Origin of the sequence: Rhodoferax sp. (assembly GCF_034519335.1) — a bacterium.
In the GTDB taxonomy this organism is placed as follows: Bacteria; Pseudomonadota; Gammaproteobacteria; order Burkholderiales; family Burkholderiaceae_C; genus Allorhodoferax.
On record NZ_JAXHOL010000035.1, the window covers coordinates 112,575 to 168,192 of the forward strand.

Annotated in this window: 57 protein-coding genes and 1 pseudogene (2 of these 58 only partly in view); 34 read left to right on the plus strand and 24 right to left on the minus strand. The window is 61.9% G+C overall.

Annotation, left to right across the window (positions count from 1 at the left end):
• Positions 1-488, minus strand: the beginning of a protein-coding gene (locus U5O12_RS15895; RefSeq protein ID WP_322579580.1) for an amino acid permease. Its footprint begins 991 nt before the window's first position; 488 of the gene's 1,479 nt are visible here — the first part of the coding sequence; it begins with the start codon at positions 486-488; the stop codon falls past the left edge of the window.
• A 148-nt stretch (positions 489-636) separates the two neighbouring features.
• On the opposite strand from U5O12_RS15895, the gene U5O12_RS15900 reads away from it, so the two are divergent.
• Positions 637-1,626 carry a helix-turn-helix domain-containing protein gene (locus U5O12_RS15900; RefSeq protein ID WP_322579581.1) on the plus strand — a complete coding sequence of 330 codons (990 nt, stop codon included), beginning with the start codon at positions 637-639 and terminating at the stop codon, positions 1,624-1,626.
• A gap of 10 nt (positions 1,627-1,636) precedes the next feature.
• Here the strand turns inward: U5O12_RS15900 and chvE (U5O12_RS15905) are convergent, their stop codons facing one another.
• From chvE (U5O12_RS15905) to chvE (U5O12_RS15935), 7 genes and pseudogenes are all read right to left on the minus strand, one after another.
• Complete coding sequence (gene chvE, locus U5O12_RS15905; protein ID WP_322579582.1) at positions 1,637-2,704, minus strand: multiple monosaccharide ABC transporter substrate-binding protein; 1,068 nt, start codon at positions 2,702-2,704, stop codon at positions 1,637-1,639.
• Between the two features lie 25 nt (positions 2,705-2,729).
• On the minus strand, positions 2,730-4,166 hold the full coding sequence (locus U5O12_RS15910; RefSeq protein ID WP_322579678.1) for an aldehyde dehydrogenase family protein: 1,437 nt from the start codon (positions 4,164-4,166) through the stop codon (positions 2,730-2,732).
• A gap of 21 nt (positions 4,167-4,187) precedes the next feature.
• On the minus strand, positions 4,188-5,348 hold the full coding sequence (locus tag U5O12_RS15915; RefSeq protein ID WP_322579583.1) for a Gfo/Idh/MocA family oxidoreductase: 1,161 nt from the start codon (positions 5,346-5,348) through the stop codon (positions 4,188-4,190).
• Positions 5,349-5,373: 25 nt separating this feature from the next.
• A complete protein-coding gene (locus tag U5O12_RS15920; RefSeq protein ID WP_322579584.1) occupies positions 5,374-6,303 on the minus strand; it encodes a dihydrodipicolinate synthase family protein in 930 nt (309 codons plus the stop codon).
• A 9-nt stretch (positions 6,304-6,312) separates the two neighbouring features.
• Positions 6,313-7,504, minus strand: a pseudogene (mmsB, locus tag U5O12_RS15925) (multiple monosaccharide ABC transporter permease).
• A 1-nt stretch (position 7,505) separates the two neighbouring features.
• Complete coding sequence (gene mmsA / locus U5O12_RS15930) at positions 7,506-9,038, minus strand: multiple monosaccharide ABC transporter ATP-binding protein (RefSeq protein WP_322579585.1); 1,533 nt, start codon at positions 9,036-9,038, stop codon at positions 7,506-7,508.
• A 91-nt stretch (positions 9,039-9,129) separates the two neighbouring features.
• A complete protein-coding gene (gene chvE / locus U5O12_RS15935; protein WP_322579586.1) occupies positions 9,130-10,206 on the minus strand; it encodes a multiple monosaccharide ABC transporter substrate-binding protein in 1,077 nt (358 codons plus the stop codon).
• Between the two features lie 147 nt (positions 10,207-10,353).
• Between chvE (U5O12_RS15935) and U5O12_RS15940 the strand changes: the two genes are divergently transcribed.
• Positions 10,354-11,325, plus strand: coding sequence for a LysR substrate-binding domain-containing protein (locus U5O12_RS15940; RefSeq protein WP_322579587.1), 972 nt, complete (start codon positions 10,354-10,356; stop codon positions 11,323-11,325).
• An 11-nt stretch (positions 11,326-11,336) separates the two neighbouring features.
• Here the strand turns inward: U5O12_RS15940 and U5O12_RS15945 are convergent, their stop codons facing one another.
• The gene (locus U5O12_RS15945) at positions 11,337-12,110 is read right to left on the minus strand and encodes an SDR family oxidoreductase (RefSeq protein ID WP_322579588.1); all 774 of its coding nucleotides are present in this window, start codon (positions 12,108-12,110) and stop codon (positions 11,337-11,339) included.
• A gap of 139 nt (positions 12,111-12,249) precedes the next feature.
• Here U5O12_RS15945 and U5O12_RS15950 point away from each other — a divergent pair, with 139 nt between their 5' ends.
• From U5O12_RS15950 to U5O12_RS15960, 3 genes are read left to right on the plus strand one after another with little or no spacing between them, the layout of a single operon-like run.
• A complete protein-coding gene (locus U5O12_RS15950; protein ID WP_322579589.1) occupies positions 12,250-13,974 on the plus strand; it encodes an IlvD/Edd family dehydratase in 1,725 nt (574 codons plus the stop codon).
• Between the two features lies 1 nt (position 13,975).
• Complete coding sequence (locus U5O12_RS15955) at positions 13,976-14,905, plus strand: SMP-30/gluconolactonase/LRE family protein (protein ID WP_322579590.1); 930 nt, start codon at positions 13,976-13,978, stop codon at positions 14,903-14,905.
• A 36-nt stretch (positions 14,906-14,941) separates the two neighbouring features.
• The gene (locus U5O12_RS15960; protein ID WP_322579591.1) at positions 14,942-16,579 is read left to right on the plus strand and encodes a methyl-accepting chemotaxis protein; all 1,638 of its coding nucleotides are present in this window, start codon (positions 14,942-14,944) and stop codon (positions 16,577-16,579) included.
• Positions 16,580-16,629: 50 nt separating this feature from the next.
• Here U5O12_RS15960 and U5O12_RS15965 read toward each other — a convergent pair whose 3' ends face one another.
• Complete coding sequence (locus U5O12_RS15965) at positions 16,630-17,073, minus strand: MarR family winged helix-turn-helix transcriptional regulator (RefSeq protein WP_322579592.1); 444 nt, start codon at positions 17,071-17,073, stop codon at positions 16,630-16,632.
• 75 nt (positions 17,074-17,148) lie between these two features.
• Here U5O12_RS15965 and U5O12_RS15970 point away from each other — a divergent pair, with 75 nt between their 5' ends.
• Positions 17,149-17,616 carry a DUF2798 domain-containing protein gene (locus U5O12_RS15970; protein WP_322579593.1) on the plus strand — a complete coding sequence of 156 codons (468 nt, stop codon included), beginning with the start codon at positions 17,149-17,151 and terminating at the stop codon, positions 17,614-17,616.
• Between the two features lie 43 nt (positions 17,617-17,659).
• Here the strand turns inward: U5O12_RS15970 and infA are convergent, their stop codons facing one another.
• Together infA and U5O12_RS15980 are read right to left on the minus strand one after the other, a co-directional pair.
• Positions 17,660-17,908 (minus strand): translation initiation factor IF-1, encoded by a 249-nt coding sequence (gene infA, locus U5O12_RS15975; RefSeq protein ID WP_087495722.1) that lies wholly within the window; start codon positions 17,906-17,908, stop codon positions 17,660-17,662.
• A 23-nt stretch (positions 17,909-17,931) separates the two neighbouring features.
• Positions 17,932-18,153 carry a hypothetical protein gene (locus tag U5O12_RS15980; RefSeq protein WP_322579594.1) on the minus strand — a complete coding sequence of 74 codons (222 nt, stop codon included), beginning with the start codon at positions 18,151-18,153 and terminating at the stop codon, positions 17,932-17,934.
• Positions 18,154-18,459: 306 nt separating this feature from the next.
• Here U5O12_RS15980 and U5O12_RS15985 point away from each other — a divergent pair, with 306 nt between their 5' ends.
• Complete coding sequence (locus tag U5O12_RS15985) at positions 18,460-19,182, plus strand: glutamine amidotransferase-related protein (RefSeq protein WP_322579595.1); 723 nt, start codon at positions 18,460-18,462, stop codon at positions 19,180-19,182.
• Here the strand turns inward: U5O12_RS15985 and U5O12_RS15990 are convergent.
• On the minus strand, positions 19,179-20,354 hold the full coding sequence (locus U5O12_RS15990) for a YbfB/YjiJ family MFS transporter (RefSeq protein WP_322579596.1): 1,176 nt from the start codon (positions 20,352-20,354) through the stop codon (positions 19,179-19,181). The genes U5O12_RS15985 and U5O12_RS15990 overlap by 4 nt on opposite strands.
• Positions 20,355-20,386: 32 nt before the next feature.
• Entirely contained in the window at positions 20,387-21,964 is a 1,578-nt protein-coding gene (locus U5O12_RS15995; protein WP_322579597.1) for a methyl-accepting chemotaxis protein, read from the minus strand.
• A gap of 190 nt (positions 21,965-22,154) precedes the next feature.
• On the opposite strand from U5O12_RS15995, the gene U5O12_RS16000 reads away from it, so the two are divergent.
• From U5O12_RS16000 to U5O12_RS16025, 6 genes are all read left to right on the plus strand, one after another.
• Entirely contained in the window at positions 22,155-23,003 is an 849-nt protein-coding gene (locus U5O12_RS16000) for a helix-turn-helix domain-containing protein (RefSeq protein WP_322579598.1), read from the plus strand.
• Between the two features lie 156 nt (positions 23,004-23,159).
• Positions 23,160-24,023 (plus strand): tetratricopeptide repeat protein, encoded by an 864-nt coding sequence (locus U5O12_RS16005; RefSeq protein WP_322579599.1) that lies wholly within the window; start codon positions 23,160-23,162, stop codon positions 24,021-24,023.
• 2 nt (positions 24,024-24,025) lie between these two features.
• Positions 24,026-25,894: a right-handed parallel beta-helix repeat-containing protein gene (locus U5O12_RS16010; protein ID WP_322579600.1), complete on the plus strand. Its 1,869-nt coding sequence runs from the start codon at positions 24,026-24,028 to the stop codon at positions 25,892-25,894.
• Entirely contained in the window at positions 25,878-26,804 is a 927-nt protein-coding gene (locus U5O12_RS16015; protein WP_322579601.1) for a hypothetical protein, read from the plus strand. Before U5O12_RS16010 ends, U5O12_RS16015 begins: the two co-directional genes overlap by 17 nt.
• A 1,061-nt stretch (positions 26,805-27,865) precedes the next feature.
• Positions 27,866-28,138: a hypothetical protein gene (locus U5O12_RS16020; RefSeq protein ID WP_322579602.1), complete on the plus strand. Its 273-nt coding sequence runs from the start codon at positions 27,866-27,868 to the stop codon at positions 28,136-28,138.
• A gap of 23 nt (positions 28,139-28,161) precedes the next feature.
• Complete coding sequence (locus U5O12_RS16025) at positions 28,162-28,740, plus strand: DUF4124 domain-containing protein (RefSeq protein WP_416221511.1); 579 nt, start codon at positions 28,162-28,164, stop codon at positions 28,738-28,740.
• A gap of 13 nt (positions 28,741-28,753) precedes the next feature.
• Here U5O12_RS16025 and U5O12_RS16030 read toward each other — a convergent pair whose 3' ends face one another.
• The gene (locus tag U5O12_RS16030; protein WP_322579604.1) at positions 28,754-29,086 is read right to left on the minus strand and encodes a YnfA family protein; all 333 of its coding nucleotides are present in this window, start codon (positions 29,084-29,086) and stop codon (positions 28,754-28,756) included.
• 103 nt (positions 29,087-29,189) lie between these two features.
• Here U5O12_RS16030 and U5O12_RS16035 point away from each other — a divergent pair, with 103 nt between their 5' ends.
• Positions 29,190-29,441, plus strand: coding sequence for a hypothetical protein (locus U5O12_RS16035; RefSeq protein WP_322579605.1), 252 nt, complete (start codon positions 29,190-29,192; stop codon positions 29,439-29,441).
• 16 nt (positions 29,442-29,457) lie between these two features.
• Here the strand turns inward: U5O12_RS16035 and U5O12_RS16040 are convergent, their stop codons facing one another.
• From U5O12_RS16040 to U5O12_RS16060, 5 genes are all read right to left on the minus strand, one after another.
• Positions 29,458-29,862 (minus strand): MerR family transcriptional regulator, encoded by a 405-nt coding sequence (locus tag U5O12_RS16040; RefSeq protein WP_322579606.1) that lies wholly within the window; start codon positions 29,860-29,862, stop codon positions 29,458-29,460.
• A gap of 87 nt (positions 29,863-29,949) precedes the next feature.
• Positions 29,950-32,196 (minus strand): heavy metal translocating P-type ATPase, encoded by a 2,247-nt coding sequence (locus U5O12_RS16045; protein WP_322579607.1) that lies wholly within the window; start codon positions 32,194-32,196, stop codon positions 29,950-29,952.
• Between the two features lie 68 nt (positions 32,197-32,264).
• Positions 32,265-33,839: a methyl-accepting chemotaxis protein gene (locus U5O12_RS16050; protein WP_322579608.1), complete on the minus strand. Its 1,575-nt coding sequence runs from the start codon at positions 33,837-33,839 to the stop codon at positions 32,265-32,267.
• 66 nt (positions 33,840-33,905) lie between these two features.
• Positions 33,906-34,352 carry a cache domain-containing protein gene (locus U5O12_RS16055; protein WP_322579609.1) on the minus strand — a complete coding sequence of 149 codons (447 nt, stop codon included), beginning with the start codon at positions 34,350-34,352 and terminating at the stop codon, positions 33,906-33,908.
• A 360-nt stretch (positions 34,353-34,712) separates the two neighbouring features.
• Positions 34,713-35,186 (minus strand): GNAT family N-acetyltransferase, encoded by a 474-nt coding sequence (locus tag U5O12_RS16060; RefSeq protein ID WP_322579610.1) that lies wholly within the window; start codon positions 35,184-35,186, stop codon positions 34,713-34,715.
• Between the two features lie 129 nt (positions 35,187-35,315).
• On the opposite strand from U5O12_RS16060, the gene U5O12_RS16065 reads away from it, so the two are divergent.
• The 9 genes from U5O12_RS16065 (at position 35,316) to U5O12_RS16105 (ending at position 44,053) form a co-directional block, all read left to right on the plus strand.
• Complete coding sequence (locus U5O12_RS16065; RefSeq protein ID WP_322579611.1) at positions 35,316-35,513, plus strand: heavy-metal-associated domain-containing protein; 198 nt, start codon at positions 35,316-35,318, stop codon at positions 35,511-35,513.
• Positions 35,497-35,934, plus strand: coding sequence for a Cu(I)-responsive transcriptional regulator (gene cueR / locus U5O12_RS16070; RefSeq protein ID WP_322579612.1), 438 nt, complete (start codon positions 35,497-35,499; stop codon positions 35,932-35,934). Before U5O12_RS16065 ends, cueR begins: the two co-directional genes overlap by 17 nt.
• A gap of 82 nt (positions 35,935-36,016) precedes the next feature.
• Positions 36,017-36,757, plus strand: a complete 741-nt coding sequence (gene creB / locus U5O12_RS16075) for a two-component system response regulator CreB (protein ID WP_322579613.1) — start codon at positions 36,017-36,019, stop codon at positions 36,755-36,757.
• Positions 36,754-38,220, plus strand: a complete 1,467-nt coding sequence (gene creC / locus U5O12_RS16080; RefSeq protein ID WP_322579614.1) for a two-component system sensor histidine kinase CreC — start codon at positions 36,754-36,756, stop codon at positions 38,218-38,220. The genes creB and creC overlap by 4 nt, the downstream gene beginning before the upstream one ends.
• Positions 38,221-38,260: 40 nt before the next feature.
• Positions 38,261-38,974, plus strand: coding sequence for an ankyrin repeat domain-containing protein (locus tag U5O12_RS16085; RefSeq protein WP_322579615.1), 714 nt, complete (start codon positions 38,261-38,263; stop codon positions 38,972-38,974).
• A gap of 167 nt (positions 38,975-39,141) precedes the next feature.
• Positions 39,142-41,262 (plus strand): VIT and VWA domain-containing protein, encoded by a 2,121-nt coding sequence (locus tag U5O12_RS16090; RefSeq protein WP_322579616.1) that lies wholly within the window; start codon positions 39,142-39,144, stop codon positions 41,260-41,262.
• A gap of 12 nt (positions 41,263-41,274) precedes the next feature.
• Positions 41,275-42,126, plus strand: coding sequence for an exosortase Q (xrtQ, locus tag U5O12_RS16095; protein ID WP_322579617.1), 852 nt, complete (start codon positions 41,275-41,277; stop codon positions 42,124-42,126).
• Positions 42,123-42,674 (plus strand): hypothetical protein, encoded by a 552-nt coding sequence (locus U5O12_RS16100; RefSeq protein ID WP_322579618.1) that lies wholly within the window; start codon positions 42,123-42,125, stop codon positions 42,672-42,674. Before xrtQ ends, U5O12_RS16100 begins: the two co-directional genes overlap by 4 nt.
• A 29-nt stretch (positions 42,675-42,703) precedes the next feature.
• Positions 42,704-44,053 carry a biosynthetic peptidoglycan transglycosylase gene (locus U5O12_RS16105; RefSeq protein ID WP_322579619.1) on the plus strand — a complete coding sequence of 450 codons (1,350 nt, stop codon included), beginning with the start codon at positions 42,704-42,706 and terminating at the stop codon, positions 44,051-44,053.
• Here the strand turns inward: U5O12_RS16105 and U5O12_RS16110 are convergent.
• The gene (locus tag U5O12_RS16110) at positions 43,987-44,313 is read right to left on the minus strand and encodes a phosphotyrosine protein phosphatase (protein ID WP_322579620.1); all 327 of its coding nucleotides are present in this window, start codon (positions 44,311-44,313) and stop codon (positions 43,987-43,989) included. The two genes, U5O12_RS16105 and U5O12_RS16110, sit on opposite strands and share 67 nt — an antisense overlap.
• Before the next feature lie 129 nt (positions 44,314-44,442).
• Here U5O12_RS16110 and U5O12_RS16115 point away from each other — a divergent pair, with 129 nt between their 5' ends.
• From U5O12_RS16115 to U5O12_RS16155, 9 genes are all read left to right on the plus strand, one after another.
• Entirely contained in the window at positions 44,443-45,096 is a 654-nt protein-coding gene (locus U5O12_RS16115) for a Crp/Fnr family transcriptional regulator (RefSeq protein ID WP_322579621.1), read from the plus strand.
• 66 nt (positions 45,097-45,162) lie between these two features.
• Positions 45,163-45,354: a DUF2892 domain-containing protein gene (locus tag U5O12_RS16120; protein WP_322579622.1), complete on the plus strand. Its 192-nt coding sequence runs from the start codon at positions 45,163-45,165 to the stop codon at positions 45,352-45,354.
• A gap of 218 nt (positions 45,355-45,572) precedes the next feature.
• A complete protein-coding gene (locus tag U5O12_RS16125) occupies positions 45,573-46,613 on the plus strand; it encodes an ABC transporter ATP-binding protein (protein ID WP_322579623.1) in 1,041 nt (346 codons plus the stop codon).
• A 72-nt stretch (positions 46,614-46,685) separates the two neighbouring features.
• Complete coding sequence (locus U5O12_RS16130; protein ID WP_322579624.1) at positions 46,686-47,966, plus strand: ABC transporter substrate-binding protein; 1,281 nt, start codon at positions 46,686-46,688, stop codon at positions 47,964-47,966.
• A gap of 30 nt (positions 47,967-47,996) precedes the next feature.
• A complete protein-coding gene (locus tag U5O12_RS16135; RefSeq protein ID WP_322579625.1) occupies positions 47,997-48,917 on the plus strand; it encodes an ABC transporter permease in 921 nt (306 codons plus the stop codon).
• On the plus strand, positions 48,914-49,795 hold the full coding sequence (locus U5O12_RS16140) for an ABC transporter permease (protein WP_322579626.1): 882 nt from the start codon (positions 48,914-48,916) through the stop codon (positions 49,793-49,795). The genes U5O12_RS16135 and U5O12_RS16140 overlap by 4 nt, the downstream gene beginning before the upstream one ends.
• A 2-nt stretch (positions 49,796-49,797) precedes the next feature.
• Positions 49,798-50,511, plus strand: a complete 714-nt coding sequence (locus U5O12_RS16145) for a GntR family transcriptional regulator (protein WP_322579627.1) — start codon at positions 49,798-49,800, stop codon at positions 50,509-50,511.
• Positions 50,512-50,519: 8 nt separating this feature from the next.
• A complete protein-coding gene (locus U5O12_RS16150; protein WP_322579628.1) occupies positions 50,520-51,269 on the plus strand; it encodes an aspartate/glutamate racemase family protein in 750 nt (249 codons plus the stop codon).
• 94 nt (positions 51,270-51,363) lie between these two features.
• Positions 51,364-51,897 (plus strand): glycine zipper domain-containing protein, encoded by a 534-nt coding sequence (locus tag U5O12_RS16155; RefSeq protein WP_322579629.1) that lies wholly within the window; start codon positions 51,364-51,366, stop codon positions 51,895-51,897.
• Positions 51,898-51,908: 11 nt separating this feature from the next.
• Here the strand turns inward: U5O12_RS16155 and U5O12_RS16160 are convergent, their stop codons facing one another.
• Together U5O12_RS16160 and U5O12_RS16165 are read right to left on the minus strand one after the other, a co-directional pair.
• Positions 51,909-52,799 (minus strand): dienelactone hydrolase family protein, encoded by an 891-nt coding sequence (locus tag U5O12_RS16160; RefSeq protein ID WP_322579630.1) that lies wholly within the window; start codon positions 52,797-52,799, stop codon positions 51,909-51,911.
• Between the two features lie 25 nt (positions 52,800-52,824).
• Positions 52,825-53,781: a recombination-associated protein RdgC gene (locus tag U5O12_RS16165; protein WP_322579631.1), complete on the minus strand. Its 957-nt coding sequence runs from the start codon at positions 53,779-53,781 to the stop codon at positions 52,825-52,827.
• 149 nt (positions 53,782-53,930) lie between these two features.
• On the opposite strand from U5O12_RS16165, the gene U5O12_RS16170 reads away from it, so the two are divergent.
• Positions 53,931-54,413 (plus strand): Spy/CpxP family protein refolding chaperone, encoded by a 483-nt coding sequence (locus U5O12_RS16170; protein WP_322579632.1) that lies wholly within the window; start codon positions 53,931-53,933, stop codon positions 54,411-54,413.
• Between the two features lie 2 nt (positions 54,414-54,415).
• On the opposite strand, the gene U5O12_RS16175 is transcribed toward U5O12_RS16170, so the two are convergent.
• Positions 54,416-54,781 carry a glutaredoxin domain-containing protein gene (locus U5O12_RS16175; protein WP_322579633.1) on the minus strand — a complete coding sequence of 122 codons (366 nt, stop codon included), beginning with the start codon at positions 54,779-54,781 and terminating at the stop codon, positions 54,416-54,418.
• 106 nt (positions 54,782-54,887) lie between these two features.
• On the opposite strand from U5O12_RS16175, the gene U5O12_RS16180 reads away from it, so the two are divergent.
• On the plus strand, positions 54,888-55,618 hold the 5' portion of the coding sequence (locus U5O12_RS16180) for a DUF2189 domain-containing protein (RefSeq protein ID WP_322579634.1). Its footprint extends 115 nt past the window's final position; the window shows 731 of its 846 coding nt (coding positions 1-731); its start codon is at positions 54,888-54,890; the stop codon falls past the right edge of the window.

A 55,618-nucleotide genomic window follows, 5' to 3' on the forward strand; every position in this document is an offset into this window, starting at 1 on the left:
TTGAAAGACAGCTCCACCCCGACGATGTTGAGCCCCACAAAGAAGATGTAAAAGCCAATCCACCAGAGGGGCAGGTATTCGGTGGGTGTGCCAAAGATACCGCCCATGTAGCTGCTGATGAAGTACACGATGACCGCGGGTGTGATGACGTACTCCACGTTCTCCGACAGGCCAGTCAGGAATCCGCCCCACGGGCCCATGGCAGTGCGTGCAAACGAGTAGGCGCCACCGGTGTGCGGCAGGGCGGGCGACATCTCGGCCAGTGAGAAGGTCAAGCCCAAATACATGATGGCGATGATGATGGTGGCAAACAACATGCTGCCCCAGCCATTGGCCAGGCCCAGATTCCAGCCTGAAAAGTGCCCCGAAATCACGGCCCCCACTCCCAGCGCCCACAGGGACCAGACCCCGGCATAGCGGCGCAGCCCGCGTTTGTCGAAATAGCTTTGGTCTACCTTGGTGTACTGGACTCCCGAATGCTCTGACATGAACGACTCCTTGACTGGGTTGGACAAAAGTAAGCCGATTCATTGTGGAGAGGCCTCGCGCCAGCGGCTATCCCGTATTGGCAGTATGCGGAGCCGGGTGTAAACACCTAGAAGCCGCTTGGCCGCTTGTTTGCAAAATCTTCGGCCTATGTCCCAACATCCCATTTCGGCAATCCACCCAGCTGCCTCGGCGGCGGGTGGCCGCGCCTTGGGGTTCGAGTCAGCCATCTACGCCGACGTGGACGAGCAGGCGGCTGCCCTCACGGGGTGGAACCAGTCCTACTTACAGCTTTCGGGCGGAGGGTTTCGGGGTGCCATCCAGCGCGTGGATCTGGGACCGGTGCGTTTGTTCATGGAAGGACTGGAGTCCACCGTGTACCAGAGTGGTCAACTGCAAGAGGGCGTGTTGGCCTTGGGCGTGCCGTTGCGTTGCGATGGAAGCAGTGTGTTTTGCGGTGTGCAAAGTGACCGCAATGCGCTGCATGTGTTCTCCGGCCAGTCGGGGTTTGAATTCCGCACTGGTAGCGACCACGTGATGATGGGGCTGGAGCTGGACCCCGTGCTGAGCAATACCTTGTACCCATGGGGCCATGGCGCACTGGCACGCAGCGAGGCAGGTCTGCGGGCTACCGACCCACCATCCTTGGAAGGTTTGCGACAGGTCATGCTGATGCTCTTTGAAACCGCACACACCGCGCCTGCGATGTTTTCCTTGCCAGCCCTGCGTGCAGGCATGGTGGACACCCTGGTGGAAAAAGTGGCGGCGCTGAACCTCGCATCTTGTACCAACGAGGTTGCACACGATGTGCATTGGCTGCTGGTGCAGCAAGCCCGCGCCCTGCTGCAAGGGCAATTGCAGCAGCCCCCCACCGTGGGTGAGCTATGCCAGCATTTGGGGGTCAGTCGGCGGACCTTGCAAAGTGCGTTTCAGCGTATTTTGGGCATCAGCCCCTTGGCCTACCTGCGAGCCATACGGCTGGGCGCTGTGCGCCAGGCCCTCAAGACCGCGAGCTCCGTGACGGAAGCAGCCACCGACATGGGCTTCTGGCATTTTGGCCACTTTGCCAAGGACTACCAGGCCATGTTTGGCGAGCTGCCCTCACAAACCCACAAACGCTGCGCGCCGCCGCTGCAATAGCGGCGGTGACTCAGCGGAATTGGTCGGCCTTGTAGTAGCCGGAGGTCACCAACGTAGCGCGCCAGTTGCTCACATCCACAATCACTGGCTTGAGCAGGAAAGAGGGCACCACTTTTTGCCCGTTGTTATAGGTCTTCTCGTCGTTGATCAGCGGTTTTTTACCGGACAACAAGGCATCGACCATGGTGGTCACCACCTGGGCCAGCTCCCGGTTGTCCTTGAACACGGTGGACGTTTGCTCACCACGGATGATGGAGCGCACGGTGGGCATTTCGGCATCCTGGCCGGTCACCACGGGCAGGGGTTGACCACCTTGGCCGTAGCCGGCTTTTTTCATGGCGGTCAGCAATTCCATACTGATGCCGTCATACGGTGACAGCAGGGCGTCCAAGCGCTGCTTGGCGTAATACTTGTCCAGGATTTGTGTCAGGCGTGCACGCGCCACCGAGCCGCTCCAGCGCTGTGTGGCCACCTTGTCCATGCCCCTCTGGCCTGAACCCACTACGAGTTTGCCCTTGTCAATGTAAGGTTTGAGTACAGACATGGCGCCGTCGTAAAAGAAGAAGGCGTTGTTGTCATCGGATGAGCCACCAAACAATTCGATGGTGAAGGGCCCCTTGCCCTTGTCCAAGCCCAGGTGTTCCACGATGTAGGTGCCCTGCAACACACCAACCTGGAAGTTGTCGAAGGTGGCGTAATAGTCCACATTGGGCGTATCGCGGATCAGGCGGTCATAGGCAATGACTTTGATCTTTTTGTCGGCTGCCTTTTGCAACACGGGTGCTAGCTTGCTGCCGTCAATGGCACCAATCACCAGCACCTTCATGTCACTGCTCTTGATCATCTCTTCCACTTGGGCGATCTGGGTGGTGACATCGTCATTGGCGTACTTGAGATCAGGGCGGTACCCCAGTTTGTCCATGGCGCGCACCATGGCCAAGCCGTCTACCACCCAACGCTGCGAGGTAACGGTTGGCATGAGTAGGCCAACCCCTCCCTTGCTAGTGATTTGTGCGTGGGCCCAGGGCATGGAGCCCAACAACACCGCACTTAAAAAGAACCGTCGTAGGGGTCGCATACCTGTCTCCTCGATATTTATTTTTTCAGGCCAGCGTGTAAGCCGTCTTGACGGTGGTGAAGAACTCGGCCGCGTACTTGCCTTGTTCGCGTGAGCCGTAGCTGGAGCCCTTGCGGCCACCAAACGGCACGTGGTAGTCCACACCTGCGGTGGGCAGGTTCACCATCACCATGCCAGCCTGGCTGTGGCGCTTGAAGTGGGTGGCGTATTTGAGGCTGGTAGTGGCAATGCCAGCCGACAGGCCAAACGGCGTGTCGTTGGCAGTGAACAGCGCTTCCTCGTAGTCCTTCACGCGAATCACGCTGGCCACCGGGCCAAAGATTTCTTCACGGTTGATGCGCATGGCAGCGGTGCTGTCCACCAGCAGGGCGGGGGCCATGTAGTAACCCTCGGTGCCACGGCTCAGGCGTTCACCGCCTGTGAGCAGGGTGGCGCCCTCAAGCTTGCCGATTTCCACATACGACAAGTCTTGCTCCAGCTGGGGCTGCGAGGCCACCGGACCAATGTCGATGCCGGCTTCCAGCGCGTCGCCCACCTTGATGGCGGCCATGCGCTTTTGCATGGCTTCGATGAAGGCGGGGTAGATCTTGTCGGTAACGATGAGGCGGCTGGACGCGGTGCAGCGTTGGCCGGTGGAATAGAACGCGCTTTGCACGCTGAGCTCCACCGCCACATTCAGATCAGCGTCGTCGAGGATGACTTGGGGGTTCTTGCCACCCATTTCCAGCTGCACCTTCTTCATGTGGCCGGCACAAGCAGCAGCAATGCGCTGGCCCACGCCCACCGAGCCGGTGAAGCTGATGGCAGTGATGCCGGGGTGGTTGACCAAGGCGTCACCAATCACGCGGCCGGGGCCCATGACGAGGTTGAACACACCGGCGGGGATGCCGCTGCGGTGGATGATGTCAGCCAGCGCCCAGGCGCAGCCGGGCACCAGATCGGCGGGCTTCAGGACCACGCAGTTGCCGTAGGCCAGCGCTGGGGCGATCTTCCAGGCAGGAATGGCGATGGGGAAGTTCCAGGGCGTGATGAGGCCAATGACGCCCAGCGGTTCGCGGGTGACTTCCACACCAATGCCGGGGCGTACGGACGGCACGGTTTCACCGGCCAGGCGCAGGCATTCGCCGGCAAAGAACTTGAAAATGTTGCCGGCACGGGCGGCTTCGCCAATGCCTTCTGCGCGGGTCTTGCCTTCTTCACGGGCCAGCAGAGTGCCAAGTTCTTCCTTGCGCGCCAAGATTTCGGAGCCGATCTTGTCCAGCGCATCGGCGCGGGCCTGGATACCGCTGGTGGACCAGGCAGGGAAGGCCTTTTGTGCGGCGGCCACAGCAGCGTTGAGCTGGGCGACATCTGCCTGGGCGTATTCACCGATGACGTCTGCCAAGTTGCTGGGGTTGAGGTTGGGAGCGTAGCTGCTGCCAGCGATCCATTCACCGTTGATCAAGTTGTTGTGTTGGGAGATAGTCATGGTGTTTGCTAATAGTTAAAGGGCAGTCCAAGCGCCTTGCTGGCTGCTGGAAGCCACGGCAGCGGCTACAAAGCGGATGCCCTGCAGGCCATCGGTGGCGTTGGGGAAATGGAGAGATAAGGGGTCAGCAGACTGGCCGCTGCGGCGCGCGGCAATAGCGTCGGATGCATCGGTATACAAATTGGCAAATGCCTCATGGAAGCCTTCGGGGTGGCCGGCCACAATGCGCGAGGCACGCGCAGCCAGAGGCAGCGTGCCGGGGCCATTGGGGGTACGCACCTGCGCCGGAGCATCGAGCGGCTTGAACTGCAGCACCTGCGGGTGCTCTTGGTGCCACTCCAGGCTCCCTTTGGAACCGCTCACGCGAATACGCAAGCCGTTTTCTACACCGGCCGCCGCCTGCGTAACCCAGAAACTGCCACGCGCGCCATTGCTCATGCGCAGCATGGCGCCGGCATAGTCATGGGTGGTGCGGTCCGGGACGATGCTGCCGACCTCAGCCGCCACCTGCGCCACTTCGAGCCCGGTGATGAATCGCAGCAGGTTGTGCGCATGGGTACCAATGTCCCCCAGCACCAGCGAAGGGCCACCACGGGCGGGGTCTTCCTTCCAGGCGCGGCGTCCGGGCCCGGCTTTGGCACGGCCACCTTGGACGTACTCCACCTGGACCAGTCGAACGTCGCCAAGCTCCCCGCCCATCACCATGGCTTTGGCTTGGCGGACCATGGGGTAGCCGGTGTAGTTGTGGGTCAGACAGAATACCAAGCCGGTATCCTGGACGCGTGCGTGTAGCGCCTCCGCCTCAGCCAGCGTGTTGGTCATGGGCTTGTCGCATATGACATCCAGTCCGCGCTCCAGCGCCTGCATGGCGAACTGGTAGTGGCTGTCATTGGGGGTCATGATGGCAATCACCTCGGCGCCATCAGCGCGCTGTGCTTCGGCATCAATGAGCGCCTGGCCACTGGGGTAACAACGGTCTTGCGCCACCCCAATACCTTGGCCGGTGATGCGGGAGCGCTCGGGGTCTGACGACAACGCCGCAGCCACCAGCTCATAGCGGTCATCCAAGCGGGCGGCCTGGCGGTGCATGGCACCGATGAAGGAACCAGGCCCTCCGCCAATGACGGCCAAGCGCAGGCGGCGGCCCAACAACTTGAAAACGGTATTTTCCGACATGGGAGCCTCCCTGTGGGTAGTGGCTTTACTTGCCCCAGCGCAGAACCATGGGGTCCAGGCGCTTGGCGGTATCGAGCAAGCCTTCGCGCACTGCGGGGTGCATGGCCGGGAACGGATGGCGGCCTGCTTCAGAGGCGATCACACCGCCGGCTTTCATCAAGGCCTTGGCGGTCAGGATGCCGCCTTGGCGGTTCTCATAGTTGATGAGCGGTAGCCACTTTTCGTAGTGGGCTGCGGCCTCTTCACGCTTGCCTGCTGCATAGGCATCCACAATCTTGCGGATACCGTCTGGATAAGCACCACCAGTCATGGCGCCAGTGGCCCCCGCATCCAGGTCGGGCATGAGGGTAATGGCTTCTTCACCATCCCACGGCCCTTCGATGGCGTCACCACCGACGCGGATCAGCTCACGCAACTTGGAGGCAGCGCCTGCAGTTTCTATCTTGAAGTACGACACCTGCTTGATTTCTTGCGCCATGCGGGCCAGCAGGGGCACGGACAGCGGCGTGCCGCTGACCGGGGCGTCTTGGATCATGATGGGAATGTTGATCGCATCCGACAGGCGGGCGAAGTACTCATAGATCTGCGCTTCGGGCACGCGGATGGTGGCACCGTGGTAGGGCGGCATGACCATGACCATAGCCGCACCCCACTGCTGCGCTTGCACGCTGCGTGCAATGGTGATCTGGGTGCTGAAATGGGTGGTCGTCACGATCACGGGCACGCGGCCCTTGACGTGTTCCAAAATGGTTTTGGTGAGCACTTCGCGTTCTGCATCAGCCAGCACAAACTGCTCGGAGAAATTGGCCAGGATGCACAGGCCGGTGGAGCCAGCCTCGATCATGAAATCGACGCAACGCTTCTGACTTTCCAGGTCCAGCTCACCGGCATCATTGAAGGTCGTAGGGACGACCGGGAACACGCCCTTGTAACGGGCATTGGCAGCAGAGTACATGGTGAATCCTTATTTGTTCTTGTTGTAGACGTCGAAGCACACAGCCGCCAACAGCACCAAGCCCTTGATGACCTGCTGGTAGTCGATGCCGATGCCCATGATGGACATGCCGTTGTTCATGACGCCCATGATGAAGGCACCGATCACGGCTCCCAGCACCTTGCCCACACCACCCGAAGCGGATGCACCGCCAATGAAGCAGGCTGCAATCACGTCCAGCTCAAAACCCAGGCCCGCTTTGGGGGTGGCGGTGTTCAGGCGTGCCGCGAAGATCAGACCGGCCAAGGCAGCCAGCACACCCATGTTGATGAAGGTGTAGAAGGTCAGGCGTTCGGTGCGGATACCGGACAAGACGGGCGGCTTTTTCGTTGCCGCCCAGTGCGTAAATGCGGCGACCAATGGTGGTCTTGGAAGCCACGAAGTCATACACCAGCATCAGCAACAGCATGACCACCAGCACATTGGGCAATCCCTTGTAGGTGGACAGCATGTAGGCAAAGGCGACGATCATGACCACGAACACCAAGTTCTTGACGGCAAAGATAGCCAAAGGCTCGTTTTCCATGCCGTGGCGGTTGCGACCCGCGCGGTCACGCACTTTCGCAATCAACATCGCCAGCGCAATCAGCAGCCCCAGAATGAGAGACGCGATGCGCAGGTTTTCACCCGAGAAGGGATCGGGGATAAAGCCGGTGCTCAGCAACTGAAACTCCGGTGGAAAGGGTCCCACGGACGCGCCTTCCAGCACGGCCAGCGCCAAGCCCTTGAACACCAGCATGCCAGCCAAGGTTACGATGAACGACGGTATTTTGTAAAACGCCACCCAATAGCCTTGGGCGGCGCCGATAACACCACCCAGTACCAAGCAAACGATGGCGGCAGGCACGTAGTGCCAGTTGTAATTCACCATGAGCACCGCAGCCACGGCACCAATGAAACCGCACACCGAGCCCACGGAGAGGTCGATGTGGCCAGCCACAATGACCAGCAACATACCCAGCGCCATCACAATGATGTAGCTGTTTTGCAGGATCAGGTTGGTCAGATTGAGCGGCTGGAACAGCGTGCCATCGGTCATGACCTGGAAGAAGCCCATGATGACCACGAGAGCCATTAACAAGCCGTACTCGCGCAGGTTGTTTTTCAGGAAAGCAGCGGCGCCCGTGGTCGGGGGGGTTGCGCCTGTGTTGGGGGTTGCCATGTCAATTCACTCCTGATGTCACGATAGATCGCATAATTTTTTCCTGGGTCGCTTCGGCGGCCGAGAACTCGGCCACAAAAGCACCCTCATTGAGCACGCAGATACGGTCGCACATGCCCAGCAGCTCCGGCATTTCGCTGGAGATCATGAGCACGCATTTACCTTCCGCTGCCAACTGGGCAATGATGGTGTAAATCTCATACTTTGCGCCCACGTCAATGCCGCGGGTGGGCTCATCGAGGATCAGCACCTCGGGCTCTGAAAAAAGCCACTTGCTCAGCACCACCTTTTGCTGATTGCCGCCCGACAGGTTGACGGTGCGGGCAAATACATTGGGGCTGCGAATATTGAGTTTTTTGCGGAAGTCTTGGGCTACGCTGAATTCCTGGCCCTCGTTCACCACCGCACGCTTGGCCACAGCCGGCAGATTGGCCAATGTGGTGTTCCAGGCAATGGTTTCATCCAGCACCAGACCGTAACCCTTGCGGTCTTCGGTCACATACGCGATGCCATGGTTAATGGCTTTTTGCACCGTACTGGTGTCCACCTCTTTGCCATTGAGAAACACTTGGCCGCTGGTGTTTTGCCCATAGGTGCGGCCGAAAATACTCATGGCCAGCTCGGTACGGCCCGCGCCCATCAGACCGGCAATGCCCACAATTTCACCACGCTTCACATGCAGGTCCACGCCTTTGATGACCTTGCGTTCCGCGTGTTCGGCGTGGTGCACGGTCCAGTTCTTGACCTCAAACACCTTGTCGCCCACATTGGGGGTGCGCTTGGGGTAACGGTCGGCCATCTCGCGGCCGACCATGTTGCGGATGATGGTGTCCTCGTTGGCGGGGCCTTCACTGCAATCCAGCGTGGCCACGCTGGCACCGTCGCGTAGCACGGTGATGGCATCGGCCACCTTGGCAATTTCGTTGAGCTTGTGCGAAATCAGGATGCAGGCAATGCCCTGGCGCTTGAGCTCGAGCAGCAGTTCCAGCAAGGCATCGCTGTCTTTTTCATTCAAGCTGGCCGTGGGTTCGTCCAGGATCAGCAGCTTCACTTCTTTGGAAAGGGCCTTGGCAATTTCAATCAGTTGCTGCTTGCCCACGCCCAAATTGGTAATCAGCGTGTCGGGAGATTCGTGGAGCCCAACTTTGCGTAGCAAAGCCTCGGTTTTGACGTAAGAAGCATTCCAGTCAATGACCCCAGCCTTGGCTTGCTCGTTGCCTAAAAAAATGTTTTCGGTGATTGAGAGCAGCGGCACAAGCGCCAGCTCTTGGTGAATGATGATGATGCCAAGGGCTTCGCTGTCGTGAATGCCCTTGAATTTGCATTCCTGGCCCTGGTAGCGAATTTCACCTTCGTACTCGCCGTAGGGGTAGACCCCGCTGAGCACTTTCATCAGGGTGGACTTGCCCGCGCCATTTTCTCCAACGATGGCATGAATCTGGCCCGGCAGCACGGTGAGGTTCACGTTGCTGAGCGCCGTCACGCCATGGAATGTTTTGCGCATTCCACGCATTTCTAGAATTGGTTCGACCATGTTGCCTCGACTGTCGTTCTCTCTTGAACCCGGAAGAATGTAAAAAGCCCTGTGCTGTGGGGCACAGGGCCTCTTTCGCTCGTTGCCGAGGTTACTTCAATTGTTCTTCCTTGATGTAGCCGCTGCCCACCAAGACTTGCTTGTAGTTGGACAGATCCACGGAGAGAGGCTTCAACAGGTAAGAAGGAACAACCTTGACCTTGTTGTTGTAGGTCTTGGTGTCATTGATTTCTGGCTTTTTTCCACTCATCACAGCGTCCACCATGTTGGCAGCGACCTTCGCCAACTCACGCGTGTCCTTGTAGATAGTGGAATACTGCTCCTTGCGGATGATGGACTTCACGGAAGGTACTTCAGCGTCTTGGCCACTCACGAAAGGCATGGGTTGTGCAGCGGTGCCGTAGCCGACGCCTTTGAGGGCGGACAGGATACCAATACTCAGACCGTCATAAGGCGACAAAACTGCGTGCACTTTGTCCTTGCCGTAGTAGGCGCTCAACAAGTTTTCCATACGGGCCTGGGCCACTTGACCGTCCCAACGCAGGGTTGCCACTTTTTGCATGCCGGTTTGCTTGGAGCGCACCACCAGCTTGCCGGACTTGATGTAGGGGTCCAGCACCGACATTGCACCGTCGTAGAAATAGAAGGCATTGGTGTCGTCAGCGGAACCACCGAACAGTTCGATGTTGAAAGGACCCTTGCCTTCTTTCAGGCCCAAAGCCTTTTCCAGGGATTGGGCTTGCAACACGCCCACTTGGAAGTTGTCGAACGTGGCGTAGTAATCGACGTTTTTGGAACCCACGATCAGGCGATCATAGGAAATAACCTTGATGCCCTTGTCAGCGGCTTTTTGCAGCACATCGGTCAAAGTCGATCCATCTACCGATGCGATCACCAGCACCTTCGCACCCTTGGTGATCATGTTTTCGATCTGGGCCAACTGGTTGGGAATGTCGTCTTCGGCGTACTGCAGGTCGGCCTTGTAGCCCTTGGCAGCCAATGCGGCGACCATGCTGTTGCCGTCGCTGATCCAGCGGGTGGAGCTCTTGGTTGGCATAGCTACGCCAACCAGACCTTTGTCTTGGGCGTTGGCCACGGTGCTGCCAAATGCCAAGCCGATGGCCAAACTGGCAACCAGGGCCTTCAGAGTGCTTCTACGTGCTGTCATGGGATGTCTCCTGTTTAATTAACTTGATTCACAAGGGGTCTTTGCCAGGTCGGCGCAGAGTCCGGATGATAAAGATGTGATAGATTAATTTCTAATATAGTTTGCAGCTCATTCGATACTTAAATACAGATTGGTGATAACCCTCGTATGACAAACTACACACACTGGTTCTTGCGCGCTCGCCTCAAAACACGGCAGTTGCTGCTACTTGTGGCGTTGTCAGAAGAAGGAAATATTCATCGCGCCGCCCAAGTACTCAACATGACCCAGCCTGCGGCCTCCAAGCTACTGAAGGACCTGGAGGACGTATTGGGCGTCTCGCTGTTTGAGCGGCTCCCCCGCGGCATGCGCCCCACTTGGTACGGTGACACCATGATTCGCCATGCGCGCGCAGCACTGGCCAGCCTGAACCAGGCGCATGAAGAGCTGCAAGCCGCCAAGAGCGGGCAATTTGGCCAGGTCAATCTGGGCTCCATCACGGCGCCTGGCCTGGCGTTGCTGCCACCCACGGTGGCAGCGGTCAAGCAGGCCCACCCCAACCTGCACATCACCATCCAGATCGAGCCTAGCAACGTGCTGATCGAACGCCTGAATCGCGGCACACTGGACATTCTGGTTGGGCGGCTTTCACCCGAGCACGACAAGGCTGCACTGCGCTATGAGATGGTGAGCGACGAACCGATTTGTGCCGTGGCACGGCCCGGTCATCCGCTGCTCACTGCCATCAAACCCAGCCTGGAGGACGTATTCCAGTACGGCTGGATCGTCCCCCCAGCGGGCAGCATGCTGCGCCACCGCTTTGACCTGATGATTCAAGAACTGGGGCTGCAGCAACCTACCAACAGCGTGGAGACCAGCGCCATGCTGTTCATCAGCAAAATGATGCAGCAAAGCGATATGGTGAGTGTGATGGCGGTCGATGTGGCGCGGTATTACGCCAACCACGGCCTCATGTCGATCTTGCCCGTGGTGCTGCCCCTGGATATGGAGCCGTTTGGCTTTATCACCCGGCGCGACCGCCTTTTGTCGCCCGCGGGCGAGGTCGTGTTGCGCGCCCTCAAGGCGTCGGCCATGACGGTGTATGGCAAAGAATTCACCTTCACACCGCCACCCGCCTGAGAGCGCCAGACTCAGGACCAGCCCGCATCGACCTTGAACTCCTGGGCGGTGCACATGGCACCATCGTCAGAGGCCAGAAACAACACCATACGCGCCACATCCGAGGGGCGGAGCTTGTCAGGCAGGCACTGGTTGCGCTGGATTTCGGCCTCTCCGGCCGCGTCCAACCACATGGCGATTTGACGCTCTGTCATCACCCACCCCGGTGACACCGTGTTGACACGGATGCGATCTGCCCCCAAAGAGTCCGCCAGACCGCGGGTCAATCCGTTGACCGAGGACTTGGCCACTGCGTAGCAGGGGTAGCCACTGCCCTTGGTCTGCCAGCCCGTGGACCCGAGGTTCACCACGGCACCGCCGCCCAGTCGGCGCATACCGGGCACCACGGCTTGAATGGCAAAGAAAGCCGGTCGCTGGTTGACGGCCATGCGTTCGTCCCAGTACTCGGGGGTCACCGATTCGAGCGTGTGGCGGTCGTCCCGGGCGACGTTGTTCACCAGAACCGAGAAGTCGCCCAGCTCTGCTTGTGCGCTTCCCACGGCACGCTGCAGCGCCGCCACGTCTCGTACGTCGCAGGTTTGCCACCAAACCGTACCACCCTGCGCGCGCAGCGTCGCCGCAAGGGCTTCACTTTCGGCGGCAGCCACATCCACAAACGCCACATGCGCGCCTTGCTCCGCAAACGCAGCAACCATGGCAGCCCCAATTCCGGTTCCGCCTCCGGTAATAAACACGTTTTTACCGCGCAAACTTGGGTACTGCGCCAAGCCAGAAACTGCTGACATAATTTTCCTTTTTTATTGATTGCAATATAGATATATGAATTGCTAGTTAATTCATTTTCTATTATCACTGTGCATTGTTACGATGCCTGCTGTCAAGAACCGGAGGAGAATTTCCTCCCCACAAAACGAGGCATACCCCATGGACTCCGAAAAGCCCCCATTCCGCCGCAGCCACGCCTGGTTCGGCCGTCAAGACCGTGATGGCTTTGTGCACCGCAGCTGGCTCAAGAACCAGGGCTATCCGCACGACCTGCTGGACGGTCGCCCCATCATTGGTATTTGCAACACTTGGAGCGAACTCACACCCTGCAACGGCCACTTCCGTGAGCTGGCTGAGTTTGTCAAACGCGGTGTCTACGAAGCCGGTGGCTTCCCGCTCGAATTCCCTGTGATGTCTCTGGGCGAGACCCAGTTGCGCCCCACCGCCATGCTGTTCCGCAACCTGGCGTCCATGGACGTGGAAGAAAGCATCCGTGGCAACCCCATCGACGGCGTGGTGCTGCTCATGGGCTGTGACAAGACCACCCCCTCTTTGATGATGGGTGCGGCCAGCTGCGACTTGCCCACCATTGGCCTTTCCGGCGGCCCCATGCTCAACGGCAAGTTCCGTGGCAAGGACGTGGGTTCCGGCACTGGCGTATGGCAAATGTCCGAGATGGTGCGCGGCGGTCAAATGACCATGCAGGAATTCACTTCCTGCGAGAGCGATATGCACCGCTCCAGCGGCACCTGCATGACCATGGGCACCGCTTCCACCATGGCCAGCATGGTCGAAGCCTTGGGCATGGCCTTCCCCGAGAACGCTGCAATCCCCGCTGCCGACACCCGCCGCAAACGCCTGGCCCAGCTCACCGGCCGCCGCATTGTGGAAATGGTCAAGCAAGACATCAAGATGTCGCACATCATGACCCGCCAGGCCTTCGAGAACGCCATCCGCACCAATGCGGCCATCGGAGGCTCTACCAACGCCGTGATCCACTTGCTGGCCATCGCCGGTCGTCTGGGCGTGGATCTGAAGCTCGAAGACTTTGACAAGCTGGGTTCGGAAGTGAACAACATCCTGAACCTGCAGCCGTCGGGCCAGTACCTGATGGAAGACTTCTGCTATGCCGGCGGCCTGCCCGCCGTGATGCGCGAAATCTTGCCCATGCTGCACGCCGATGTCATGACCGTGAACGGCAAGACCATCCGCGAAAACGTGGAAAACGCGCCTTGCTACAACCGCGAAGTCATCAAGACCGTAGCCGAACCCTTCATGCCCGCCGCCGGCATTGCCGTGGTGCGTGGCAATCTGGCTCCCAATGGCGCGGTGATCAAGCCGTCTGCGGCCTCCAAGCACCTGCTGCACCACCGAGGCCCGGCCGTGGTGTTCGAGTCAATTGAAGAGTTCCACGCCAAGATTGACGATCCAGACCTGGACATCGACGAAAACAGCATCATGGTGCTGAAGAACTGTGGTCCGCGCGGATACCCCGGCATGGCAGAAGTCGGCAACATGCCGCTGCCGCCCAAGGTGCTGAAGAAGGGCATTACCGACATGGTGCGCATTTCTGATGCGCGTATGAGCGGTACTGCGTACGGCACCACCGTGCTGCACACCAGCCCCGAAGCGGCGGCCGGTGGCCCCCTGGCCGTGGTGCAGAACGGCGACATGATTGAACTCAACGTGGCTGAGCGCAAGCTGCACCTGGAAGTATCGGACGAGGAACTGGCGCACCGCCTGGCTGCCTGGCAGGCGCCCGAGAAACCCAAGCGTGGCTGGTACAAGCTGTACGTTGAGACTGTGCAACAAGCCCATCTGGGCGCCGACCTGGACTTCTTGGTCGGAGGCAGTGGCGCCGGAGTTCCGCGCGACTCACACTGATATGGCCGCGGTGTTGCAAGCAACACCACAGCGCTATCCACCGCCTGCTGTGCGGTCAGAGGTGCGCAGCGTCTGGTCCGCCCAGGCGCTGCGCGGCGCTGGACCGGTCTGGTCCAGCCGTGAAGATGCACTTTATTGGGTTGACACTGCGGGCAGGCAACTGCACCGCTTTCATCCGCAGCGCAAGCTGCGTGACAGCTGGTCTTTCGACGAAAGCATTGGTGCTGTAGCTGTATGTGCCAGCCGGCCTGGCTTGCTGCTGGCCCTGCGCCACGAACTGGCAGTGTTCGACCCCGACTCCGGCCGCCTGCAACGCCTGCACCAAGCCGAACCTGCCCAGCCAGCCAACCGTTTGGGGGACGGGCGCTGCGACGCACGCGGCCGCTTCTGGGTCAGCACCCGACATGCCACCAGCCAAGTCCCATCAGGTGCGTTGTACCGCTATACCGGCGGCTCACACTGCCAGCGGTTGCAAAGCGGCATCGGCCCCAGCCACGGGCCGACCTGGTCGTTGGACCATACGACCTTGTTCATGACAGATACCGCTCAGCGGCGTGTGTTGGCCTGCAGCTTTGACGCCGACACAGGAACCCTCGGCACGCCTCGCACATGGCTGCAACTCGCGCCTGGCGAAGGACACGCACAAGGCTTGTGCACCGATGCAGTAGGCCGCATCTGGATGGCCCGCTCTGGGGCCGGCTTTGTGAGCAGCCACGACCCTGATACCAGCGAAGAGCTGTTACGTATTAGTATTCCTGCCACACAGGTCACCGCGTGCACCTTTGGCGGGTCCGATTTGCGCACGCTGTTCATCACCAGCGCCAGTCAGCAGACCAGCGAGATTGGCCTGCTCAGCGAGCCCCTGGCCGGCGCTTTGTTTGCGGTGGAGGTCGATAGCCCGGGATTGCCTGCGCACTTGTTTGTTGGATAGTTAATAGGCCCATTTATAAATACGAGGAGACAGGCCATGGAATTTCGCAATCTCAAAATTTCCACCCGCCTGATCGCGGTGATGGCGCTGCTGTCGGCCCTGTTGGTCGGCGTGGTGTTGGTGGCACTGCTACAGATGCAGGCCATGCGCAGCAGCACACAGGAAATCATCGACGACTGGCTGCCCAGCGTCACCGTGATTGGCAACCTGAAAGCGGCCATTGCGGACCTGCGTACGCTGGACAGCCAACACGTACTCAACACCGATGAGGGCGCCATGGAGCGCTTTGCCGCCACCATGGTGACCAAGGTGGCCAGCATCGAAGCTTTCCGCCAGACCTACGCCAAGCTCGTCGACACCCCGGAAGAGCAAGCCCTGGCGAATGTGCTGGAAGCTGACTGGAAGAAATACCTGGCGCAACACCAGGAAATTGTGGACATGTCCACACGACGCGAAAAATTCCCAGCGCGCAAGCTGCTCGAAGGGGAGGCCAAGGACACCTTTGACCGCTTGGGCGACACAGTTACCAAGATTACCGCGCTGAACCAACAAGGCGCAGCCAATGCAGCCGTAAACAGCGAGAACCACGCCACCAAGGCCCGGACCATTATGCTCACGGCCATGGTGGCGGCATTGGCGGTAGCTGTAGCGGCTGCGCTATGGCTGATCGGCTCCATCACCAAGCCGATTCGCACCGTTGTCGCTCTGGCAGACCAGATTGCCGAGGGCAATTTGTCGGAGCAAATCTCGGTGGATTCGACCAATGAGACAGGGCAACTCATGGCCGCCCTGCAGCGCATGCAAGCCAAGCTCTCTGAAGTGGTCTCCCAAGTTCGCAGTGGCAGCGAATCGGTGGCTACTGCCAGTGCCGAAATCGCCCAAGGTAACCACGACTTGAGTGCGCGCACCGAACACCAGGCGAGCGCGCTGGAAGAAACAGCAGCCTCCATGGAAGAACTGGGCTCCACCGTCAAACAGAATGCCGAGTCCGCCCGCGAAGCCAACCAGCTCGCCCTAAGTGCCTCCAAAGTTGCCATCCAGGGCGGCGACGTCGTGGGCCAAGTGGTCGAAACCATGAAAGGCATCAATGAGTCCAGCCGCAAGATCGCCGACATCATCAGCGTCATCGACGGCATCGCTTTCCAGACCAACATCTTGGCCCTGAACGCCGCGGTAGAGGCTGCCCGTGCTGGCGAGCAAGGCCGCGGCTTTGCGGTAGTGGCTAGTGAAGTACGGTCCCTGGCTGGCCGCTCCGCGGATGCTGCCAAAGAAATCAAGACCCTGATTGGCACCAGCGTGGAGCGGGTAGAGCAAGGGACCGCCTTGGTCGATCAGGCTGGCAGCACCATGACTGAAGTGGTGAGCGCCATCAAGCGCGTCACCGACATCATGGGCGAGATCAGCGCAGCCAGCTCCGAGCAAAGCAGCGGTGTGTCCCAAGTAGGCGAGGCAGTAGGCCAGATGGACCAGGCCACGCAGCAGAACGCGGCGCTGGTGGAACAGATGGCGGCTGCGGCCAGCAGCCTCAAGAGCCAAGCCAATGAGCTGGTACAGGTGGTGGCGGTGTTCAAGCTGGGGGCGACTCACCATAGTACAGCCGAGCCCGCCTGGACCAACGCACAGGCAGCCCTGCCAGGCCATCCAAGCGCGCTGCGGCTGGGCATGCGCCGCTAGTTTTTGGTCAAGTCGACCTTTAGCCCCCGTGGATAGTGCGCGAAATGCTCCTATTTTGATAGCGATTGTGCGGTAGCCAAACGGGCTACATCGGTAAAAACCGCCAGCTGCTCCGGCGTCACCGTGGCAAACATGCGCTGCACCAATGCCGTGTGCTGAGCTTCAAACAGCGCACAGGCCTCCAGCCCTGCGGGCGTTAGTTCCAGAATCTGGCTGCGCCCGTCTTGCGGGTCGGGGCTTCTGTGCAACAGGGCCTGCGCCTCCAACTCCTTGGTGATGCGGGCAATCTGGCCTTTGTCGCGTGTGCTGGCCTGCACCAGCGCTTGCTGATTCCCACCTGGATGGGCCTTGCAGTGGCTCAATATATGCAAATGCAGGGGCGATAGCGTGATGCCCGCCTCCGCCAAGGACAGCCCCATTTGCGCCTTGAGGGCCTCGAACATGCGCAGCATAGCTTGGATAGCGTCTTCTTGGGGGCTGGAAGGGTAGGGCATGGCATTTGGTTGACTAAGTCAACCTTATCAGTTACATTGGTTGACATTATCAACCAAATAGCAATGAACACCACCATGCCAACCCAGACTGCCTCGTCACCCCGTCCATCGCGCCTGCGTGCCATTGTCCCGCCACTGCTCATCCTGCCCACCATTGGGCTGCTGCTCAGCGGCGTGATCACCTGGATCAATATCGGCTTTGCCGACGATTTCACGGTGCGGTGGATGCAGGGGTTTTTGTCGGCGCTGCCAGTGATGCTGGTGGCCTTTGCCTTCATGGCCGTGCTGGACCGCAAGGTGCAGCAGGTGTTTGCCGGGCACAGTGCCCTGGTACGTAAACTGATTCTGGCGGCCTGCACCGCATGCATGATGGAGTTGCTGCTGGCCAGCGCGGTCACGCTAAGCAACCGGGGCTTGGCAGCGGGCTTTGTCAGCGCCTGGGGCGCCGCCTTCCTCAAGTCCCTGCCAGTGGGCTTGTGTGTCAGCCTGTTCATGGGCTTTGTCATCAAGCCCCGGCTGGACCGACTCGCAGCCAGCCAATAATTGCGCCTCAACAACTGGGGCGCAAGACCCCGGCAACGCCGTCTTAACGGCGTGGCGTCATGGGGCCGCGGCCCTCAATGTGACGGAAGTTGATGCGGCCCTTGCTCAGGTCGTACGGCGAGAGCTCCAGCGACACGCGGTCCCCCGCCAAGATGCGGATGTGGTTCTTGCGCATCTTGCCGGCGGAGTAGGCGATCAACTGGTGACCGTTGTCCAGGGTCACGCGAAAACGGGTGTCGGGCAACACTTCGTTGACAACGCCCATCATCTCAATCAGGTCTTCTTTGGCCATGGTGGTTTCCTTTATGCAGTAGCTTACTGGGTGCGGGTAGCACTGTGCACCCAGTGGATGCCTTGCGCAATGGCGTAATGGGCCGCTGCGTCAGGCGTGGAAAAGTCGTCATGAAAGCTCATGACACGGTCGGTTGACGCGCTGCCGCGTCCGCTGGCAATGGATACTTGTGCTCCAAAACGGCCGCTAAGGAGCGGCTTGGAGCAAGCGGCAATGCGGTATTTGCCGATGGTAACGGGATGCAAAGAAGCGATCTTATTGTGGTTCTGAATCATTAAAAAGTACAAACGCACCGGCCACGGCAGAGGCAAAGTGCTCAAAAGAGAAAAGCTGCGGTGCCGTGAGAGGGCGGCTGCAGGTCGCCGACATCTGGGCTCGATTGGCAACCCCACTGCCGGGGGTGGATGTGTTGCGGTATGCCTACCAGAACACGGCCAATCGCCTGTCAAGCGACTGCTTAATGTAGCACGACAGGCTAAATCAGGCCCTATTTACGCTCCAAAGACCCTGCTGGCTGTGGTTTTCAGGGCGAAACTGCGAAAATTAGGGCCATGAAACTCTGCATTCTGGACAACGACACGATTGACCCGGCCCTGGTACCCACTTACGGCAACTATGCCGCCATGATGGAGCGCGTGCTGCGCGACGCAGGCGCCACCAGCTGGACCATGGAACGCTTCAGCACGCCGCTAGGTGAGTACCCCGATTCATTTGCCGACTACGACGCGGTGCTGCTGACCGGTAGCAAGGCCGACTCTTTTTCCGACGAGCCTTGGGTGGTAGAACTGCGCCGCCGCGTGACCGAGCTGCTGGAGACCGACACCAAACTGCTGGGTGTATGTTTTGGCCACCAACTCATCGCCCTGTGCATGGGCGCCAAAGTGGGTCGCGCGCCGCAAGGCTGGGTCACCGGACGCAACACCTACGCCTGGCACGCCAAAGACCTGCTGCCCGAAGGCGAGCGCGAGAGCTTTGCCTTGCTGGCCAGCCACCAAGACCAGGTGCTGGAGCTTCCCGCCGGTACCACGCTGTTGGCCAGCAGTGATCGCTGCCCGATTGCAGCCTACGCCAAAGGCCAAGAGGTGCTGTGCATCCAGCCTCACCCTGAATTTGTAGAAGACTACAGTGCCCACCTGCTCAACAAGCGCCGCGCTTTGCTGGGTGACGAACACTACACCGCCAGCATCGAAAGCCTGGCACAGGGCCACGAGGGCACTGACTTTGCCCGCGTGATGGTGGCTTTTGTGGAAGGCCGCGCCGGGGCGACGGCCTAAGCCAAGGCCTTTTGGCGGGTGGCCAGCGCGGCCCCCAGCCATAAGGCGGCTGCCGAAAACACCAGCCCGCGTGCAAGGCCTCCAGGGCCATCGGCAATCCAGCCCACTACCGTGGGCCCCACAATTTGTCCGGCAGCAAACACAGTGGTGAAGGCGCTGATGCCTGCGGCCCAAGCCGCAGGCGGCAGGTTGTGGCGCACCAACGCGGTCGTGGACGCGACCACCGACAAGAAAACCGCACCAAACAGCAACCCCGACGCCAGGACCATCGGCCACCACTGGGTTAAGGCGGGCACAACCGTAGCCACACCCAACAGCCCGTTGAGGGTGGCCAAGGCTCGGCCATTCTTGTGGCGGTCCAGCAGCCCCGCCCAGATACGGCTGGATGCCACCACGGCCAGCCCCAGCAGTGCATAAAACACGGTAACCGCCAGCGCCGTGCTGCCCTGCGCCCGCAACAGCGCCACCACAAAGGTCATGTAACCGATGTAGCCCACGCCAAACAGGGTGTAGCCAGCCAGGCCAAAGGCAAACTGGTGCCAGCGAAACGTCAGTGCTGCAACACCAGAGACCGCCGCGGGAGCTTCCCAGCGCGCCATCACGCGAGCTGGCCACACCAGCACAGCGCTGGCGGCAGCGCAAGCCAGCGCTAACATCCACCAAGCCCACCGCCAGCCGTGGGTCTGCGCCAACGTAACTTCGAGCAACCAGGGCACCAACAAGGCAGACAACACGATGCCCAAGCCGGTCCCCCCGTAATACATCCCCAGCAGCAGTCCGCTGTGCTGTGGATGCCTGGCGCCCAAGCGGGCTGCCAATAGCCCACCGGCGATGAACACCAATGCACTGGCGACTCCCGCAAGCAGGCGCTGCAGCAGCAACGGCTGCGCATCGGTAAAAAACCCGCTAAGGCCCATAAAAGCGCTGGCCAGCATGGCGCCGCCCCACAGCAGGGCCGACGGCCCGACGCGGCGCATGAGCCAGGGCGTGGCCAACGCGCCCAGAAAGTAGCCCAAGGCATTGGCGGTGTTCATGGCGCCGGCCAGTGTGTAGCTCCAGCCCAGATCAGCGCGCATGGCCGGCAGCAGCAGACCATAGGCGAACCGGGTAATGCCCAGAGAAACAGCAGCGCCCAAGGACAAGGCCAGCGCCAAGACCCAGGTCTGCCGCATGCCGCGATCGCTGCGGACGTGCACCGCTGGGCTTAAGCTCGCGCGCTGTCTTGCAAGCGGAACTGGCGCACCACCTGGGCCAAGCGCTCGGCCTGCTCACGCAAAGACTCGGCGGCGGCGGCAGACTGCTCCACCAGCGCCGCGTTTTGTTGCGTGGCCTGGTCAATCTGTCCGACCGAGGCATTGACTTGGGCAATGCCGGTGGATTGCTCAGCGGACGCCGTGGTGATTTCACCAATGATGTTGCCCACCCGCTGCACCCCCACCACCATTTCCTGCATGGCGGCGCCAGCTTCTTCCACCAGCTTTACGCCACCAGTAACCGCAGTCACGCTACTGCCCACCAAAACCTTGATCTCTTGTGCGGCATCGGCTGAACGTTTGGCCAGGCTACGCACCTCCGAGGCCACCACGGCGAACCCACGACCCTGCTCACCGGCACGGGCGGCTTCCACCGCGGCGTTCAGCGCCAGGATGTTGGTCTGGAACGCGATGGAATCGATCAGGCCAATGATGTCGCTGATCTTGCTGCTGGATGCAGAGATCTCGTGCATGCTGCCCACCGCCTGGGTGACGACTTGGCCACCGCGCACCGCGAGAGAAGATGCGGAGTCGGACAGCTGGCGTGCAGTTTGGGCGGAATGGGCCGTCTGCTGCACATTGGTCGTGAGGTCGGCCAGCGACGTGACCGTTTCTTGAACGCTTCCGGCCGACTTTTCGGTGCGCATGGACAAATCTTGGTTGCCCGAGGCAATTTCCTGGCTCGCCAGCGCCACGCTCTCGCTGGCGTTGCGCACCTGCGAAACCAAGGCGCTCAGGCCTTCTTGCATGGCCTGCTGGGTGCGCTGCAGGTCGGCCACCTCGTCCTTGCCGTTCACCACCACGCGCTGGGACAGATCGCCCCCTGCAATGGCTTGGGCCAGCTGGCGTGCCTGCTCCAGGGGCTTGCAGATCGAATTCATATTGAGAATGGTGAGCGGCACCACCACCAAAGTCGCCACCACCAGTGCGGCAACAAAAATCCACTTGATGACGCTGCCAACGGCTTTCTGATTCGCAATCGCGCCTTCCGCCTCAGTCTTCAGCACTACATCCAGCTCTTTGAGCTGTTGCTCCACCTTGTCGACCTCGGCCAGTGCCTTCTGGCTCATGCGGTTGGCCGTGGTGGCAGATTCGTACCCGCTGCTTTTGAGCTGGTTGGCCACGGGCTCAAACTGCTGCGCATAGGTTTTGAGGTTGCCCTCCATGGCGCGAATGATCACATTGTCGGGGTCGTCATCGCCGACCAGAAACTCGGCGGCCACCTTGTTGGTCTGGTCCAGCGCCGCTTTCCAGCGGGTGTAGGCTTTTTCCACCTCGTTGGTGCGCTCGTACTCAATGATCATGTCTTTTTCGGCCATGCGCACCGCACTCAGTGCAGAACGGAGCTGCGTGAGGTGCTGCACCTCGGCGAAGGAGTTTTCCAGGAAAACATCACTCTCCGCCTGAATTTGGGCCATACCCCACAGGCCGCCGGCACCCACGACGCCCAGCAGGGTCAAGACCATGGCAATGGCGCCAAGCATGCGCAAGCGGATCGTGAAAAGGCGCATCAAGGACATGGTGTTCATGGTCGTATTCCTTATCAAGGCCCGGGCAGCCTAGGCTTCGGGGCATTCTTTCAGAGTCTCGGAGTGAGTACAAGGCGCCACGAGCTTACAGCTTGTTACGTGGTGGCAAGGTGAGAAAAGCGCCATGAAACCGATTTCGGCTTAGATTGCTGCTTTTCATTGACCCAAGCCAAACACCGCTGCCCTCACCATGAGCACCCGCCTGGCCTACCACGTCGTCGTGCACGCACTTGAAGCCCGCGCAGGCTGGACACCGGCGCGTCGGTTTGCGGCGGCGGTCAGCCACAGCCTGGACGGCCACTTGCCTTACAGCCGCTACCTGATGGCAGGCGCCGAGGCCAAGCGCAGGCGTACCAGCGAAAGCACGGTACAGCGCTGGGTAGAGGATTGGCTGGCCACAGACCTCAACCCGGTTGTCCAGACCATGGGGCAGCTCACCCTGCCGGCAAATACGGCCTGGGCACTCAATGCCTATACCCGCTCGGCGCAGGTCGGGGTGCGCACCACCATTGCCCTGTCCCCCACCGCCCACCAGCAACTGCAAGTACACCGCGAGCTGCTGGCCAGCGATACCGATCCTGCCCTGTGCCGCGCCGGGGTGGTAAGCACCATGGAAACCTTGTTGGCCCAGACGCGGAAAAACGCCATGGGCATGGCGCCTGCGGGCTTGCGCCCACTCTCAAGCCTGGCCAGGGTCTTGGGCGTAGAGCGGCTCGCCGCCGCGCAGTTGGCTGGGGTGTTTGAAGCCCAGGGCCCCATTCCTATCCCCCTGGCCGCGCACCAATTGGGCTGCCACCACCGCACCCTGGAACGCCGCCTGCGCGAAGAAGGCCTCACCGCCGAAGCCGTGCGCCAAACCGTGCGCCTGCTGAGCGCCACACACGGTGTGCGTGGCACACGCAGCCTCACTGAGGTTGCACACCAGACCGGCTTTTCCGACCTTTCCCACATGAGCCGGGCGTTTGGTGCGGCCTGCGGCATGGCGCCCAGCCTGTTGCGCCAGGCCGCACGGGGTGGGCTGCTTCCCGAAGCGGCCTGAGCCCCCGGCGAAGGCGGTTTGTCGCATGGATTCAAGCCAAAGCCTGTGCGCTGGGACACACTGCCAAAGGGTCTGCAGCCACCCAGAAATGCTCCTGAAAGAATAGCTGTTTGCGCATATTTCATAAGGCCTTGAGGCCTAAAAGACTCATAAAACATGCAATTCATCCGTAACCTCTTCTCTGCCCCTGTGCCACGCCAGCAAGACTTCGATGCCACCCTGGCGAGCCTGCGCGCCACCCTGCTGGAGGAAGGGAGCCTGTTTTCCGGGTCGGCCATGTACCAGGAGCTGCAGGCGCTGGAGGCCCAAGCACTGGGCCTGCCTGCGCACTCTGCGCAGCGCGGCTGGCTGTTCGAGACCTTCACCCGCCTGCAAACCAAGCGTGGGGACAGCGAGTCCGTGCTGCACTACGGCGCATTGGCGCTCCATGTCCACAGCAGCCAACCCTTCATGGACACGGAATCCTGTTTCTACTTGCACTACCGCATGGCCTGTGCGGCCGATGAGGAAGGCGAAACGGCGCTGGCGCTGCACCATCTGCAAACCGCCCTGTCCACCGAGCCCAGCCCGTGGCTCAGTGACGAGCAGAGCCTGGCGCTACGCGAAAAACTCGGCTACCTCTTGCACGAGGCCGGGCAACACATGGAGGCACTGGCCTGCAATACCCGCCTGCTGCACGACGCGAGACTGTTTTACGAATCCGACACCCACGCGCTGTGCAATTTGCTCAACAACCTTGCCCAGAACACCTACGAATTGCAGCAGTTTGGCGAAAGTCAGCGCTACCTGCAGCGCCGCCTGGCCCTGGCCCAAAGCGCACAGGATTACGAAACCGAAGCCGACTGCCTGTTTCAGCTGGGCGTGCTGGACTGCGAGCAGGGCGACCCCGTGGGCGCCCGCACCTGGTTTGACTTGCGCGTGCAACGCGCGCGGTCGCTGGACGACCCGGACCTCATCGCTGCGGCCTTGCAGGCGCAACAGGAGCTGATTGCCCGCTTGCGATCCGCCGACGGGAAATAGGCGTGAACCGGACACTACGCCTGCAACAGTGGCTCGCCTGCTGCAGTTTGGCCACATTGGGCCTGCTCAGTGCCTGCGGTGGCGGCGGTGGTAGCGGTGACCCGGCCCCCTCCGCTGCGGCGAGCCTGCAGGTCCGGGTGCAAGGGCTGGCTTTGGGTGCCGAACTGGAGCTTGCCCACGGCTCCCATCGCATCCCCGTTGAGCTCAATGGCCCCTATACCTTCGACCAAGTCCCGGGCGGTAGCCCGCTGAACCTGCGTATCGCCACCCAGCCCAACGGCCAACACTGTGCCGTGTCCGAACTGGCACCGGCCAGCGTGGCGACCGATGGGGCACCCGTGTTTGTGCGCTGCGTCCACACCACGGCGGCAGCACTGAGCCTGCCGGCCACGCTTCCCAACAACGCACTGAGCGCCAGCTTTGGCCTGCGCGACGTGGCGTATCCGGGCATTCCGTACGAAAGCCGGCCGGGTGTGGTGGGCGGTATCTTTCCCTATGCCTTTCGCTTGGTGGGCCTGACGCTGAACGGCGTGGCGCAGGCCACAACCGGCGTCAGCCTGGACGCCCGCCGGGGCACGGTGCGCTTTACCCCCACCCTGGAGGGCAGCTATGTGCTGACCCTGGAGGCGAGTGACAGCGGCAGCCCAAGCAAGACCCTGCAACAGAGCTTCACCATTGAATCGTCTGCTGGGCGCTTTCTGTTTGTGGCCCCCGACGGGCAAGACAGCAGCGGACGCGGCAGCCGCGCACTGCCCTACCGCAGCATTGCCTATGCGCAAGCGCAGTCCAGCGCCAACCAGGTGCTGATGCTACGCGCAGGCACTTACACGCCAACGGCCATCAGCCTGCGGGACACCCGGGCCAAGCAACTCGTGGCCTATCCGGACGAAGTGGTCCGCCTGGACCTGAACTACAGCGCCAACATCACCGTCAACAGCACCAGCCTGCCCATGGCGCGCATCGAAGGCCTGGACATCCTGCATGCGCGCCAATACGGCATCGTCAGCGATCCGAGCCGGGCGGGCCTGGTGATTCGCAACGTGCGGTTTGTAGACGGTGAGGAGGGCAACAACCCCAGCGAGAACCCTGCGTTTATTCATGGCTGGGGCGATACCGCCGCAACCTGGCGCCACAAGCTGCTGGTGCAAGACAACGACTTTGGCACCTACCGCATGAAAAGCTCTGGCGCCTATGCCCTCACGCTGTTTGACGCCGGAGAGTCTTTGGTGGAAAACAACCAGATCCGCCTGGGCGCAACCACCGGCGGCATCCACGACAAGGACAACTCGCAGAACAACACCTACCGCGAAAACTACATCATGTTTGCCAGCAGCAACGCGCGGTCCAATGGCATCCAGATCAGCGGCCAGGCCAATGCCGACAAGGTGCACATCCACCACAACCTGCTGGTGAACGCCGGTATCTACCTGGGCACCCAGTGCTTCCAGGCCAGCTGCTACATGCGCGACCTGGACGTGCACCACAACACCCTGGCCGGGCAGCACGTCTCCTTCAGCTGGGGGCCGTTCAACACCAGCAGCTATGGCACCCGCATCTCGCACAACATCATTGACGCGGGGAGCGTAGCCCCCTACTACGGGCTGTCCTGCCAAGCTTCGGTGCCCGCCACCTTCACCACCAACCTGGCGGCGGGCAGCAACCTGATTGCGTCCAGCCACGCCCTGGCCTTCAAGGACTCCGAGTGCACGGCGCGCGACATGTCATGGGCCACCTGGCAAGGCACCTATGGCATGGACACGGTTGCCTCTGGCAGTACCTATGGCAATGCCAGCCCGCTGTTGGGCAGCGGCCCGCGCACCGGCCTGCCGGAAGGCGACACACGGCGTACCCAGCGTGGCCACCAGTACTAAGGCCGCCATGCACCAGCATTGCTCCCACCGGACACACCGCCTCTGCAGCCTGCTGACACTCTGCCTGGTACTGAGCGCATGTGGCGGTGGAGGTGCGGACGGGGGCGATGCTGCCCCCGCCGCTGCCAACACCACACCGCTGCCCGCGCCCAGCATCTCGGGGGTGGTGGGCTCGCTGCTGCACCAGCAGACTGTCACCGTCCATGGCAGCCACTTTGGCAGCAAACCCCAGGCCGCGCCGCTGCGGTTTGAAGACTTTGACACCCGTACCACCGGTGCGGCACCGGCCAGCTTTGGCTACACCAACTATGGCGGCTTCGGCGGCAGCACCACGGTGGACGACAGCGTGGCGTTTGGCAGCGGCAAATCGCTCAAACACCAAGGGCACTTCGGCGCCGTGTCCACCAGCGACGTGGAGGAGTCATTCCCCCACATTGCCGTCACAGGCTTCAGCACCCAAGAGCTGTACCTGAGCTACCGGCTCAAATTCCGAACCCACGGGGGCCGCATGGTGCAACTCAAGTTCAACCGCAGCGGCATGGAGGCGGCGGGGGCCCACGGCAGCCCCTGCTACGGCGGCAAGCCCAAGTACTACTCCAGCTACTACCCCGACGGGCCCAGCGTCAACCGCTATTCCAGCGACAAACGCTTGACCAGTGTGCAGGGCGGCATTGTGCGCAGCGACGGCAGCCTGGACGAAGGTTGGGCTGGCGAACCCAAAATGGGCAGTGGCACCGTGCTGACCATACAAGAAGACACCTGGGTGCAGGTGGAAGAGTACTACCGCCTCAATGACCTCGGGCAGGCCAACGGCGAACACATCACCTGGGTGAACGGCAATCTCCAAATTGACCGGCACACCCTGCAACCACGGGCCGCTGCAGGTGGGTGTGTGGAAATAGTTGGGTAGAAGGGCTGCTTTGCGCCAAGGTTGCGCGAGAACCGCCGGCGCTTGAGCGGTGGCGCTTGGGGCCTATGAAGAGACTAAGGACTGCCCGCGTTTCGCCTATTCCTAGCCAAGTCAACACGCTTGAAGTTGTCGCCAGTCTTGCCTTGCGCTGACGTTGGGGCCGCTTGGTGAGGAAGGGAGCCACAGCTTTGAGCGTGCCGAACAGTGCTTCGGTTCGTCGCCTGAGGTATGGAGTAGGAGAACGATAGGCGACGTTGCACAGCTCAACCTTATGTTAGCGGGAGATTGCCGATTGCCGTGGGTGTGTTGCGACTTAATGGGATTGGGGAGGCGCTGCTCAGTAGCGGCGAGTATTTCCGCGCATTTGGCTCTGACTCGCCGGCCGGGGACACGTTTCGCATTTTCTTGATGTGTGAGTGTTGTCGAAGCGACTCGGTGGGCGTGTCGTGGGTTGGGAAGGACTGATAATCTGCACGGCATGCTTGATTTGCGGCCACTAAAGTGCCACGGTCTGCGATTGCGCGCAACCTCTTCTTCCCGCGAGTTGCGCATGGGACTGAGTTGGGCTCTATCTCCCGATTGGTGCTTATGCGCGACGATAGATGGTGTTTGGCGTCACAGCCCGTCGTTGTGGCCACTCCGTCCTGCCACTGGTGGATGGAGTGTGGGTCGGTTGATTTGCGGGGCTGCGCTGGTGTTTTTGTTGCGCGGGGCTGGCGCGGAATTTTGTGTAACGAAAGTCTGGTGTAGTGTGTGCGTGGGGCCGTGCCTAGTGCGTTGGTGCTTTTTCTGCTCCTGGCGCTTGTCGTCTTTGGGGGGGTCGGGTTCTGCGCTGCGCGTGGCTCTGGGGGGGGGGGGGGGGGCGGGGGGGGGGGGGGGTGGGGGGGGGCGCGGGGGCCGGGGTCCCGGCGGGGGGGGTCGGGGGGGGGGGCGGCGGGGTGGTGGCCTGGGTGCGCTGGGGGCCCGCGGGTCGGTGGCGCGGGGTGCGTCTCCCGGCATCTCCGGGGCGCCGGGGTTAACAGCCCGGCCAGCTGCTGAACTGCAGCTACCTCGTGGTGGGTATGGACTACTGGATCAACCCCAACAGCACCGACGGCGTAGCCGTCTGGTATGACGACCACTACCTCGACACCAGCCGCGCACGCCTGGTACTGGCCAATGCCGCCACCTGGGAGGCAAGCACCATGCGCAATCCGCAGGTGGCTACCCAGTGGCAAGATGGCAGCATCAGTGCCACCCTGCAACGGGGCGGCTTTTCTTCCGGTATCGCCTGGCTGTATGTGGTCCGCGCAGACGGCAGCACGTCTGCCAGTTGGCCGGTAACATTGCCATGAATTTTTACCACCAAGCTCCGCCCATGCGCCTGACTAACGCCCTTTCGCCTTTGTTTTGCACCGCAGCGCTCCTGCTTTGTGCCTCCACCGCCAGTGCCCAGGGCGTCTACAAATGGGTAGATGCCGAAGGCAAGACCCACTACGGCTCCCAGCCCCCTGTCAACGACAAAGGCGGCGAAGCGCTCAAGCTGCACAGCAACAGCGGCTTTGGCGGCAACAACAGTGGCAAGGTCAAGCCCACGCCAGAGTACAACGCCGACGGCACGAAAAAAGTGCCCAAAGGCGTGCAGGAGATGGGCGAGGGCCTGATCAAAGGCCTGCAAAAGGTGGACCCCAAGGAGGAGCCGCTGAACTGCAGCGTGGCGGTGGAGAACGTGCGTTACCAGTTCGACCTGATGTTGGAAGTGGGCCAGAAGAACGCCAAGGACGGCTACATCAACCAAAGCGACTTTGACACCAAGGCCGCCAAGCTGCGCCAGGCCAAGTCCGAGGTCACGCTCACCGACTGCCAGCTGGCCAGCGGCAACAAAAAGTCGTTTTACCAGTGCATGAGCAACAGCAAGAACCACGTAACCGGTTGCGGCAACAAGTACAGCTTCTAGCGCGCCACAGCCGCTAGTGGCGCGGCGCCAGCGCAATGACCGCGGCACCCGCCAACATGATGGCCACGCCCACACCATCCCACCACTGAGGGCGGATGCCATCCACCAGCCACAACCAGGCCAGCGCCGTAGCCACATACACCCCGCCATACGCGGCGTAGACCCGGCCGGCAGCAGCCGGGTGTAAGGTCAGCAGCCAGACAAACAGTGCCAGAGCCAACGCTGCAGGCACCAGCACCCACACCGAGGCGCGCTGGTTCAGCCACAGCCAGGGCAGGTAACACCCCACAATCTCGGCCACGGCGGTGAGCACATAGAGGCCGATTGTGGTGAGCAGGGGGTGCATGCAATGTCCTTTGAAACGATGGGGAAACGCGACAGGATTATTGACCCTGGAGTGCACTCCAGGGCCTAGCGTGGGGACTTGTTTCACTCAACAAGGTTTTCCCATGCCCCGCTTTTCCATTTCTCCCCGCGCCTTGGCGTGGTTCACGGGCAGCGCCTGTGTGGCCTGCTGCACCCTGCCCCTGTTGGCGCTGGCACTGGGGTCCACCGCCCTCACCGGTTTGGCCTTCTTTCTGGAGCCTGTCGCTGCGGTTCTGGCCATCGCCACGGCGGCTCTGCTGGCCTGGCGCTGGTGGCAGAAGCGCCAGGCACCTGCGTGTGATCTGGACTGCGAGAACGGCAAGGCCCCGCGCTAAACCACGTTGCGCGGTATCAAGCCGCGCAGGCCACATTGCCCGGCACACAGCTGGGCATGCCGTCAACCGAGGTGCAGTCCCCATCGCAAGCGCGCTGCACGGCCAGCAGCGCCTGGTGCTGGGCTTTCATGTGCGCCATTTGGGTTTCCAGCTGCAACACCTTTTGCGCCAGGCGCGCGGGCAGCGTGGCACATGATGGGGCGCTGTCGGCCCCCCCCAGCAAGCGGGCAATGTCCTGCAAGGTGAAGCCCACGCCCTTGAGCTGCTGGATGTGTGCCAGCCGCTGCACGCTGCTGGCGTCGTACACGCGGTAGTCGCTGTCGGCATCGCGGTGGCGCGCCTGCAGCAGGCCACGCTTTTCGTAGAAGCGGATCGTGTCGCGCGACACACCGCTGCGTTCAGACAGGTCACCAATCCACATGGCAAGATTCCGTTTAGGAGTTTGAGATGCTATAAATTAAGTAGCTGCTTGCGCATATTCCATGGGGGCTAGAGGCCTATTTTATTACTAATCCGGCTTCCAGCGCTTGAGCAGCAGGGCATTGGTCATCACACTCACCGAACTCAGCGCCATGGCCGCGCCGGCCACCACCGGGCTAAGGTAGCCCAGCGCGGCCAGCGAAATGCCGGCCGCGTTGTAGGCGAAGGCCCAGAACAGGTTTTGCCGGATCTTGGCCACCGTGCGGCGGCTGATGTCCAGCGCGCCCGCCACCAACAGCGGGTCGCCGCGCATGAGGGTGATGCCGGCGGCGTGCATGGCCACATCGGTACCTCCGCCGTTGGGATTAGCCATAGCCATGCCCACATCGGCGGCCGCCAGCGCGGGGGCATCGTTCACACCGTCGCCCACCATGGCAACTGGCAGCCCCTCGGCCTTCAGCGCCGCCACCTGCGCAGCCTTGTCGCCGGGCAACACCTCGGCGCGCACATCGTCCAGCCCCAGACGCTGCGCCATCGCTTCGGCCGCGCCCCGGTTGTCGCCCGAGATCATGACCGTGCGGATGCCGCGCGCCTTCAGCGTGGCCAGCGCTTCTTTGGCGCCGGGCTTGGGTTCGTCGGCAAAAGCGAGCAGGGCCAGCAGCCGCACGCCAGCGTCCGTGCGCTCCGCCATGGCGGACACGGTGGCGCCTTCGGCCTGCAGTTGTGCGGCGCGTGCCGCCACGGGGGCCGCATCCACGCCCAGCTCGGCCATCCAGCGCAGGCTGCCCAGCAGCAGCGTGCGGCCAGCCACCACACCTTGGGTGCCTCGGCCGGGCACCGCCTGCACATCCGTGGGGGCGTGTACTTCGATGCTCTTGGTTTTGGCCGCCGCCATGACCGCATGGGCCAGCGGGTGTTCGCTACCACTTTGCAAACTGGCGGCCAGCCCTAGCGCCTCGTCGTCCACCAGGCCTACGGGCACCAGCGCGGTCAAGCGCGGCTGGCCCACGGTCAGCGTGCCGGTCTTGTCAAAAGCCACCACGCGCACCGTGTGCGCCAGCTCCAGCGCCTGCGCGTCCTTGATGAGGATGCCGTGCTTGGCCGCCACACCCGTGCCCGCCATGATGGCCGCTGGCGTGGCCAGACCCAGCGCACAGGGGCAGGCAATCACCAGCACGGCCACGGCGTGGACCAGCGCGGTCTCCACGCTGTGGCCGGTGAACACCCAGGCCAGTAGCGTACCCAGCGCAATCACCAGCACCACCGGGACAAACACCGCGCTCACCTGGTCCACCAGCCGCTGGATGGGCGCTTTGGCCGCCTGGGCGTCTTCCACCAGGCGGATGATGTGGGACAGCACCGTGTCCACCCCCACCGCGCGCACCTGCAGCACCACGCGGCCCTCGCCATTGATGCTGCCACCGGCGAGCTTGGCGCCCACTTCCTTCGTCACAGGCAAGGGTTCACCGGTCAGCATGGACTCGTCCACCTGGGTGCGGCCTTCGAGCAGCGTGCCATCCACAGGAAAGCGCTCGCCCGGCTTGACCACAATCTTGTCGCCCACCAGCACTTCATTCACCGGCACATCGACCTCGCCATCGCGCCCCAGTAAGTGCGCCGTGTCGGGCCGCAGGGCGTGCAGCGCACGGATGGCGGCGGTGGTCTGGCGCTTGGTGCGCGCCTCCAGCCACTTGCCCAGCAGCACCAGCGTCACCACCACGGCGCTGCTTTCAAAGTACAGATGGGGTGCCATGGCAGGCATGACGTGGGCCGCATGGTCGGGCGCGCCAAACCACTGGGGACCCAACCACAGCCACATGGACAAGGCCCAACCCGCCGAGGTGCCGAGCGCCACCAGCAAATCCATATTGCCGCTGAGCGCGCGTGCGGCGTGCCAGCCCGCCTTGTAGAAGCGCGCACCCAGGATGAACTGCACCGGCGTGGCCAGCAGAAACTGCCACAGCGCTGGCAGCATCCAGTCCTTGCCAAACAGGTCCCCCACCATGGGCAGCACCAGCGGCGCCGACAAGGCCAGACCCAACCCCACCGGCGCAAAGCCCGCCCACGGCGAAACATCCACGGCGTCAATCGCTGCGCTGGGGGCCAGCGGCTCATAGCCCGCATCGCGCACGGCGCGGCGCAGGCGCGGCTCCAGCTCGGGGTCATGCACCGCAATGCGGGCAGACTCGGTCGCCAGGTTCACCGTGGCGCTGTCCACACCAGGCACTTTCTTCAGGGCTTTTTCCACACGCATCACACACGATGCGCAGGTCATGCCGCCAATGCCGATATCGATGGTGGAGGTGGTTGCAGGGGAGGGGGTTTCGGTACTCATGGCGCAAGCGTAAGGCTTGCCTTAGTGGGAAGGTCAAGCCCCAATGCAGCCGCATCGTGGCCGCTGCGCTACTGCAGGCGCAAAGGCTCACCCCGTGTCAGTTCGACTTCGCGGAGTTTGAACGTCGCCACGATCTGCCCCAGCTTGATCGCTTGATCTTTCAGGCTATCGGCTGCAGCTGACGACTGCTCCACCAATGCAGCATTTTGCTGGGTCATCTGGTCCAGCTCCGCAATAGAGGCGTTGACCTCACGAATTTCATGGCCCTGGCCGTCTGCGGTCGTGGTGATGTCGGCAATGATGTCCGACACGCGCTGCACCGACTCCACGATCTCTGTCATGGTCTGGCCAGAGGCTGCCACCAGGCGACTGCCACCCTCTACCTTGTCCACACTGGCACCAATCAGCGCCTTGATTTCACGTGCCGCCTCTGCACTGCGCCCGGCCAAGCTGCGAACCTCACTGGCCACCACGGCAAAGCCACGGCCCTGCTCGCCAGCCCGGGCGGCCTCTACGGCGGCATTCAATGCCAAGATGTTGGTCTGGAATGCGATGCCATCAATCACCCCAATGATGTCCCCAATCTTGCGACTGCTGCTGTTGATGTCCTCCATGGTGGTAACCACTTGCCCCACCTGGCTACCACCACGGGCGGCCACTTGCGCAGCGGACCCTGCCAAAGTGTTGGCCGTGCGGGCCGAGTCGGCAGATTGCAATACGGTGCCCGTGAGCTGTTGCATGCTGGATGCCGTGCGGGCCAGGTTACTGGCTGCTTGTTCAGTGCGCTGGCTCAAATCCAGGGTTCCGCTGGCAATTTCCGCACTCGAAAGGCGAATGGAATTACTGCTGTTCAACACCTCCCTCATCGCCTGACTCAGCTGCGTACTCATCCGGCCCAACGCCCGGATGAGGTCGCCGACCTCATCCGCTTTGCTGCTGCCTGTGTCAACCTGCAAATTGCCACTGGCCACATCGTTGGTTACAGCCACTGCACGGTGCAACTCTCGCACGACCTGGTTTTGCATCCACGCCGCCACTGCGATGACAGCGCCCGCCAAGCACAAACCCAATACCGAGAACAAAACGCTCATGCCCTGCGCCCGCTCACGCGAATTCGTCAGACTATCGGTAAGCTGAGCGTCCAGCCGGGCGACGATGCTGCCCAGCGACTTGCCCACCTCGGCAAAAGTGGCATCCGCCTGCTGCATGGCCACGGCTCCGGTGTTCGGATCAAAACTGGCCAGGTCAAGCGCTTGCGTAGTCTGCGCGACATAGTTCTTCAATTGGCTTTTAACGCCCTTCAAGGCCTTGTCGGCCACCTCGTCTTCGCCGGCGATCTCAGCCGCTGTCGAAATGGCGCGCGTGATTGCCACCACCTGGGTTTCAATGTCTGCCTTCACTTCCTTAATCTTGGCTTCGTCCAACGAAGCTGCCAGCGTCACCGTACGGTAAGCCGACGCGTGAACACGCCCTATCTGGTCTTGTGTACCAGTAAACACGCCCAATGCACCTATTACTGTTGCAACTCGTTCCTCGGTCTCAATGCGACTTTTTTGCAAAAGCCACGTACTGAACAGCGACAGACCCAACAAAATCACCGCAGTAAGAATGGGAGGGATCAGCAGCTTTTGGCGTAATTTCATAGGGACCTCAGATGCAAGACGTTGAAAACAGGTGTTGCCGCTTTGGCAACACCGGCCACCTACCCGTTACTTGTAAATGCCGCCACACACAATGGTTTCAGCAAGCCTCTCGCAATACATCTCTTTGGGTTCTATTTTTTTTGTTTCCGGATTGGTGAACTTGTAGTCTTGCCAAAAGCCGGTGGGTTTGGATTTGCCCAACTCAACGCGTTCCTTGATAAAGGCCTTTCCGTCAATGTCTTTCATCCCAATAAGGTCGAGCCCCACCTGCTTGGGATTGGCACCATGCGCCATGTTTTTCCCCTCTAGGCTGTAGACCACCAAATACAGGTCGTCCTTGATCCACTTTTTGTCCTTGCCGGTAATCTCGGCATACACCTTGTCTGCCCCCTCTGCCTTGATGGCAGCCACGCCGGCCTTCACCATCTTCATCGCATCGTCTCGCGTCGCGCCGCCCTCAGCACTCCACGCACCGGCGCACAGCACCGCCATGGAGGCACCGGTTGCGAACATTGAAAAAAGCTCTTTGACATGGGAATCTCCTGCTAGTGAAAGGTCGGAATGTGCATCTCGAACCCGAATGCAGCCCAAGGTGCCATTTCATTGTGGCACGTCAACCTCATTCTGAGTAGGCAAATTGACAAGGGTTTTCCCACAAAACTTTTGCCTACATTCACGGCACTGCGGGCGGTATTCGCAGCCGGGTTCACCACGGCGCTGTCCACGCCAGCATTTACTTCAGGGCCTTTCCACCCGCATCACATTCAATGACGCTGGTCATGCCCCGATGCCGATATCGATGGTAGAGGTGGTCGCGAGGGGAGAGGTTTCGCTACTCATGGTGCAAGCGTAAGGCTTGCCATAGTGGGAAGGTCAAGCGATGGTCAAACGCATGGGGACAAAGGCAATGCCCTTGGTCTCTACGCGCGGCCCGGTAGCCACAAACCCGAAGCGTTCGTACACCGGCTGGGCATAGGGTGTGGAGTTGACCGTGAAGTAGCCGGGGTTGGTGTCCCGCACCGCCGCACGGGCATGGTCCCACAGCTGGCGGCTCAGGCCCTGGCGCTGGCACGACGCGTCCACAAACAGGTGGTAGAGGTGGCTGGCGTCACGCACCGCCACCACACCGGCCAGGGCGCCGTCTTGCTCTGCCTTGAAGTAGGCGAAGCGCGGATCGGTCAGGTAGCCAGCGACAGATTCGGGCGAGATTGTCTTGAGAAAGTCCTCTGCCCCTGCGCCATCCGGTTGCAGCGTGAAAAAGCGGGCCACGCTGCCAATGAGGCGGCTGATGGCAGGCGCGTCTTCTGCTGTCGCGTTCCGAATTTCCATGAGGTTCTTCGTTTGCATTGAATTGAACGGTCAGCTTACGCGGGAACATGGACCTTGGCACAGCAACAGCTTTTTTGCAAAAGCACTTGACCCTCCCACCATGGCAAGGTTCACAATTCCTGCATTCACTGAAAACAAGGAGTTGCCATGAACCAAACCTTTACCGTCACCGGCATGACCTGCGGCCACTGCGAAAAGGCTGTCACCCGCGCCATCCAGGAAGTGGACGCCCAAGCGCAGGTGAAGATTGACCGCAGCCTGAACTTGGTGGAGGTGGAATCCACCAAGCCCCGCGAAGCCCTGGCCCACGCCATTGCAGAAGAAGGCTATGCCGTCGCAGCCTAAGCCTGCCCAAGTGTCCAGCCAGCCGGTCAACATTGGCGAGGCGGCGCGCCAAAGCGGGGTGTCCGCCAAGATGCTGCGGCACTACGAATCGCTGGGCCTGCTGGGCACGGTCAACCGCACCGACAGCGGCTACCGGCTCTACAGCGCCACTGACGTGCACACTCTGCGCTTCATCAAGCGCTGCCGCGACGTGGGCTTCTCCATGGCCGAGATTGGCGAGTTAGTGGGCCTGTGGCAAAACAAGCGCCGGGCCAGCGCGAACGTTAAGAAGATCGCCCAGAAGCGCATGGACGAGTTGAGTGAGCGCATCGCCGCCATGCAGGCCATGCAGCGCACGCTGTCCACCCTGCTGGACTGCTGCCATGGGGACGACCGGCCGGACTGCCCCATCCTGGACGACTTGGCGGGCACCACCACTTAGTCCACGAAACGCTATGTAATTGATAGCTGCTTGCGCACATTCGACGGGGGCTAGAGGCCATTTTTGCGCCACAATGCGCCCCATGGCCCTGAAACCGCGCATCCTTCTCGTCGAAGACGAATCCGGCATTGCCGACACCCTGCAGTACGTGCTGTCCACCGACGGCTTTGCCCCGGTGTGGGCCAGCACCGCCGAAGAGGCCATCCGCCTGTTCGCCGCCGAGCCTCCTGCACTGGCCGTGCTGGACGTGGGCCTGCCGGACCTCAACGGCTTTGAGCTTTTCCGCCGCCTGCAGGCCCTGCCCGGCGGCAGCCAGGTACCCATGCTGTTCCTCACCGCGCGCAGCGACGAGATCGACCGCGTGGTCGGCCTGGAGCTGGGCGCGGACGACTACATCGCCAAACCCTTCTCCCCGCGCGAGCTGGTGGCCCGCGTGCGCACCATCCTGCGCCGCAGCGCGCGGCCCGTGACCGCCCCCGTGCCTGCGCCTGCACCAGCGGCGCCCGTCAGCGCGCCCGCCATCTGGGCGCTGGACGAAGAACGCCACCAGATCCGCTTCTATGGCAAGGCACTGGAGCTGTCGCGCTACGAGTACGGCGTGCTGCGCTTGCTGGTGCAAAAGCCCGGCCGCGTGTTCACACGCGACGAACTGCTGCTGCAAGTCTGGGGCGGCGACAACGACAGCTTTGACCGCACGGTGGACGCCCACATCAAAACCCTGCGCGCCAAGCTCAAGGCCGTCGCCCCCACGCTGGAGCCCATCCGCACGCTGCGCGGCACGGGCTACGCGCTGAACGAAGAACTGCCCGCGAAACCTGCATGAGCAAGAGAAGCCGCATCTTCTTTGGCCTGCTGCTGATTTACGCAATCGGCATGGCCGCCGTGCTCTACCGCGTGGTCAGTGATCTGGACCCACGCTACCGCGAGTCCGCCGAAGAATCGCTGGTGGAAACCTCGCAACTGCTGGCCACCTTGATAGAGCAAGACGTGCGCGACGGTGCCATCGACACGGCGCGGATGGACAACCTGTTCAAAGCGGCATACGCCCGCGAATTCAGCGCACAAATATTCAGCGTCAACAAAACCAAGGTGGAACTGCGCGCCTACGTGACCGACCGCAACGGCACCGTGCTGTTCGACTCCACTGGCCAATCGCAGGGCAAAGACTTCTCTCAGTGGCGCGATGTGCAGCTCACGCTCAAGGGCGAATACGGCGCCCGCACCACGCTGGATATTCCGGGCGACCCCAACTCGGCCGTCATGTACATGGCCGCCCCCGTCCGCTGGACCGGCAACGCGCAGGGTGCGGGTAGCGGCGAAATCATTGGCGCGGTTACCGTGGGCAAGCCGGTGCAAACCTTCGGCCAGTTCGTGGCCGCTGCACGCAGCCGCACGCTGTATGCGGGGCTCATCTCGGTGCTGGCCGTACTGGTGCTGGCCGTCATGGTGTCCATGTGGCTGGTGCGGCCCTTTGGGCTGATTACCGATTACGCGCGCTATATCAAGGCCCAGCGAGGCTTCCACCCAGCCCGCCTGCTACGCCGCGGCTGGGACCTGATGCGCGCCGCCTACGACGAAATGCGCGATGCCCTGGCCGGGCGCAACTACGTGGCCGACTATGTGCAGACGCTCACGCATGAGGTGAAGAGCCCGCTCTCCGCCATTCGCGGCGCGGCCGAGTTGCTGCAAGAGCCCATGGAAGAAGCCCAGCGCCAGCGCTTTCTCACCAACATCCAACGCGAAACCCAGCGCATCCAGGAGATGGTGGACCGCATGATGGAACTCACCGCACTGGAAACCCGCCGCGTGTTGGACAACGTGCAGCCCGTCGCGCTGCGTCCCCTGCTGGAAGAGCTGAGCCTGGCCACCCAAGGCGTGGCCACGCAACGCGGCATCCGCATCAGCGTGCAGGCACAAGCGGATGCCACGGTAGAGGCCGACCCCTTCTTGCTGCGCCGCGCGGTGAGCAACCTGCTGGACAACGCGCTGGACTTCTCCCCTGAAGGCGGCACCATCGAACTCGGTCTGCAAGTGCAAGGCCGCTGGGCCCAGATCACCGTACGCGACCAAGGGCCTGGAATCCCCAGCTACGCGCAGGACAAGGTGTTTGAGAAGTTCTATTCGTTGGCGCGCCCGCACTCCAAGAAGAAGAGCACGGGGTTGGGGCTGAGCTTTGTGAAGGAGATTGCTTCGCTGCACCGGGGCAGGGTAGAGCTGGGGAATCGGCCTGAAACCCAAGGCTCTGGGGCATACGCTGTACTGTGGCTGCCTCGCAGAATGGACTAATTCTTGCAAAGAGCCGAACAACATTTACCTCCAAGTACCTATGCCATCCATTTACATCATCAAAATCCCAGGATGGCGCACATTCTCACTTGAGATCCCTGCTTTTAGGCAGATCATTGATTCCGCAATTGGTCGGTCGAAACAAGTCTTTCGATCGCCCATCTTCGCGGCCATTGAGCAAGGTCATGACGACAAGGCACTACGTCTTGCTACATCCAGACGATTGCACGGCGCCCGTGGGAAATGGGGCGAAACGCCTCTAGTTGCAGCCATTGCTGCTGATAGACAAGATCTAGCACTTGCATTGATTCGGCGCGGAGGGACATTCGCAGGGGATGGCGCACTCGCTCATGCGGCCATGAGAGGAAATCTTCAGATAGTTCAATCACTTTTAGCAACGGGGAAAAGCCCCGATGAACCACTAAATAATGGTGATGGGGGAGTCACGCCACTCATGTGGGCGACAAATCGGAAGTTCTACGCCTGCATGGAAAGCCTTCTTGCTGCGGGAGCAAACATCAACGCGCAAGACAAGAACGGGACTACTGCGGCAATGTATACCCGCAGCGGGACACCAGAATTCCTAACGGCTTTGGATGTTCTGTGCCGCTACAAACCCAACATAAGTCTTCAAGACTGGCGGGGGCGAAATTTAAAAAAAGAAGCAAATGACAGAGAACGCAATAGCAACGATCCGGCAATGCGGATCCTGCTTGAGCGCCATTTTCCGGAAGTTGATTTTCAAGATGAATAGTATTGGGGACATATTTTCGATACACCTTTATTAGGTGCGAATCAAATCCTTTTCACCCCCATTTCACACAGGCTTCACACAAGCCCCCAACCCCTTCAAACTGACTTCTCCCCCGGGCGGGATGCTCTCTCCACCGTGCAATACCGCACGCCGACTGGAGAAGCCCCATGGCACTTGTTGCTACCCACCCGGCCCACCATGCCGCCTCTGCTGAGCCCCCCGCGCGCCGCTCGCGCTGGGTCTGGCTGGCCACCACCGCGCTGTCTGCCGCCTGCTTTGTGGCGCTGACCATCAGCCCGCCAGCCCAAGCGCAGGACCGCGACGCGACACCGCGCCAAAAGACCGAGAGCCCCTATTTCTTCATCAAGAGCGACAACCCTGGCGTGGACCAGTTGCCGCTCAAATCCACCCAAGTCAACGTGAAGGTCAGCGGCGTGATTGCCGACGTGACCGTGGTGCAGACCTACAAGAACGAAGGCCAACGCGCCATCGAAGCCAAGTACGTGTTCCCCGGCTCCACACGCGCTGCCGTGTACGGCATGAACGTGCGCCTGGCGGACCGCCTGATCACGGCCAAGATCCGCGAGAAACAACAGGCCAAGATCGAATACGACGCGGCCAAGGCCGAGGGCAAGACCGCCGCGCTGCTGGAGCAGCACCTGCCCAATGTGTTCCAGATGAACGTGGCCAACATCATGCCCGGCGACGACGTGAAGGTGGAGCTGCGCTACACCGAACTGCTGCTGCCCACGGATGGCAAGTACCAGTTCGTCTTCCCCACCGTGGTGGGCCCGCGCTACAACAGCCCCACAACGCAAGGTTCAGGCAGCCAAGCCAAGGCCACCTGGGTGGCCCAGCCCTATCTGCCCCAGGGCCAGAACACGCCCACCAGTGCCGCGGCGCCTGCGTTTGACATCCACGTGTCGCTGAACACACCCATTGGCGTGAAGGAAGTACGCTCCAGCTCGCACACCATCCGCAGCTACACCGAGCAGGGTGGCGCCACGGTGGTGGGCTTGTTGCCCACCGCAGAGCCGACCAACAACCGTGACTTCATCCTGGACTACCGCCTGGCGGGCGACAAGATCGAAACTGGCGTGATGCTTTACAAGGGCCAGGACGAAAACTTCTTCCTCGCCATGGTGGAGCCGCCCAAGGCCCCGCCTGCCACGGCCATCACGCCGCGTGAGTACATCTTTGTGGTGGACATCTCGGGTTCCATGCACGGCTTTCCGCTGGATACGGCCAAGGGTGTGTTGCGCGAGCTGATTGGCGGCCTACGCCCCAGCGACACCTTCAACGTGCTGCTGTTTTCGGGCAGCAACAGCTTCTTGAACCCTACGTCGGTGCCCGCCACCAAGGCCAACATTGACCAGGCCATCCGCACCATCGACAGAGAAGGCGGCGGTGGCAGCACCGAGCTGATCCCCGCGCTCAAGCGCGTGTACGCCCAACCCAAGAACGCCGACACCTCGCGCACCGTGGTGGTGGTGACGGATGGCTATGTGACCGTGGAACGCGAAGCCTTTGAACTGGTGCGCAACAACCTGTCGAGCGCCAACGTGTTTTCCTTCGGCATCGGCTCCAGCGTGAACCGCCACCTCATGGAAGGCCTGGCCCGTGCGGGCATGGGCGAACCCTTCATCATCACCAAACCCGAGCAAGCGGCCGAACAAGCCAAACGCTTCCGCCAAATGATCGACTCCCCCGTGCTCACCAACGTAAAAGCGCGCTTTGAAGGCCTGGACGTGTACGACGTGGAGCCGCGCCAGCTGCCCGACCTGCTGGCCCAGCGCCCGCTCATCGTGTTTGGCAAATGGCGCGGTGAGGCCAAGGGCACGCTGGTGGTGGACGGCAACTCGGCCAACGGCCCCTTGCACTTCAGCATGCCCATCAACGCCAGCAATGTGACCGACACTGCCGCCCTACGCCAGCTCTGGGCCCGCCACCGCATTGCTGCGCTGAGTGACCAGGAAGCCCTGGAAGGCGGCAGTGCCGCCAAGGACGCCATCACCGACCTGGGCCTGAAGTACAGCCTGCTCACCCAGTACACCAGCTTTCTGGCGGTAGACCAGGTGGTCCGCAACAAGGCGCCTGCAGACGCCCCCAGCGTGAACCAGCCTTCGCCCCTGCCGCAAGGTGTGGAGAACTCGGCCCTGGGCGCTGAAGTGCCCAGCACGCCCGAGCCCGCCACCTGGGGCGCCATGCTGCTGACGCTGAGTGTGCTGGCCATGTTGGCGCACCGCCGCCACCGCGCTACGCGCCGCGCCCACCACTTCACCAGTTGAACGGGAATCGCCATGGCTTTGTCCCGCCTTCTGCAAATGCCCCGCTTTGTGCGCTTCGGCATCGCCATCGACACCGCCCCCGAATGGCGCTGGCTGGCCCTGCTGGCCCTGGCGCTGTGGCCCACCTGGTGGTGGATGGGCCAACGCATGGCTGACGGCTCAGACGACCCGCTGGGGCTGCTGGCCCTGGCGGCCTTGGGCGGGCTGCTGTGGCAACACCGCCGCCAGCTGCGCGCCGCGCCGCGCCTGGGCTTTCAGGCAGCGGCGCTCACTGGCGCGGTGCTCACCACGGCGCTGCACCAGCAGCTGCCGGACCTGGTGGTGGCGCTCATCGGCCTGCTGTCCATCGCGACCGGGCTCATCGCCTTCTTGCCAGCGCGCGTGGCCACGGCGCCGGTGCTCGGCCTGTCGGTGTTGTCGCTGCCGCTACTGGCCTCGCTGCAGTTCTATGCGGGCTTTCCGCTGCGCGTGGTGACGGCGGAGTTGAGCCGCTGGCTGCTGTCCATCGCCCACACCGTGGAGCGCACCGGCAGCAGCCTGGTGGTGAACGGGCAACTGGTCATCGTGGATGCGCCCTGCTCGGGCGTGCAGATGGCATGGCTGGGCTACTTCACGGCCTGTGTGGTGGCGCTGGCCACCAGCCAGCGCAACAAGACCTTTTTGCTGCGCCTGCCCGTGGTGGGGGTGCTGGTGCTGCTGGGCAATGTGTTGCGCAACACGGTGCTGGTGGCGCTGCAGGCCTCGGGCATTGCTTTCCCCGGCTGGGGCCATGACGCCGTGGGCCTGCTGGTGTTGGCCACGGTGTGCGGTGGCATTGCCTGGGCCATGGGCCGCACCGGTTCTTTGGAGCGCGCAACAGCATGAACTTTCTGGAAAACCGCTTTCTAAACCGCGTGCTGCACAAGACCCTGTGGACTGCCGTGCTGCCACTGTGTGCGGTGTGGGGCATTGCCCAGGCGCTCACCGGGCAGGACACCATGCGCGACCCCAACACCACCCACGTGGAGTTGCCTACCAAATGGCAAGGCGCGCCCCTGCGCCCCTTGGCGCTGAGTGAGGTGGAGGCACGTTTCGCCCGCCACTTCCCCGGCACTGTTGCGCGCCTGACCGATGACCGCCAGGTGCTGGTGCTGCGCACTGTGAACCAGCCTACGCGCATGCTGCACCCCGCCACCGACTGCTACCGCGGTCTGGGCTACCGCATCCGCAATGAACAGCTGGAGGAGCAGGCCGACAAGACGCGCTGGCGCTGCTTTGTGGCGGACAAGGGCGGCCAGGCGGTGCGCGTGTGCGAGCGCATCGAGGACGCGCAAGGGCAGGGCTTTACCGATACCTCGGCCTGGTACTGGGCTTCGGTGGCCGGCCAGTCCACGGGTCCGTGGAAAGCCGTGACGGTGGCAACGCCGCTGTAAGGCGGCTAGGTTTCAGGAAGGAAGATGCTGTGCGTACTTGGCTTGGGGCTGCGGCCCGGGTTCTGCTCATTACGGTGGTGCTGGCCATGCTGGGCCTAGGCGCCTTGCTGTTCACGGCGCGCGCACTGTTGCGCCCGGCGCCGGGGGACTGGGCCACCACGCTGCGGGCCGGGCCGGTGAGCCTGGACGTGGGTGTGGCCGCGCTGGTGCAGTGGGGCAGTACGCCCTGGATTGCCCGGCAGCTGCATGGCCGCACCCTGCCCACACGCCTGGGCGAAGTGCAGCTGAGCTGGATTGAGGCCAGCCAACAGCTCAGCCTGCGCTGCCAACCCTGCACGTTGCGCAGCAGCAGCTGGGGTGGCGAACCCATCCGCCTGCAAGAAGCCCGCATGACCGTGCGCCGCAACGCCACCGAGCTGCGCGGTACGCTGCACAGCGGGGCGGTCAACGCCACGTGGCGCGGCAACCTGCGCCCCACCGGCATCACGCTCCACATTGAGGTACCCGACACGCCGGTAGCCGATGGCTATGCACTGTTTGCCAGCGCCATCCCCGAAGTGGCGACCGCGCAGATCGATGGCACGTTCTCCCTCAAGGCCACGCTAGACCTTCCCAGCAAGACGCTGACGGTGCGGCCCCGCATCAGCGGCATGGCCGTACAAGGCCTGGGCACCGAAGCCTGGGCGCAGGCGCAAAGCCAGTGCAACCGCAGCCTGCCTGTGGCCATGACGCGCGCCAATGTGCGCGCCGACAGCCTGCTGGCCCGCGCCGTGCTGGCCGCCGAAGACCAGCGCTTTTATGAGCACCCCGGCTACGACCTGGTGGAGATGGGCAAGGCCCTGCGCAGCAACCAGGTGGAAGACGCGACCTTGCAAGTCCTTGGACGCGCAGCTCGCCCGCCGCGCGGGGCCAGCACACTCTCGCAGCAAGTGGCCAAGCTGCTGGTCACCGGCGGGGAGCGCTCGCCCGTGCGCAAGCTGCGCGAACTGCTCTACGCGGTGGAGATGGAACAGACCCTGGGCAAGGCGCGCATCCTGCGCCTCTACCTGGACCACGCACCTTGGGGCGCCACGGTCTGTGGCGCGCAGGCCGCGGCCCACACCTACTTTGGCAAACGCGCCGACCAGCTCACCGCTGCCCAGGCCGTCTGGCTGGCCGCCATGCTGCACAACCCGGCCCTGGAAGCCCAGCGCTGGAAGGCGCGCGGCAGTATCAACCTGGAACGCGCACAGTGGGTGGCGGCCGGGCTGCGGCCTTTGCCCAAGCGGGAACGAGCTGCGCTGCTGGAGGAACTGCCACTGCTGGTCTGGGCTCAGTCCAGTCCCAAGATCCCCGCCACCCCGCTGCGCACCAGTTCCACTAGCTCCGGGTCCATGTAGCGGTAGTCGTCGGGTATATCCAGCACGTGCAGGGGCTTGCCCTGTAGCAACTCCCGAAAGCTGGCCTTGAGCTGGGAGGCGTGTTTGTCCTCCATCACGCACACCGCGTCCGCCCACAAGATGTCTGCTTCGGACACTGGATGGCGGGCGTTGCGGCTGGTGCCGCCGGAGCGCACCGACAGGCCGGGGTGCTTGCGCCACACCTGTTCGGCGGTGGGGCTGCGCCACTGATTGCGACTACAGACAAAAAGAAGGTTCATGGAACGTTGGCGCAGAGATGGAGCGCATTTTAGGCCCCAAGTCCGCTTCAAACATACGTGAATAGCTATCAAATCAGTAGCTGCTCGCGCATATTCCATAAGCATTGGAGGCCGATATGATGCCTAACCATGCACACCGACCTGCTCACCCTGTATCCCACCCTACAGCCTTTGGCCCCAGCGCTGGAGGCACTGCAAGCGCAGGCGGTGTCGGTTCCCGCCGGTACGCAGCTGTTTGCGCAAGGCGCGCCCTGCCAGGGCTTTCCATTGGTGCTGGCGGGGGAGGTGCGGGTGGCCTGCCATTCGGGTGACGGGCGCAGTCTGGAGCTGTACCGGGTGCTTCCCGGCGAGTTGTGCCTGGTGAGCAGTGCCAGCCTGTTTCGCGGGCTGCCGCTGGGGGCCGACGGTACGAGCACGCAGGCCAGCACCTTGCTGATGATTCCACCCACGTTGTTTGAGGAATGGCTGGCGGAACCTGCTTTTCGCACGCTGGTGCTGGGCCTGTTTGCCGAGCGCATGGCCGAACTCACCAGCCTGGTGGACGCGGTGGCCTTTCAGAAACTGGACCAGCGCCTGGCGGCCACACTGCTGGGGCGGGGGCAAGACCTGCACCTGTCGCACCAAACCCTGGCCGACGAGCTGGGCACGGTGCGCGAGATGGTGACGCGCCTGTTGCGCCGGTTTGAGCGGGAGGGCTGGATTGCCCTGGGCCGCGAGCACATCCATATCCAGCGCAGCGCGGCCCTGCGCGCCCTGGCCAGCGGCCTGCCACCCCCTGTGTGACTTAGGTCACAGACACCAGCGCCGCCCGGGCGTCCAATCACTCCATCGCAACCAAGGAGTGACTCCATGAAAGCAAATGTTGGCGGCATTGACCGCATCGTCCGTATCGGCGCTGGCGCTGTTCTCATCGGCCTGGCTGCCACCGGGACCGTGGGCTGGTGGGGTTGGCTGGGCGCAGTGCCCCTGGCCACCGGCCTGATGGGTTGGTGCCCACCGTATGCCATCTTCGGCTTCAGCACCTGCAAAATGAAGAGCTAGTTACTATCAAATAGATAGCTGTTCGCGCAATATCCATAAGCGCTAGCAGCACATTTGGCACCCAAATGGCAAGCCAACGCTGGCTTGCCCGCACCAAAGCCGCGCGCACCGGTTTGCGCCCTTGGTGTGCTGCATCGCACAAAACGGGTGCATTTTGTACACAAAGTGCCAAAAACATTGTGTACAAAGCTGGCACAGGCTTTGCGTAAGGGTTGGGCATGAACGCCACTACCCCCGTGCAGGCCGCGGCCATTGAGCTGGTTGGACTGAGCAAACGCTACGCCCAGGGCAAGCCTGCCGTGGACAACATCAACCTGCGCATTGCCAGCGGCAGCTATTGCTGCTTGTTGGGCCCATCGGGCTGCGGCAAGAGCACCACGCTGCGCATGATTGCGGGGCACGAGTCGGCCAGCAGTGGCGACATCCTGCTGGAGAACCGCAACATCACCGACCTGCCCGCCGCCGAGCGCGGCACGGCCATGATGTTCCAGAGCTTTGCACTCTTCCCGCACCTGAGCGCGCTGGACAACGTGGCCTTCAGCCTGAAGATGAAGGGCGTGGACAAGCTGGCGCGCCATGCCAAGGCGCAGGATCTGCTGGAGCGCGTGGCCATGGGCCACCTGGCAGACCGCAAACCGGCCGAGTTGTCGGGCGGGCAGCAACAGCGCGTGGCGTTGGCGCGTGCCCTGATTACCCAGCCGCGCGTGCTGCTGCTGGACGAACCCCTTTCCGCACTGGACCCCTTCTTGCGCATCCAGATGCGCGCCGAGCTGCGCCGCTGGCAAAAGGAACTGGGCCTGACCTTCATCCACGTGACGCACAGCCAGGAAGAAGCCATGGCGCTGGCGGACACCATGGTGGTGATGAACCACGGCGTCATCGAACAAGTGGGCAGCCCGCACGAGGTCTACAACAAGCCAGCCAGCGAGTTTGTGGCGCGCTTCATGGGCGGCCACAACGTGCTGGAAACCCCAGCCGGCAAGATTGGTGTGCGCACCGACCAGATGCAGGTCACCCCCGCCACCAGCGCCAACACCGACGCACCACACACCAAGCGCGCCGTGATCACCGATGTGGAGTACCAAGGCACCTATGTGCTGCTGGGCCTGCAAAACCCCGGCGTCGCCCACACCGCGCACACCACGGCCGAGATCTCGGTGATGGTGTCCGAAGCCACCTTTGCCCAACAGCCCTACACCGTAGGCGAGACCGTGCAGCTGAGCTGGGCACCAGCCGCTGCGCACCCGCTGGCGTACTGATTTCCCGTTCTCTATTTCCCCTGTCTTCGCAAGAAGTTTCCAACCCCTCCGCACCTCTCAAGGAGTTTTCTCATGGCTGATGATCTGAAAGACACCCTCTCCACCGCCGCACCCATGCAACGCCGCAGCCTGCTCAAAGGCACTGCTGGTATCCTGGCTGCGGGCGTGTTCCCCGCCGTGCACTCGGCCGACCCCATCGTGCTGCGCTACCTGGGCACCGCCGTGAACCAAGACAAGGCGATTGCGGAGAAGTTCGAGAAAGACACCGGTATCAAGATCCAGTATGTGGCCGTGACCACCGACGACGTGACCAAGCGCGCCGTCACCGCACCCAACAGCTTTGACCTGATCGATTCCGAATATTTCTCGCTCAAAAACATCGTACCCACCGGTAACTTGAAGGGCATCGATACCAAGCGCATCAAGAACGCCGACAAGATCACCACACTGTTCACCAAGGGCGAAGTGGCGGGCAAAAAGGTTGGCGACCAAGGCACTGCGCCCAAGAAGGTGATCTACCTGGAAGGCGAGAAGAGCAAGAAGTTCTCTGCCGCGCCGACCCAATTCATGTCGCTCATTCCCACCGTGTACAACGCCGACACGCTGGGCATCCGCCCTGACCTGATCAAGCGTCCCATCTCCTCCTGGGCCGAGCTGCTGAACCCCGAATTCAAGGGCAAGGCCGCGATCCTGAACATCCCCTCCATCGGCATCATGGACGCCGCCATGGTGGTGGAAGCCATGGGCATCTACAAGTATCCCGACAAGGGCAACATGACCAAGAAGGAAATTGACCTGACGATCAAGACCCTGATTGAAGCCAAGAAGCAAGGCCAGTTCCGCAGCCTGTGGAAAGACTTCAACGAGTCCGTGAACCTGATGGCCTCTGGCGAAGTGGTGATCCAGTCCATGTGGAGCCCTGCCGTGACCGCCGTGCGCACCAAGGGCATTGCCTGCAACTTCCAGCCCCTGAAGGAAGGCTATCGCGCCTGGGCCTCCGGCTTCGGCCTGCCCGCCACCTTGTCTGGCAAAAAGCTGGATGGTGCCTACGAGTTCATCAACTGGTTCCTGGACGGCTGGGCCGGTGCCTACTTGAACCGCCAGGGCTACTACAGCGCCGTGCTGGACACCGCCAAGGCCAAGATGGAAGCCTACGAATGGGCCTACTGGATGGAAGGCAAGCCTGCCACCCAGGACATTAAGAGCCCCAACGGCGATGTGCTGGCCAAGAAGGGCGAAAGCCGCGACGGTGGCAGCTACGAGCAGCGCATGGGCGGCATCGCCTGCTGGAACGCCGTGATGGACGAAAACGCCTACATGGTCCAGAAGTGGAACGAGTTCGTCGCAGCCTAACGACCCGCCAGCCAAGGAAGTGAAATCACCATGAGCGCACCTTCAGCACCCTCACTTCCGGCGGCATCTGCGCCCGGCCGCACACTTGCGGCCTGGTGGCAGGCCTTGCCGCTCACCACGGTGTTTGCGCTCTTCTTTTTGATTCCATTGGCGCTGGTGCTGATGGTGAGTTTCTGGGACTACAACCAGTACGAAATGCTGCCCGGGTTCACCTTCAAGAACTATGTGGCCATCTTTGACGGTTGCCTGTCGCGCAATGAGTACGGCGACTTGTGCGTCACCGCCAAAACTTATCTGTCGACCTTCAAGTTCAGCCTGTTGGTGTGGCTGCTCACGCTGGTCATCGGCTTTACGGTGTCGTATTTTTTGGCTTTCCACGTGAGGTCCAGCGGTGTGCAGGTGGTGCTGTTTGTGTTGTGCACCATTCCGTTCTGGACCAGCAACGTGATCCGCATGATTGCCTGGGTGCCACTGCTGGGACGCAACGGTTTGGTCAACGATGCGCTCATGACCATGGGCGTGGTCAAGCAGCCCGTGGAGTGGCTGCTGTTCTCTGACTTCTCGGTGGTCCTGGCCTTTGTGCACCTGTTCACCACCTTCATGATCGTGCCCATCTTCAACAGCATGATGCGCATCGACCGCAGCCTGATCGAGGCCGCCAGCGACAGCGGCGCCACGGCCTGGCAAACGCTGTGGAATGTGATCATTCCGCTGTGCCGCACCGGCATCATCATCGGCTCCATCTTCGTCATCACCATCGTCATGGGTGACTTCGTGACCATCGGTGTGATGGGTGGCCAGCAGATCGCGTCTGTCGGCAAGATCATCCAGGTGCAGACGTCTTACCTGCAGTTCCCGCTGGCCGCGGCCAATGCGGTGGTGTTGCTCAGCATCGTGCTCATGATCATCTGGGCGCTGACCCGCATGGTCGATATCCGCAAAGAACTATGAACACCAAAAATCGCTCCGCAGCCTTTTGGCTCCTGGCCCTGTTCTTCGCGGCCTATGTGCTGTTTCTCTACGGCCCCATGCTGGTCATCGTGGTGCTCAGCTTCCAGGGCCCCGAGGGTGGGCTGACTTTCCCCATGCGCGGCATTTCGTTGCACTGGTTCCACAAATTGGCCGAAGGCCTGGGCGTGGTGGACATTGGCGCAGCACTCTACCGCTCGCTAGGCCTGGGCCTCACGGTCATGGCCTTCACCATTGTGTTCTCGGTACTGGCCGGATTGGCCTTTCGCAAAAAGCTACGTGGTGGGCACATCCTGTTCTTCACCGTGGTGGCCAGCCTCATCATGCCGTCCATCATCGTGTCACTGGGCATTGGCCTGGAGTTTCGGCTGCTCGATACTGGCATCAAGAAAATGCTGGAGACGTTTGGCATGGAGGGTGTGCTGGAAAACTACGGCACCGCCCTGGGGATCTACACCTCGGCCTTGGGCGCGCACCTGACTTGGACACTCCCGTTCGGCCTGCTCATCATGTTTGCCATCTTCAAGCGCTTTAACCCCGCCTATGAAGAAGCTGCACGCGACTTGGGTGCTACGCCGTGGCAAGGCTTTCGCCACGTGGTGCTGCCGCTGATTGCACCCTCGGTCGTCGGCATTGGAATGTTTGGCTTCACCCTGAGCTGGGACGAGATTGCCCGCACCTCGCAGGCTATTGGCGATGTAAACACGCTGCCGCTGGAACTGCAGGGCCTCACGACCACCGTCACCACACCCTCCATCTACGCCTTGGGCACCGTAACCATGGTGGTATCGTTTCTGGTGATGGGACTGGCGGTGGGCTTGTCCAAACTACTGGCCAAGAAGCCAGCCAATCGGCGGTAAGCATGAGTGACTTTGTCGCACTGACAGAAAACGAGATTTACGAGCGCATGGTGGCCACCATCCTGGACCACCGCCTTCCACCGGGCACCAAGCTCATCGAAGAAAAGTTGGCCAGCGCCTTCGGGGTGTCGCGCACCCGCATCCGGCCTGTGTTGGTGCGCTTGGCCAACGAACAGATCGTGACGCTGACACCCAACCGCGGTGCCATGGTGGCCCAGCCCACCGAGAAAGAGGCGCGGGAGGTATTCGAGGTGCGCCGCATGATCGAGCCCACGCTCATCGAGTGTTTTATTGCCAGCGCCACTACCGACGACATTGCCGCACTCACGCAGTGCATCAACGACGAAGAGGCCGCGCGCGCGGCAGGGGACATGCGCCGTGCCATCCGCCTTTCGGGCGACTTTCACCTGCATATTGCCAATGCCTCCGACCACCAGACGCTGGGGCGCATTCTGCGCGAACTGGTGTCGCGCACCTCGCTGATTTTGATGACCTACAGCGATAACCATTTGCAGGCCCGGGCAGAGGCCACCTCGTGCGGCTGCCAGGAGCACCGTGCGTTGCTGGATGCCATCCGCCTGCGCGACGCACGCGAGGCCGCGCGCCTGATGCGGGAGCATTTGGCACAGCTTGAAGCCCAGCTGCGCTTCACCGCAGCCGAAGAAACCGCGCCAGATCTTGCCTCCCTGTTTGGCAACACCCCGACCAGCCATTGACACCACGCATGCGCCATTTGCTGGTCATCAATCCCAACACCTCGGTGCATGTGAGTGCGCTGCTGCAATCACATGCGCAGGCTACGGCCGGTCCGCAGGTGGCGGTACGCACCGTGACTGCACGGTTTGGTGCTCCCTACATTGCGTGTGAGGCCAGCTACGCCGTCGCTGCGCATGCTTTGCTGGATCGGTGGGCCAGTGCACTGCAGGATGGGACGCCAATGCCTGACGCTGTGTTGATTGGATGTTTTGGTGACCCCGGGCTGCTGGCCTTGCGCCAGGGCAGCCAGGCGCCGGTAATGGGTCTGGCAGAGGCTTCGTTCCTTGAAGCCTCCCAACATGGTCCATTCGCCATCGTGACCGGGGGAGAGCGTTGGAAACCCATGCTGGAGCGACTTGCCTACACGCTGGGCCATGCACCAGCACTGGCCGGCATCCACACCGTGGTGCCCAGTGGGGCAGAGCTGGCCAGCAACCCTGAGGCGGCCATTGGCCTGCTGGCCCAAGCCTGCCGCGAAGCGGCCGAGCGCTGGCAAGTGGGCGCTGTGGTGCTGGGCGGTGCCGGGCTGGCAGGCATGGCCGCAGCGGTGCAGGCGCATGTACCCGTACCCGTGATTGACAGTGTGCAAGCGGGCACGCGCCAGGCCCTGACGCAACCCACTACTGGCTTGTCCCGCAATGGCTTTGCCATCGCTTGGGAAGGGGTGGGTGAAGCGCTTGCTGCCCTGGGCGAACGTAAGCAGTTGCTGCAGGTGTAAAGCCTTGTAAGGGGGGTCATCCCGCGCCGTGGGCTGGCGTTGTGGGTGCATAAACCGCCACGTTTGGCGGTACGGGCTGCGGCCCCTTGATCGCATGACTATTTACACCGTTTCTGCAAAAACCTTGCGCATCTCGCTGGCCGCCCTGGGCCTGCTGGCCCTGGCACACACTGCCCAAGCGAACGACTGGACACCGCTGCTGGGCAGGGGAGCTGGTGCGGCAGCCGGTGCAGCCATCGGCCAGAGCATGGGTGGCAAACAAGGCGCAGTGGTGGGTGGTGCCTTGGGCGGCGCAGCGGGTGCTGCAGTCAGCACCCGTGGTTCTGGCCAAACAGGTGCAGTGATTGGCAGCGCCGTAGGCGGTGCCGCGGGTGCGGCCGTGGGTCACTCGGTGGGAGGACGCACCGGCGCTGTGGTGGGTGCAGGTGTGGGTAGTGCTGCAGGCGCTGGTGTAGGCCGCACTGTGACCCAACAACACGCGCAGTCAAGGGCCTATGGACCCGACCCTTACTACCACCGTGCAGGCTATCGCGGCGATGACCACCGCCACGGCTTCAAACCCCACAAGGGCAAAGGCCACGGCCACCACCACGATCGCGGCCGTGGGCATGACCGCTACGACGACTAAGTAAGTCCAGCCTATCCGCGCAAGGTCTGGGCAAAAAAGGCCAGTGTGCGTTCCCAGGCCAATTTGGCCGCGGCAGCATCAAAGCGCGGTGTGGTGTCGTTGTTGAAGCCGTGTTGGGTGCCCGGGTACAGGTGGGCTGTGTAGCGGGCACCAGCAGCCTTCAGCGCCACTTCGTAGGCGGGCCAGGCAGCGTTGATGCGTTCGTCCACGGCAGCAAAGTGGATGAGCAGCGGCGCCTTGACTTTGGCTGCCTCTTCAGGCGCCGGATGGTTGCCGTAGAAGGGCACTGCCGCCGCCAAATTGGACAGGCGAGTGGATAAGAAGTGGACCATGCCACCCCCATAACAAAAGCCTACGGTTCCGAGCCTGCCGTTGCCTTGTGGCAGGGTTTGCAGCCAGCCTGCAGCGGCCACAAAGTCTTCGCGGGTCTTGGTCTGGTCCAGCTGGGCAAACAGGGTTCGGGCCTTGTCTTCATCACCAGGATAACCACCCAGGGGCGTGAGGGCATCAGGGGCCAACACCAGGTAGCCTTCCAGCGCCAAGCGGCGCGCAATGTCCTCGATGTGGGGATTCAGGCCGCGGTTTTCGTGCACCACCAGAATGCTTGGCAGTTTGCCGTCAATTTTGGCGGGCTGGGCCACATACGCCTTGATGCTGCCGTAACCGGCGGGGGAGGGAATATCCACCATGCGGGTGCTGATGCGCGCATCGTCTTTGGGCACCACCTGGCCCATGGCGAAGTTGGGGCTCAGGGCTGCCAACAAACCCACTGCTGTGGCACCACCCACTGCAAATTTTTGGGCCTTCTCCAGAAAGCCGCGCCGGTCCACCAGACCGTGCACATAGGCATCAAACAGGATCAGAAGCTCTTGGTCGAAGTCTTGTGCAGTCTTGCGTGGCATGGAGAGCCTCCAAAAAACTGGCAGCTTAGCCCGTCACGCCCGCATGTGTATTAACAGGGCTGGGTGCAGGGTTTTCGCCCAGAGCCACCTCACCCCCCAAAGCTTCCAGCAAATCCGGGATCAGCTGCACCAACTCGCCCGTGGCAATCGCTACATCGGCATCAAAGTTGTCGTCCTTGCCATCACCAGCCGCTTTGGAAGCCTCTTCAAACACCGTGTCCAGAAACGCAATTTTTTTGATCTGCAGCGCTTCAGTCAGCACAAACGACACGCGCTCGTTCCAGGTCATGGCCAAGCGGGTGGGCATCTTGCCAAGCGCGATGTGTTGTGCCACTTCATCGGTGTCCAGCGCATGGCGGGTGTAGCGCACCACCGCCTTGGACTCATCGGCCGCCTTGAGCTCACACTCCCGGTCCACGCTGAAATCGGGGGGTGCCTCTTGCGTGCCCAACCAGCTGGCCATGGCGGCCGCCGGAGACACCTGGGTGTTGATGAGTTGCACGGCCAAGCCGTCCACCGCCTTGATGAGCGCCGTCATCACCTCATCGGCCTTGCCCTGGCTGCCAGCATCGAGCACCAAGCGCCCAGCGGTGGGGTCTATCCACACCAGCACGCTGGACTGCTTGGTAAAGGCCATCGGCAACAGGGCCAAGCGCGCATCGTCACGGATTTCACGCGCCTCTTTCTTGCCGGGTTTGCGGCCGGTGGTGGCCTCGATGTGCTGCAGCTGCTCTTGCACCTTGCGTTTGACCACCGAGCCCGGCACGCTTTTGACCTCGATCATCAACTTGAGCAGCCACTGGCCACCGATGATTTCCACCAGCGGGCCATGGGCCTGGCCGCGCGGTTCGGCCCAGCCCACCGATTTTTCTTGGCTGGCGCCACATTCCACAAAACGGGCGCCGTCCAGCGCCTCTTCCAATTGCGCCTGGGTCGCGGTCCAGCCCGACACCAAGCGGTACACCATCATGTTTTTGAACACGTTTACCCTTTTCTTTCAGAACCGGGCATTGTGATGCAACTTTACACAGTCTTCTCCCAACGCAATCGTCCGCGTTACATGCCCACCGCACACTTGCCTTCAACCTGATGGCGATATCCGCTACGGGTTCTAGACCTAAGGAGCTCCCCATGAAGACACATTTCAAAACCCTGATCATTGCTTCCGTGCTGGCTGGTGCCGGTGTTTCCGCCTTTGCCTACAAAGATGATGGCGCCATGATGGACGGCAAACCACGCGCTGAACACCGCCGCATGGACCCGGCCAAGATGGAAGAAATGCACGCCAAGCGCAGTGCTGACCTGAAAGCGAAGCTGAAGATCACGGCGGCCCAGGAAGGCGCCTGGACCACATTCACCACCGCCATGAAACCGCCGGCCCGTGATGCAAAGCAACGCCCTGACCGAGCCGAGCTGGAAAAACTGAACACCCCGGAACGTCTGGACAAAATGCGTGCCCTGCGCACGCAGCACATGAGTGATATGCAGACGGCTATGGCCAAGCGTGACGACGCTACCAAGGCGCTGTATGCGACGCTGAGCCCTGAGCAGAAAAAGGTGTTTGACGCCGAGCACAGCCGCAAGGGCGGCCAACGCGGCGGTAAGCACCACTAAGCTCAGGCCAATAAGGCCTTAAGTTCACCGCTGGCAATCAGGGCCTGCACATCACTGGCGCCGCCTACCAGGGTGCCTTTGACAAACACCATGGGAAATGTGGGCCAGCCGGTCCACATTTTCAAAGCATTGCGGCGACGCCATTCGTTGAAGTAATTGCCGTATTCAAGGTAGGTGTAAGGCACCCGCGCCGCGTCCAACGCGGCGCGCGCTTTTTTGGGCATGGGGTTCAAGCCCATGCCCACCACCACCACGGCATTGCGCGCCACGGCCGCTTGCACCTCTTGCACGATGTCGGCATGGTGGGTCGCAATGCGCGCACGCACAGCAGGATGGATGCGGGATTCGTCGAGTACGGGACGGGGCATGGGGTCTCCTGGGCGTTGGCGCAGAATTATTGGGTCAGTACAGGTGCTTGATGGATATCAATATCTGCGCCATGCTAGCCACCTACACTGAGACCCCATCTACCGCATGCCTTCTTCCGCTTTCACCCCCCCCCTTGTTCGCACCATAGGCTTGATGCGCCCCATGGCATGGCTGGCGCTGGCCTGGCGTGACATGGCGCGTGCTGGTTGGTCCAGCTTTGCCCATGGGATTGCGCTGGCGGTATTTGGCGCAGGCATTGTGGCAGTGGCACACCACCGGTTCTGGTTGTTGGCGGGTGCCTTGTCAGGGTTTTTGGTGGTGGCACCGGTGCTCGCCACCAGCCTCTACGCCCTGAGCCGGGCGCTGGAGCGCAAGGAAACTGCGGACTGGGGCGTGGTCTTCAAGACTTGGCTGAACTGGCAAAACAGCCATTTCAACAAGTGGGGCAACGACTATTGGTGCATGGTGCAGTTTGGTGCCTTACTGGCTTTGGCGGCTACGGGCTGGGTCCTGACCTCGGCGGCCCTGATCACCCTGTTGGCACCTGTGCCCATCAATACACCGCTGGAGTTTGTGCACCACGTCATCTTGGCGAAGGATGGTTGGCTGTTTGAACTCTGGCTGGCACTGGGTGGTGTGATGGCAGCCCCCATGTTTGCCTCCAGCGTCGTCTCCATGCCCTTGTTGCTGGACCGTCGTACTACCTTGCTGCAGGCGGTATTGACCAGCTGGCGCACGGTGCTGGCCAACCCGGTGCCCATGGCGTTCTGGGCGGCGTTGATCATGGGTTTTACGCTGCTGGGTTTAGGCTCGTTGTTGTTGGGTCTGATCCCCGT

Coding starts and splice junctions, on each gene's coding strand:
- U5O12_RS15900 (WP_322579581.1), top strand. CDS start 637: ATGTCCCAACATCCCATTTCGGCAATCCACCCAGCTGCCTCGGCGGCG.
- chvE (WP_322579582.1), bottom strand. CDS start 2,704: ATGCGACCCCTACGACGGTTCTTTTTAAGTGCGGTGTTGTTGGGCTCC.
- U5O12_RS15915 (WP_322579583.1), bottom strand. CDS start 5,348: ATGTCGGAAAATACCGTTTTCAAGTTGTTGGGCCGCCGCCTGCGCTTG.
- U5O12_RS15920 (WP_322579584.1), bottom strand. CDS start 6,303: ATGTACTCTGCTGCCAATGCCCGTTACAAGGGCGTGTTCCCGGTCGTC.
- mmsA (WP_322579585.1), bottom strand. CDS start 9,038: ATGGTCGAACCAATTCTAGAAATGCGTGGAATGCGCAAAACATTCCAT.
- chvE (WP_322579586.1), bottom strand. CDS start 10,206: ATGACAGCACGTAGAAGCACTCTGAAGGCCCTGGTTGCCAGTTTGGCC.
- U5O12_RS15940 (WP_322579587.1), top strand. CDS start 10,354: ATGACAAACTACACACACTGGTTCTTGCGCGCTCGCCTCAAAACACGG.
- U5O12_RS15945 (WP_322579588.1), bottom strand. CDS start 12,110: ATGTCAGCAGTTTCTGGCTTGGCGCAGTACCCAAGTTTGCGCGGTAAA.
- U5O12_RS15950 (WP_322579589.1), top strand. CDS start 12,250: ATGGACTCCGAAAAGCCCCCATTCCGCCGCAGCCACGCCTGGTTCGGC.
- U5O12_RS15955 (WP_322579590.1), top strand. CDS start 13,976: ATGGCCGCGGTGTTGCAAGCAACACCACAGCGCTATCCACCGCCTGCT.
- U5O12_RS15960 (WP_322579591.1), top strand. CDS start 14,942: ATGGAATTTCGCAATCTCAAAATTTCCACCCGCCTGATCGCGGTGATG.
- U5O12_RS15965 (WP_322579592.1), bottom strand. CDS start 17,073: ATGCCCTACCCTTCCAGCCCCCAAGAAGACGCTATCCAAGCTATGCTG.
- U5O12_RS15970 (WP_322579593.1), top strand. CDS start 17,149: ATGCCAACCCAGACTGCCTCGTCACCCCGTCCATCGCGCCTGCGTGCC.
- infA (WP_087495722.1), bottom strand. CDS start 17,908: ATGGCCAAAGAAGACCTGATTGAGATGATGGGCGTTGTCAACGAAGTG.
- U5O12_RS15985 (WP_322579595.1), top strand. CDS start 18,460: ATGAAACTCTGCATTCTGGACAACGACACGATTGACCCGGCCCTGGTA.
- U5O12_RS15990 (WP_322579596.1), bottom strand. CDS start 20,354: ATGCGGCAGACCTGGGTCTTGGCGCTGGCCTTGTCCTTGGGCGCTGCT.
- U5O12_RS15995 (WP_322579597.1), bottom strand. CDS start 21,964: ATGAACACCATGTCCTTGATGCGCCTTTTCACGATCCGCTTGCGCATG.
- U5O12_RS16000 (WP_322579598.1), top strand. CDS start 22,155: ATGAGCACCCGCCTGGCCTACCACGTCGTCGTGCACGCACTTGAAGCC.
- U5O12_RS16005 (WP_322579599.1), top strand. CDS start 23,160: ATGCAATTCATCCGTAACCTCTTCTCTGCCCCTGTGCCACGCCAGCAA.
- U5O12_RS16020 (WP_322579602.1), top strand. CDS start 27,866: ATGGACTACTGGATCAACCCCAACAGCACCGACGGCGTAGCCGTCTGG.
- U5O12_RS16025 (WP_416221511.1), top strand. CDS start 28,162: ATGCGCCTGACTAACGCCCTTTCGCCTTTGTTTTGCACCGCAGCGCTC.
- U5O12_RS16030 (WP_322579604.1), bottom strand. CDS start 29,086: ATGCACCCCCTGCTCACCACAATCGGCCTCTATGTGCTCACCGCCGTG.
- U5O12_RS16035 (WP_322579605.1), top strand. CDS start 29,190: ATGCCCCGCTTTTCCATTTCTCCCCGCGCCTTGGCGTGGTTCACGGGC.
- U5O12_RS16040 (WP_322579606.1), bottom strand. CDS start 29,862: ATGTGGATTGGTGACCTGTCTGAACGCAGCGGTGTGTCGCGCGACACG.
- U5O12_RS16045 (WP_322579607.1), bottom strand. CDS start 32,196: ATGAGTACCGAAACCCCCTCCCCTGCAACCACCTCCACCATCGATATC.
- U5O12_RS16050 (WP_322579608.1), bottom strand. CDS start 33,839: ATGAAATTACGCCAAAAGCTGCTGATCCCTCCCATTCTTACTGCGGTG.
- U5O12_RS16055 (WP_322579609.1), bottom strand. CDS start 34,352: ATGTTCGCAACCGGTGCCTCCATGGCGGTGCTGTGCGCCGGTGCGTGG.
- U5O12_RS16060 (WP_322579610.1), bottom strand. CDS start 35,186: ATGCAAACGAAGAACCTCATGGAAATTCGGAACGCGACAGCAGAAGAC.
- U5O12_RS16065 (WP_322579611.1), top strand. CDS start 35,316: ATGAACCAAACCTTTACCGTCACCGGCATGACCTGCGGCCACTGCGAA.
- cueR (WP_322579612.1), top strand. CDS start 35,497: ATGCCGTCGCAGCCTAAGCCTGCCCAAGTGTCCAGCCAGCCGGTCAAC.
- creB (WP_322579613.1), top strand. CDS start 36,017: ATGGCCCTGAAACCGCGCATCCTTCTCGTCGAAGACGAATCCGGCATT.
- creC (WP_322579614.1), top strand. CDS start 36,754: ATGAGCAAGAGAAGCCGCATCTTCTTTGGCCTGCTGCTGATTTACGCA.
- U5O12_RS16085 (WP_322579615.1), top strand. CDS start 38,261: ATGCCATCCATTTACATCATCAAAATCCCAGGATGGCGCACATTCTCA.
- U5O12_RS16090 (WP_322579616.1), top strand. CDS start 39,142: ATGGCACTTGTTGCTACCCACCCGGCCCACCATGCCGCCTCTGCTGAG.
- xrtQ (WP_322579617.1), top strand. CDS start 41,275: ATGGCTTTGTCCCGCCTTCTGCAAATGCCCCGCTTTGTGCGCTTCGGC.
- U5O12_RS16100 (WP_322579618.1), top strand. CDS start 42,123: ATGAACTTTCTGGAAAACCGCTTTCTAAACCGCGTGCTGCACAAGACC.
- U5O12_RS16110 (WP_322579620.1), bottom strand. CDS start 44,313: ATGAACCTTCTTTTTGTCTGTAGTCGCAATCAGTGGCGCAGCCCCACC.
- U5O12_RS16115 (WP_322579621.1), top strand. CDS start 44,443: ATGCACACCGACCTGCTCACCCTGTATCCCACCCTACAGCCTTTGGCC.
- U5O12_RS16120 (WP_322579622.1), top strand. CDS start 45,163: ATGAAAGCAAATGTTGGCGGCATTGACCGCATCGTCCGTATCGGCGCT.
- U5O12_RS16125 (WP_322579623.1), top strand. CDS start 45,573: ATGAACGCCACTACCCCCGTGCAGGCCGCGGCCATTGAGCTGGTTGGA.
- U5O12_RS16130 (WP_322579624.1), top strand. CDS start 46,686: ATGGCTGATGATCTGAAAGACACCCTCTCCACCGCCGCACCCATGCAA.
- U5O12_RS16135 (WP_322579625.1), top strand. CDS start 47,997: ATGAGCGCACCTTCAGCACCCTCACTTCCGGCGGCATCTGCGCCCGGC.
- U5O12_RS16140 (WP_322579626.1), top strand. CDS start 48,914: ATGAACACCAAAAATCGCTCCGCAGCCTTTTGGCTCCTGGCCCTGTTC.
- U5O12_RS16145 (WP_322579627.1), top strand. CDS start 49,798: ATGAGTGACTTTGTCGCACTGACAGAAAACGAGATTTACGAGCGCATG.
- U5O12_RS16150 (WP_322579628.1), top strand. CDS start 50,520: ATGCGCCATTTGCTGGTCATCAATCCCAACACCTCGGTGCATGTGAGT.
- U5O12_RS16155 (WP_322579629.1), top strand. CDS start 51,364: ATGACTATTTACACCGTTTCTGCAAAAACCTTGCGCATCTCGCTGGCC.
- U5O12_RS16160 (WP_322579630.1), bottom strand. CDS start 52,799: ATGCCACGCAAGACTGCACAAGACTTCGACCAAGAGCTTCTGATCCTG.
- U5O12_RS16170 (WP_322579632.1), top strand. CDS start 53,931: ATGAAGACACATTTCAAAACCCTGATCATTGCTTCCGTGCTGGCTGGT.
- U5O12_RS16175 (WP_322579633.1), bottom strand. CDS start 54,781: ATGCCCCGTCCCGTACTCGACGAATCCCGCATCCATCCTGCTGTGCGT.